Raw genomic sequence first — 57671 nt, forward strand, 5'->3', positions numbered from 1 at the left:
AGAACCCGGACGTCTACGAGAAGGAAATGCCGCACGACGCGTTCGACGACATCCGGCGGCGATGTCCGGTGTACTGGCAGCCGGAGGACGACGGTCCCGGCTACTGGGCGCTGACCCGGCACGCCGACGTCACGGCGGTCTCCCGCGACAGCGCCACCTTCTCCTCCGCGCTCGGTACCACGCAGATCGACGAGTTCGACGAGGAGACCCGGCTCAAACAGGCCGCTATGCTCATCAATCTCGATGCGCCCGAGCACACCCGGCTCCGCCAGCTCGTGAGCCGCGGATTCACCCCGCGGGTCGTCAAGCAGCTCGAAGGGCGCATTCGCGACATCTGCGAACGCACCGTCGACGAGCTGATCGAGGCCGGCCGCGACGGCGCGGTCGTGGACTTCGTGCCGCTCGTCTCCGCCCCGCTGCCGCTCGAGGTGATCGCGGCGCTGCTCGGCGCACCCGCCGAGGATGTGGGCAAGCTGTACGACTGGTCCAACCGGATGATCGGCTGGGACGATCCCGAGTACGGCAGCACCCAGGCGGACGGCGAACTCGCCGCCGCCGAGATCTTCCTGTACGCCAACGAGATCGCCGCCCGGCGCCGGGCCGAGCCGCAGGACGACATCGTGTCCGCGCTGGTCCGGCCGGACGAGCACGGAGACACGCTCACCGAGATGGAGTTCTGCATGTTCTTCGTGCTGCTCGTCATTGCGGGAAACGAGACCACGCGCAACGCGATCACCGGCGGCATGCAGGCGTTCATGGACCATCCCGACCAGTGGCGGCGACTGCAGCACGATCCCGGACTCGTCCCGAGCGCGGTCGAGGAGATCCTGCGCTGGGTGAGCCCGGTGATCGGCTTCCGTCGCACCCCCACCTGCCCGGCGACGATCGGGGAGCAGTCCGTGGATCGCGGGGACAAGGTCGTCCTGTACTACCCGGCCGCGAACCGGGACGGCGACGTCTTCGAGGAACCGCACCGCTTCGACATCGGACGCGAGCACAATCCGCACGTCGCGTTCGGCGGTACCGGGGTGCACTTCTGCCTCGGAGCACACCTGGCCAGGCTCGAACTGAAGGTGATGTTCGAGACGCTCGCGCGGCGCCTCGACCGCGTCGAGTCGGCCGGGCCGGCGCGGCGACTGCGCTCGAACTTCGTCAACGGTGTCAAGGCGATGCCGGTGCGTATCCACCCGCGGCAGGACTGATTTCGTGCATCCGGCCCTGATCGGGCATTGCCGCGGCGAGGTTGCCGTAGTAATGTCCAGACACGTGTCCAGAAATGTGAATCTCGAATCCACCCGCCGGCGCCTCACCGAGAAGCAGGCAGACACCGTGGACCGCCTCACCCGCGCCGCGGTCGAGGTGCTCCGGGAGGAGGGATTCGCAGGTCTGACCGTGCGCACCGTCGCCTCGACGGCCGGGGTTGCACCCGCCACCGCCTACACCTACTTCTCGTCCAAGGAACACCTCGTCGCCGAGGTGTTCTGGCGCCGCCTCGCCGCCACACCCGACCCCGCCGACATCGTCGGCAGCACCGCCGACCGGGTGTGCGCCGTGCTGCGCAACATCGCAATGCTCATGGACGACGAACCCGAGCTCGCCGGGGCCGTGACCAGCGCACTGCTCGGCCGCGACCCCGACGTCGAACACCTCCGCGGCCGCATCGGCCTCGACATCCGGGAGCGGCTGTCGGCCGCCCTGGGGCCGGACGGCGACCCGAATGTCCTAGAAGCCCTCGAACTGCTGTACGCGGGTGCGCTCGTCCGCGCCGGAATGGGTTACGGCACCTACGCGAAGCTCGCCGATCGGTTGGAAACCTCCGCCAGACTTCTATTGGAGTAGCAATGACTCAGGCCTCGCTCGACACGTCACTGTTCGGGCCGTTGCTGTTCGACCCCTACGACTACGACTTCCACGAAGACCCGTACCCGATCTACCGTCGGCTGCGTGAGGAGGCGCCGCTCTACCGCAACGACGACCTCGGCTTCTGGGCCCTGTCGCGCCACGCGGACGTCGTCGCCGGATTCCGGGACAACACGAGACTGTCGAGCGCCAACGGTGTTTCGCTCGATCCGTCCGCCTACGGGCCGCACGCGCACAAGGTGATGTCCTTCCTGGCGATGGACGATCCGCGGCACATGCGGATGCGTCAGCTCGTCTCCAAGGGCTTCACGCCCCGCCGCGTCGCCGACATGCAGGAGCGCATCCTCGAGCTCACCCTGGGATATCTCGAACCTGCCGTGGAGACAGGCGAATTCGACTGGATCGCCGAGTTCGCCGGCAAGCTGCCGATGGACGTGATCTCCGAACTCCTGGGCGTTCCCCGGCAGGACCGCGCCGAGATCCGCCGCCTGGCCGACCTCGTCGTGCACCGCGAGGAGGGCGTGCTCGATGTCCCCGTGGCCGCGATGGAGGCCTCGCTCCACCTCGTCGGCTACTACGCCGACATGCTCACCGAACGTCGTACCCGCCGCACCGAGGACCTCACCTCGGCGCTGCTCGACGCGGAGATCGACGGCGACCGGCTCACCGACGACGAGATCATCGGGTTCATGTTCCTGATGGTCGTTGCCGGCAACGAAACCACCACCAAACTGCTCGGCAACGCCCTGTACTGGGGTGCGGTCAACAAGGACGAGGCGGCGCGGGTACTGCGCGACCCGGAACGCGCCCCCGAATGGACCGAGGAAACGCTGCGTTACGACACCTCGAGCCAGATCGTCGCGCGCACCGCCGCCGCTGACATCGACGTGCACGGCGGCACCATCCGCGAGGGCGACAAGGTGCTGCTGCTCATCGGATCCGCGAACCGCGACTCCGAGGTCTTCGAGGACGCCGACGAATACCGCATCGGCCGCGACAGCACCAACAAGCTCGCGAGTTTCGGTGGGGGAGTACACTTCTGCCTCGGCGCTCACCTGGCCCGGCTGGAAGCGAACATCGCGCTCGAACAGTTCGCCCGCCACGTCGCCGACTACGACGTCGATTTCGACCGCTGTGAACGAGTCCACTCCACCAACGTCCGGGGCTTCGCCGCACTGCCCCTGAAAGTGACCCGCCTCCATGCCTAGATTCGAACCCCACCCGGCGCGCCGCCCCGCGATCGTCAGTGGCGCCTCCTCCGGAATCGGCACCGCCACCGCCTACGCCCTCGCCGAACTCGGGCATCCGGTCGCGCTCGGCGCCCGCCGCGTCGACGAGTGCGAGGCCATCGCCGAGAAGATCCGTGCCGAAGGCGGAGAAGCGATCGCGCACTTCCTCGACGTGTCCTCCACCGAATCCGTCGACGCCTTCGTCACCGCCGCGGAGGCCGCGCACGGCCCCACCGAGATCGTGGTCTCCGGCGCCGGTGACATGGACTTCGCGCTCGTGCACGAAATGGACCCGGACCGTTTCGAATTCCAGGTCGATGTCCATCTCGGCGGCACCCAGCGTCTCGCCCACCGGGTCGTGCCGGGGATGATCGAGCGCGCCCGCGGCGACTTCGTGGTCATCGGCTCCGACTGCGCCGTCGACGCTCGACCCCGCGCCGGCGCGTACATCGGCGCCAAGACCGGCCTCGAGGCCCTCGTGCGCCAGATGCGGATGGAACTCGAAGGCACCGGTGTGCGCGCCTCGACGGTGCGTCCCGGTCCGACCCAGACCGCGGCCGGGATGGACCAGCCGGAAGAGGTCGTCGGGCCGCTGCTCGAGGACTGGATCCACTGGGGCCTGGCGCGGCACCCCTACCTCCTGCGGGCCTCCGACATCGCCTCTGCAGTGGCGTCGGTCGTCTCCGCGCCCCGCGGCGCGCACATCGTACTCGTCGAGGTCCAGCCCGAAGCTCCTCTGCGGAAGAACGAACGGAAGGCCCAGTCATGACGGGTACTGCAACGGCTCCGCTCCGCGTCTCCGGCGGCGAACACGAGCACGGCCACCTCGAGGAACTGCGCACCGACCCCATCGCGCTGATGAAGCGAGTCCGCGAGGAGTGCGGGGACGTCGGCGTCTTCCAGCTCGCCGACAAGAAGGTTGTGCTCCTCTCGGGAGCCGAGGCCAACGAGTTCTTCTTCCGCGCCGCCGACGAGGACCTCGACCAGCAGGCCGCCTACCCGTTCATGAAGCCCGTCTTCGGTGAGGGTGTCGTCTTCGACGCCAGCCCGGAACGGCGCAAGGAGATGCTGCACAACACGGCGCTGCGGGGCGAGCAGATGAAGGGTCACGCCGCCACCATCGACCGTGAGGTCCAGGACATGATCGCCGGCTGGGGCGACGAGGGCGAGATCGACCTGCTCGAGTTCTTCGCCGAGCTGACCATCTACACCTCGTCGGCCTGCCTGATCGGCAAGAAGTTCCGCGACGAACTCGACGACCGCTTCGCGCACCTCTACCACGACCTCGAAAAAGGTACGGACGCCCTGGCCTTCGTCGACCCGTACGCGCCGATCGAGAGCTTCCGGCGCCGCGACGAAGCCCGCAAAGGCCTGGTCGCGCTCGTCCAGGAGATCATGAACCGCCGCATCGCGAATCCGCCGCAGGGCAAGGAGGATCGCGACCTGCTCGACGTGCTCGTCTCGATCAAGAACGAGGACGGCACCGAGCGGTTCAGTGCGGACGAAGTCACCGGCATCTTCATCTCGATGATGTTCGCCGGGCACCACACCACGTCCGGCACCGCGGCGTGGGCGCTCATCGAACTGCTGCGCAACCCCGAGTACCTGGAGAAGGTCACCGACGAACTCGACACCCTCTACGCCGACGGTGCAGATGTGAGTTTCCATGCGCTGCGCCAGATCCCGGTCCTGGAGGCGGTGCTCAAGGAAACGTTGCGGCTGCACCCGCCGCTGATTCTGCTGCTGCGCGTCGCCCGCGGCGACTACGAGGTCGGCGGGTACCGCATCTCCGACGGCGACCTCGTCGGCGCGACCCCGGCGATCTCCAACCGGATCCCCGAGGACTTCCCGAACCCCGACACCTTCGATCCGGGCCGCTACATCGACCCGAATCAGGAGGACATCGTCAACCGCTGGACGTGGATTCCGTTCGGCGCCGGCCGCCACCGGTGCGTGGGCGCCGCGTTCGCGCTGATGCAGCTCAAGGCGATCTTCTCGATCCTGCTGCGCGACTTCGAATTCGAGATGTCCCAGCCCGCCGACTCGTACCACAACGATCATTCCAAGATGGTGGTGCAACTCGCGCAGCCGTGCGCGGTGCGGTACCGCCGTCGCGCCCGGAAGTGAGGACACCGTGAAGGTCGAAGCGGATCTCGATCTCTGCCAGGGACACGCCATGTGTTCGATGGAGGCCCCCGACGTGTTCGCGGTCGCGAAGCACGGAACGGTGGAGATCCTCATGGACACCGTCCCGGAATCGCTGCGCGCCGACGTCGAAGCAGCCGTCAAGTACTGCCCCACCCGAGCCCTGAGCATCCTCGAAGACCGACAACAGGCGACGACAGCAGACGACTGACAACAGAAGACCGACAACAGGAGACACCATGGCCCCGTTCGATCGTGCCGAGCTGGACGAGATGATCCAGCGCTGGATCGATGCCAACAAGCGAGCCGAGGCCGACGGAGACTGGAAACCGTTGGCCGACATGTACACCGAGGACGCCACCTACGGCTGGAACTACGGCCCGAAGGAAGAGTTCATGGCCGTCGGTCGTGAGGAGATCCGTGAGCTGGCCCTCGGCCAGGAGATGGACGGCCTCGAAGGCTGGGAGTACCCCTACCAGCAGTTCGTCGTCGACGAACGCACCGGCGACGTGATCGGCTTCTGGAAGCAGATCTCCGACGCCACCCGCGAGGACGGCTCGCACTACACCGTGCAGGGCATCGGCGGCAGCTGGTTCCGCTACGGCGGCAACTTCCAGTGGTCCTGGCAGCGGGACTTCTTCGACTTCGGGAACGTCTCGCACCTGTTCCTCGAGATGATCACGGCCGGAGCGCTGTCCGACGGCATGAACAGGCGCATCGAGCGGTCGATGTCCGGTGAGAAGCTGCCGGGCTGGTATCCGGTGGGGAAGTCCCCGGTACCGCTGTGGTGAGCACGGGGGACCGGGTGACCGAATCGTCGTTCGCGGCGCTGTCCCGCCGCGATCTGGCGGTGCTCGTCCCGGAGCTGCTGCTGTGCGGGCAGCTCATCGACAGATCCGGGATGGCGCACCTGATTTCGGCGTTCGGCCGCGACGGCATGGCCGAGGTGGCGATCGAGGAGTGGCAGGCGTCGAGCCCCTGGTACACCAAGCGCATGCAGCGGGCGTTGCGTTTCGAGAACGACGACGTCGAAACGATCTTCAAGGGAATGCAATTCGACATCGGGGCACCGCCGCAGTTCATGGACTTCCGGTACCGCGTGGACGATCGCAACCACGGCGAGTTCTGGCTCGACCATTGCGGTGCGCTGATGGACGTGGAGCCGCTCGGCGACGAGTACGTCACCGCGATGTGCCACGACATCGAGGACCCCACCTTCGACGCCACGGCCCTGGCCACCAACCCGCACGCGCAGGTCCGGCCCATCCACCGGCCTCCGCGGCGGCCCGCGGACCGGCACCCGCACTGCGCGTGGACCGTCGTCATCGACCCGTCGCACGAGCCACCGCCGGTGGAACCACACACCGAGGCACTCGGCCGGACCGCCGCGGTCGCGGTGGAACTGAGTCCCATCGACCCCGACGACGACGGCAATGCCGACTACGCGGGGCCGCTGCTGTCGGACGTGCGCTTCGGCGACTTCTCCCACTCCGCACTCGTGCGCATCGCCGAGGAGGTGTGCCTGCAGCACCACATGCTCACGCTCGGATTCCTGCTCGGGGTGCGCAAACGGACCGACGAAACCTCGGCCCTGACGATCGCGCGCAAGCAGCTCACCGGCATCGCCGGGCTGACCTCCGAACGCATCGGGAACGCGCTCGGCCTTCCCGCCGACCTCGAGGGACTGGCGACGGTGCTGTCGGTGCACCCGGTGTTCGCGCCGTGGCAGTACGTCGACCGCGACATCCGGTTCGACGGGCTGCGGCTCGAACTGAGCATCCGCCGCAGCGGGGGAGCGCACACCGACGGTGCCTGGCCGACGCTCGTCGACGGCGAGCACCTCGAAGCGCTGAATGCCCTTGTGCGCGGGGTTGATCCGCATTTCAGCGTGCGGGTCGTCGCCGAGGACGCCGATGCGCTCGTCGTCGAGGTGATCGTGGAGCCGACGCCCGCGAAGGAATGCGGTGAGGTCGCGATCACCCGGTTCAGCACGGGGTCGAACTTCGTCTTTGCAGATCGAGGAATTCCCTTGCCGCTCACTGTGGTCTGAGCGCGCGACCCGAAAGGATCTCTGCGTGGCCCACAATTTCGCGGACCTGTTCGAACACGCCGTCGACGCGGTGCCGGATCGTGTGGCGCTCATCGTCGGCAACCGTCAGGTCACGTTCCGGGCGCTCGACGCCCGTGCCAACCGCCTCGCCCATCACTTCATCGGCGCCGGGTTCGGCGAGGACAGCCACATCGGCATCCACCTGCACAACTCGATCGAGGCCGTCGAAACAGTCTTCGCGGCATTCAAGATCCGGGCGGTGCCCATCACCGTCAACTACCGCTACACGTCCGACGAACTGGCGTACCTGTACGGCAACGCCGATCTCGATGCCCTCGTGTTCCACCGGTCCTACGCGCAGGTCGTCGAGGACGTGCTGCCGTCGGTGCCGAAGCTGCGGCACAGCCTTCTCGTCGACGACGGGCACGCGGAGACTTCCTCGTACGAGGCCGCGCTCGCGTCGAGCTCACCCGAACGCGGCTTCGGGCCGCGTTCCGGCGACGACCGGTACATCGTCTACACCGGAGGCACCACCGGCCGTCCCAAGGGCGTGGTGTGGCGGCAGGAGGACATCTGGCGTGCCCTGGCCGGCGGATCCGACTTCTACAGCGGCGAGCCCGTCCCGGACGAATTCCACCAGTCCCGGCTCGCCGCCTCCGCGGCGGAACCGGGCCGGTGGCTGTTGCTGCCGCCGCTCATCCACACCTCCGCCCTCATGACGATGTGCAACTCGCTGTTCTCGGGCAACACGGTGCTGCTCGACCACCATTTCGACGCGCACCGCTCCTGGGAGATCGTGCAGCGGCACCGGCCCCAGGTCATGGTCATCACCGGTGACGCGATGGGCCGGCCGCTCGTCGACGCGCTCACGGCCGGTGGTTACGACCCGACCGGGCTGGGCGTCGTGGCCTCCGGTGCCGCACTGTTCTCGCAGTCGGTGAAGGACGCGATGTTCGACGCGATTCCGGGGGTGCTCATCTCCGACTCGGTCGGGTCCTCGGAGACCGGATTCAGTGGTATCGGAATCGCGTCCAAGGGGCTCGTGCAGAACGGCGGCCCGCGGATCGGCGCGGGCCGGGGCTCGTTCGTCGTCGACGACGACGGTCGTCCGGTCACCCGCGGTGAGGGCCGGCTCGCGAAGAAGGGACATGTGCCGTCCGGGTACTACAACGATCCGGTGCAGTCCGCCGAGGTCTTCAAGGTGATCGACGGCGAGCGGGTCGTCGTCACCGGCGACCGTGCCCGCGCCGAGGGAGACGGCACGATCACCCTGCTCGGCCGCGGCAACATGGTCGTCAACACCGGGGGCGAGAAGGTGTTCGCCGAGGAGGTCGAGGCGGCACTCAAGGCGCATCCGGGCGTGTACGACGCGATCGTCATCGGCGTGCCGGACGAGCGGTGGGGGCAGCGGGTCGCCGCTGTCGTCCGTCCCCGTGACGCCGCCGCGTTCGATGTCGGCGACGTCGAACGGCACACCCGCAGCACGCTCGCGGGCTACAAGATTCCCCGTTCGATCTGGTTGTCCGACACCGTCGAACGCACACCCAGCGGCAAGCCCGACTATCGCTGGGCGCACGAGTACGCGTCGAAAACCGAGCCACACCACACCATCTGACGCACCGGCCCGTGGTGGCCCGCGTCGTCGCGGGCCGGTCCATCTCGCGAGGAGCCCCTACGTGGATACTGCGCTGTCCCGCCGGACCCTGCTCGGCGGTGCCGCGGCCGCCGCACTCACCCTGACCGTCACCCGCATACCGCGGGCGCGGGCCCGGGTCACCGAGGAACGTCACCGCGCCGTCGTGATCGGCAGCGGCTTCGGGGGCGCGATCACCGCCGCGCACCTGGGTCGCGCCGGTGTGCAGACGCTCGTGCTCGAACGCGGCCTGCGCTGGCCCACCGGTCCGAACGCGCAGACCTTCCCGCACATGTTCGCACCGGACCATCGGGCGTCGTGGCTGTCGCCGCTGCCGGTGATGACCGGTGCCCCGCCGATCCCGTCGGCGCCCTACACCGGACTGATGGAACGGGTGAAGGGCAACGGCATCGACATCCTGTGCGGTGCCGGGGTCGGCGGCAGTTCGCTGCTCTATCACGGCATGACGTTGCAGCCCGACGGCGAACAGTTCGCGCGGTCGGTGTCCGCGCGGATCGACTACGACCTGCTCGACCGGGAGTACTTCCCGCGGGTGGCCAGGACGCTGCACCTGGCCACAATTCCCGACGACCTGCTGCACCACGAGAGGTACCGGTCCTCGCGTCAATTCCTCGAACGCGCCGTCGCCGAGGGCCTCGACGTGTTCCGGGTGCCGATGCCCATCGACTGGGATTTCGCGCGCCGCGAGCTGACCGGGGAACTGTCGCCCTCGTACACCAACGGCGATCTCATCTACGGAGTCAACAACGGCGGCAAGTACTCCGTCGACGTCACGTGGCTCGCCGAAGCCGAGGCCACCGGGAACGTCCACGTCGAAACCCTGCACCGCGTCAACGACATCGAACGCGGCGCGGACGGACGGTGGGTCGCGCACACCGACCGTCTCGCGACCGACGGCACCGTCGTCGAGCGCAAGCGGATCGTCGCGGACGCAATGTTCCTCGGCGCCGGATCACCCGGCACGACACGGCTTCTCGTCAAGGCGAGGGCGAAGGGTCTGGTACCGGACCTGCCGGACGGTGTCGGCACGGGGTGGGGCAACAACGGTGATCGTGTCTTCTCGGTGACCACGCCGCTGCTCGGTCCCGGTGCGTTCCAGGGAGGTCCGGCCTGCGTCGGGTTCCGGGACTTCGACAACCCGGCGGGCGCGTTGACGATCGTAACCGGCCCGGTGCCGTTCCCGGTCGATCTGGGCACCACCTCGGTGATCGGCTTCGGCACGGTGAAGGGCCTCGGCCGCTGGCACTACGACGCCTCGCGCGACGACGCGGTGCTCACCTGGGACCAGGCCTACGACCGTGAACTGACCCGCGCGATCGAGGCGCGGATCCGGCAGGTCGCCGGCCCTGCCGCGATCCTGCTCGACGTGAACGCGTTGGACGTCAACACGTTCCACCCGCTCGGCGGCGCCACGTTCGATGCGGTGTGCGACGACGCCGGCCGCGTGCACGGCCAGCGCGGTCTCTATGTCGTGGACGGAGCGAAGATTCCCGGCTCGACCGGCGCCTGCAATCCGTCCATGACGATCGCCGCGCTCGCCGAGTTCGGCGCCGACGACATCGTCCGCCGCGACCTCGGCACTGTCTTCTGACCGGTGACGGGTGCCTCGCTGTCGCCCGAGTGTCGTCGAGCGGCAGAGAGGCACCCGTTGTCCGCAGGTGCGGGTGCGTCAGCCCTTGGCGGCGGAGATGCCGGCGCGGCGGCCGAAGAAGCTGCCGTCGCCCAAGGAGGTTCCGCTCGCATACCCGCCGGCACACACACCGGACGTGCAGCGACCGGCCGCGAACAGACCGGGGATCGGCTCACCGGAGACGTGCAGTACCTCCGAGTCGACGGTGGTGCGCAGGCCCCCGAGCGTGAATCCGGCCGTGAAGTTGCGCAGGTCCAGCGCGGCGACCGGGGTGCCGATGGGCTTGACCCACTCGCTCTTCTTGCCGAGGACCGGATCCTCCCCGTTCGCGGCATGCCGGTTGTACACCTCGACGGTGGCCTGCAGGGTTCCGGCGGGCAGACCCATCTCCGCTTCGAGTTCCTCGACCGTCTCGGCCACCCACTTCGGCGGGTACCGGAAGTACGCCGTGGAACTCTGTGTGGCGCAACCTTCTTCGTAGGCCGCCTCGTCGATGACGAGGAAGGACTGATTACCGTTCTCGAAGAGGGTGAGCTGCCCGATCCGGCCCGGGTAGGTGTCCTCCGGGACGTACCGCTGCCCGCGGGCGTTGACGAGGATGCCGCGCGCCAGGAGCTGCGGGTCGCCGAAGAACGCGACCTCGGTGGCGTCCATGTGCGCGACGTCGGCACCGAGGGCCTGTGCCATGCGGATACCGCGGCCGTCGTGCTCCTCGACCGCGGCGCCGGGCCGGCCGATCAGCTTCGGCGCGTACGCCTCGACCATCTCCTTGTTGTAGGCGAAACTGCCCGTCGCCAGGACGACGCCGCGACGCGCCCGCACGTGCAGGTCCTTGCCGTACCGCTTGGCCGAGATACCGACGACGCGCCCGGTGTCGTCGACGATGAGGCGCTGCACGCGCACGTCGTATTCGGCTTTGACACCGAGCTTTTCGGCGGTCTCGGTGAGCGGCTTCATGATCATGTAGCCGCCGCCCTGCTCGCCGGTGCGCTTGTTGCTCATCTGCGGCACGTGTCCGCGCGGCGCCGGCGTCGCGATCTCGTTGAACGGCGCCGCGTTCTCGCCACCGGAGTACATCAGCCCGTCGTCGCCGGGGATCTCCCAGCCCGGTTCACCCCAGAAGCTCTCCTTGAACACGACGCCGTTCTCGACCAGCCAGTTGTAGTGGTCGACGCTGCCCTCGCAGTATTCGGTGAGCTTTGCGTCGTCGGTACCGGGGCCGAGTGCCGCCGCCATGAAGGCCTTCATGTTCTCGGGGGTGTCCTCGAACCCCAGCGCCTTCTGCAACGGGGTGCCGCCGCCGAGGTACAGGATGCCGCCCGACAGCGAGGCCGCTCCGCCCCAGCCGCCGGTGCGTTCGAGGACCAGGACATCGGCGCCGGCGCGCGCGGCCTCGATGGACGCGCACACACCGGCGATCCCGTTACCGGCGATGACGACGTCGGCCTCGAAATCCCAGGCGGAGATCTCCTCGGCGCGCAGGGGGTGCAGGGGAGTAGAGGTCATTGGTGATCCGTTCTGGTCGTGCGGTCTCAGTATTCTGCGATCTGGGTCGCGAGGCGTTCGATGTACGCGAGGACCTCGTCCTCGGTGCGGTCGGGCAGACCGAAGACCACTTCGGTGACACCGACCTCGCGCCACACGCGCAGTTCGTCGAGGTCGGGCCGGCCCGCCAGGGCGAGAACCTCGGGGCTGCCTTCGCGTCCGGCCTCGGTCCACATCTTCTGCAGGCGCAGGACGTGCTCGTCGATGTTGCGGTCGCGCGGCGTGGTGATCCAGCCGTCGGCGGAGCGGACGATCCACTCGAAGTTGCGGTCGGTCGGGCCGGCGCCGAGGAGGATCGGCGGCCGCGGCTGCCGGACCGGCTTGGGCCACGCCCAGCTCGGGCCGAATTCGACGAATTTGCCGTGGTATTCGGCTTCCTCCTGGGTCCACAACGCGGCCATCGCCTCGAGGTACTCGCGCAACGCGGTCCGGCGCTTCTTGGGGTCGACCCCGTGATCGGCGAGTTCCTCGGCGTTCCAACCGAATCCGACACCGAGGGCGACGCGGCCGCCGGAGAGGTGATCGAGGGTCGCGATCGTCTTGGCCAGGGTGATCGGATCGTGCTCGAGCGGCAGCGCGACCGACGTGCCGAGCCGGATGGTCGAGGTGACCGCGGCGGCGAGGCCGAGCGTCACCCACGGGTCGAGGGTGCGCATGTAGCGGTCGTCGGGAAGGGTCGCGTCGCCGGTTCCGGGATGCGCCGATTCCCGGTTGATCGGGATGTGGGTGTGTTCGGGCACGTAGAAGCTGTCGAAGCCGTGGGCCTCGGCGGCTTTCGCGGCGGAGTCGGGGCGGATGCCGCGATCGCTGGTGAACAGGGTGATGCCGTGGCGCACGGTGCTCCCTCTCTCTTCCGGTGACTGCAAGAAATGTAACGCGTTCTACCTTTCCGGGGAAGGATTTTATGGACAGGTGTCTGATTTTGTGTCCGACCGCGGCATTCACCCTGGTCGGTGGGTGGTGGGCGCGCACTCCGGATTCCCTCTCAGTGGGACGTGCGCTGCCCGGCCCGGGGCCTCGAGGCAGTGTCGTCGAGTGCGGAAGCCCGCGGAAACCGCTCCACTACGCTGGTTCGGTAGACCACACGGAAGGTGACGTGATGCCGAAGGAGCCGACGACGGGCCGAGCACAGCGGACCAGGGCGGACGGGCCGCCGGGTTCCGGACTCAGGCCGGCGCAGCGTGCCCGGTACGACCGCATCATCGCCTCGGCGAAGGAACTCGCCACCGAGGGCGGGTACGACGCGGTGCAGATGCGCGCCGTCGCGGAACGCTCGGGAGTCGCGCTCGGCACCGTCTACCGCTACTTCCCCTCGAAGAACCACCTGCTGGTGGTGGCCACCCTGCAGATGTTCGAGCAGTTCGCCGAGCAGTTCGACGTCGAGCACACCCCCGGTTCGTCACCGCGGGAACGGGTCATGTGGGTGCTGCACGGCGCGCTGGCGCAACTCGAGCGCGAACCCCGGCTGTACGACGCGCTGGTGCGGGCTTCGATGTTCGCCGATTCCTCGTCGGCGGCCGAACTGGACCGGCTCGGCAAGGTCATCACCGGCATGTACGCGCGCGCGGCGGGGATCGAGACGATCACCGAGGAACTGGAGAACGCGGTCCGCATCATCACCGATGTGTGGATGTCGAGTCTGGTGAGCTGGGCTGCGGGACGGCAGACGGCGGAGCAGATGATCGCGCACATGGACACCGCGGTCGGGCTGGTGTTCTCCCGGCTGGAGCGGTTGCAGAAAGCGAGCTGACCCGGCCCCACGGAGGGTGGGACCGGGTCGGGTGCTGTATGGGGTGAGTGGTGTTGCGCCCCGGTGCTATTCGGCTGCTGCCGGGACGTCGACGATGCCGACGGTCGGCAGGAAGAAGCACGACGTCTCGCCGTTGGTGACCGTGCCGAACACGGCCGCGAGGACCGTGCCGGAACCGGTGTCGACCGGTGCGACGCGGGCGCCGCCGAGCGGGACGGCACTCGAGAAGAACTGTCCGATGGCCTCGCTGACCATGGGGCGCAGGATCTCCGGAATCTCGTCGGGGACCGCCGCAGCCGCAGCCTCGCTGATCGTGCCCATGGGGACGAAACCGCCCTTGAAGGTGCTGACGTTGAACCATGCGACCTGCATACCGGTCGTGTCCTCGCCGTCGCGTTCGATACCGGCGGGGACGAACGCGAACAGCGTCTGGCCGGGGTCGACGGCATTCAGCGCGGGCAGGCCGGGGAGTTTCAGATCCGGCCACGCGCCCGGAACCGCGCCCGCGACCGCCGGGGCGATGCCGAGCGGCAGGCCGCTGTCTTCGTTGCAGAACGGTGCGCCGGTCGGATACAGGAACGGCTCGATGCCGAGTTTGCGCAGGAACTCGATGGCGTCCTGGTAGGCGGAGACGGGGTTCGCGTCGGCGACATCGGTGACGCCGCCGCGTGCACCGGCGATGGCTTCCGCCGCAGCGACCGCGGTGGGGTCCGCACCCGCTGTGCTGTGCAGCGCGTCGAGCACCGCGGGCAAGGGGGTCACGACGGGTGCCGGCTCGGCGGCAGGGGCGACGGGGTCCGCAGACGCAACGGTCGGAAGGGCGAGCGCGGCGGCGGCTGTGACGGCGGCGGCCGCACTCGTCAGACGCATCCGGTGACGGGTGGTCCTGCGTGTCATGAACTGCTCCTGTGCGTGTCGGGACGGTGGTCGTCCGCACCCCCAAACTCTAAAGTCTCAAGTGATAGTTGAGGGTACTGGGAGACAGCAGACCACACCGGACGCGGTAAGGCGAACCCGCCGCGCGACTGTGTTATCCAAACGAAATGTCGTGTGTGCCCGAATCGGAACGGCAACGATCATCGTGGAGAGGACCGCGGAGAGGACGCGGAGAGGACACTGAAACCAGGGGATTCTTCACCTGGAGTGGGTCATGGGAGCTTTGAAGGGTTTGCTCGGCGTAGTGGTGGGACTCCTGACCGCCGTGCTCGGCACGGTCGTAGGAGTGCTCGCGGCGGTGGTGTGGTTGCTCGGGGCAATCCTGTGCGTGACGATCCTCCTGCTGCCACTCGGAATCCCGGTCATCAGGCTCGCCAACCGGCTGTTCGGACTGGCGGGGCAGCTCATGCACCTTCCCTGACCGTCGCTCAGTCGTCCTTCCACAAGGTGCCCAGATCGGGGCCGGGCTCCTCGTCCGCCGGTGCACCTCGATAGCGCAGGGCGAACACGATCCATCCGATGACCGCGATCATCAGGAAGCTGATCAGCCGGTACACCACGACGGCCGAAAGGGCCTGGGCGCCGGTCATGCCGCTCGCGGTCAGTGCCGGGACGAGCACCGCGTCCATGACCCCGAGCCCGGCGGGCAGCAGCGGGATCGCGCGGCTCGCCGCGGTTCCGGCCGCGTAGGCCACCGCGATACCCGCCAGGCTGGGGGTGCCGCCGATCGCGTACGCCGCGAAGGCCAGGCACGCGCCGTCGCACAACCAGTTGAGGATCGACCACGAGAACGCACGCAACGTGTGCGGGCGGTCCAGCTGGACGGCGCCCAGCTGGTCGACGATCCGTTTCCAGGCCCGCACCCACGTGTGTTCGGGCTTCTTGCGCAGCCGGTTGAAGCCGCGCAGCGCGATGATGCCGATCGATTCGAGCGATCCGGGATTGCTCGCCGCGTACTGCACGAGCACGACGAATGCTGCGAACCCGCCGATCGAGAAGATCAGGGAGAACGGGTTGGTGGTCGCACCGACGAGCAGTGCGCCGACGAGACCCAGCAACGCGAGGCCCGCGGCCTGCAGCAGGCCCGCCATCACCAGCTGCCAGGTCGCGACCACCGGGCTCGCGCCCCACTTGCGCATCTGCCGATACGTGAAGGTGGTGCCGATGACCGGACCACCGGGAAGGGTGACGCTCATCGAGTTCGCGGCGTAGGACACCGACAGCGACTGCCGCTGCGTGACGGTGACAGCGGCAGCGGACAGCAGGGTGCGCTGCACCCGCGCGAAGCTCGACATCTCGAGCAGCGACGCCCCGATCGCGGCCACGACCCACTGCCAGTGCAGGTCGCCGAGGGACTTGACGCTGGTCGACAGTTCCGGCCAGATCAGCACCACCTCGACCGTCAGAACGACGACGAGCACGACCCCGACGATCCACTTCAGGTATCGCTTGTGAGCCGGTCTCAGGCCGTTGCCGTTGCCGTTCTCGGTGTCGTTGCCGTTCTCGGTGTGGTTGTCGGTGTCGGTGCCGTTGTCGCTGTCCGCTGTGGCACCGTCGCTGCCGCGTCCGGCGTCGTCCCGGCCGCTGCTGTCGTCCAGCCCGCTGCCGTTGTCGCTGCTGTTCCGGTCGTCGCGGTCCCCGTCGTTGTCGTGAGGCTCGCCGGACTCGGTTTCACTCATGCTCGTCATGCGTCTGTCGGCCAGTGGGCGAGGGTGTCGCGGTAGAGGTCCTCGACGGCCCGGATGTGTTCGTCGAGGTTCTCCGGCTTCCAGTCGCTGACGTCGATCGGTTCGAGGACCGCGACGTCGACGGTTCCGGATCGCAGCAACGTGGAGTGCTTCCACAGAATTTCACCGGCGTTGCGGATCACCACCGGCACGATCGGTACGCCGGCCTGCATCGCGATGTGGAATGCGCCCTTCTTGAAACGCCCGATCTCGGGAGTCAGCGAACGGGTGCCCTCGGGAGCGATGACGACGGACGTGCCGCCGCGCAGCGTGTCCACGACCGGGCCGAGGGCCGCCTTCGCCTGATCGGTGTTCTGGCGGTCGACGAACGTCGCACCGACGAAACGCAGCAGTGGCCCGAACAGGGGGTCGTTCGCCATCTCCTTCTTGGTGACGCCGGTGAAGTCGTGCCGCAGCACCTTCGCGAGGATCACCGGATCGAGCTGGCTCTGGTGGTTGAAGACGAACACCGCCGGACGCTGTGCAAACGCGTTGGACTCACCGTGCACGCGCACGTCGATGCCGGCCAGCGCGAGGGAGACGTCCGAGCCGATCCCGAACATCGAATCCAGCGCGACCTTCTTGCTCCGGTTCACGAGGCCGAGCCCGATGCCGGTCCACACCGATCCGAACAGGCCGCCGTAGGCCGCGGCGGTACGGACCAGTTCCTTGACGCCGGGTGTGCCGCGCGGACGGAACTGCAGGATCGGCCACTCGCGTTCGAGGGCGATCTTCGTGAGGGTGCTGTCCGGGTTCGTGGGAGTCGGATTGCCCATCGTGGCAAGGAAATCGACGTCCTCGCCGCCGTTCGAGTAGGTGTAGCTCGCGGCGCGGTCGATGTCGTATTCCTCCGCGAATGCGATCGCGGCGGCCGCTTTCCCGCTGCGCCACAGTGACTTTCCGTCGACCTTGCCGGTCAGTACCCCGTCCTTGACCTCGAGCGGCGTGAACAGGATGTGCTCGACACCGAGCGCGTCCGCCGACGCCTGGATCTGGTAGCGCGACGCCGACGAAGCGATCACGACCGTGTGCCCTGCCTCCTGGTGTGCCCGGATCAGTTGCCACGCTTCGGGATAGATGTGTCCGGCGATCGTCGACGCGAACAGCCGCTGCCCGATCTCGTACAGCTCGTCCTCGGTGTGCCCGCCCCACGCCTTGAACGCGATCGCCACGAACCGTTCGAAATCGGCTTCGCTGTCGGTTCCACGCAATCCGTTGAGCATCGTCCCGGCCAGTTCCGCGGCGCTGACCTTCCCGGCGAGCAACCGGTCCCGGAAGAAGTGCAGTCCCGAGAAACCGTGCACGATGGTGCCGTCGAAATCGAAGAGCGCTGCGACCTGCGGTCCCTGCGGCCCCGATCGGACCCGATCCAGTGCCTGCTCGATGTTCACCGATCCGCCTTCCTGTTCGACACGTCGAGGGACTCCGCGAGCTGGACTCGCTCACCGACCGCGAGAAGATCCTCGGCGAACGCGCGGCGCCGCTCGCGGATCTCCTCGCCGCCGATCTCGAGCAGACCACGATTGCCCGCAAGTTGCAGCGCGGTCGCGAACAACTCCGACGATACCGATTCCGGTCCGTACAACCGGCCCTGCAGCAGCATCTGGGTGCCCACCGCCACGCACTCGTCGAGGAACGCCTTGCGGTCCAGCTTCAGCGTCGGGTCGCGCAGCGCCAACCGCTCGGCGACCACGAGCTGGGCGTCGAAGAACGACCGCAGCGTGCGGTGCACCATGAAGAACCCGGTCTCGATGAGAGCGGTCAGCGCGTCCTGCGCGGATCCGGGCAGCTCGTCGCTCCAATCGGCGACCAGCAGCGCCAGCTCCTCCCGCATCTGGGCTTCGAAGGTGTCGCGATCCGGGAAGAAGAACTCGAACTTGAGCAGATCGCGCAGTTTCTTCGCTTCCTCCCAGGCGGAGGTGACGGGGTTTTCGCCCGGATTCCGGTGCGCATAGAGGATCGCCAGCTCGAGGATCGATCGGTTGACGAACCAGTGCACGCCGCTGTTGCGGTAGAACGCGGCGACCAGGTGCTGGCCGGGCTGGATCGAATAGACCGGTTCCTCCCCGCCGGCATAGGTGGTGACCACTCCCGCGTCGGTGAGCGAGCCCAGCACCCTCGCGAGCCCGCCCTCGACGTCCAGGACGGACAGTTCACCCTGAGGCACGCCACGGGCCTCGATGTAGCGGCGCACCGGGGCGATCACCGCCCGCACCTCCTCCAGCGTCAGCGCCCGGTCACGCACCCCCAGCAGCGCGAGGGTCACCAGGCAGTTCACCGTGATCGGGGTGGCCCAGTTGATGCCGACCGCGACCTCGAACGCGACCTTCTGCAGCGCCTTCCGGGTCCGATCCAGATGCTCGGTCTCGTCCCGGGCGGGCTCGGACAGCGCGGGGTCGCCACCGGAGGTCAGGAGTTCGCGCATCGACAGGGGCGCCCCGAACCGGACGTACACGTTGCCGGCGCTGCGCCGCTGGCTGCGTGCGTACCGGGCCAGCCAGGTCAGGCCCTCCGGCTTCTTCGTCGCACCGGTCTGCTCGGCGGCGACGGCGGCCACCTCGGCGAGTCCCTCGTAGGTGATCGACACCGGCACCAGCGCCGCGTCCTCGACACGGCCGGTCCGGATCGCGTTGGCCACGTAGTTGAGGAGCCCGTACCTGGGCGCACGCAGTTTGCCCGTGCGGGTGCGCCCGCCCTCGAAGTACCACTCCAGGTTGAAGCGTTTCGTCAGCAGATACGCGAAGTACTCCTCGAGTGCCGCCTTGTAGACGGCGTCGTCACCGAAGCTGCGGCGGATGAACACGGTGCCGGTGCGACGTGCGATCGGGCCGATCGGCCAGAACGTCAGATTCGCGCCGCCCATGAGGTGATTCCGCGGGAACTCGTTGTTGGCGAGGATGTCCCCGAGCACGAACGCATCGGCGTACGAGCGGTGCGAGGGCAGGAACACCAGCGGTCGCCTCCGGTTGAGCTCACGCAGCGCCCGCAGTCCCGACTCGTCTGCCCGCACACTCCACGCCGACGAGTGCAGCGGGCGCATCGCCTGCGTGAACAGGTCGGTGACCAGGCGGGACTGCACGGCGACGAGTTCGCCGAGCACGGCACGGGCACGCGAGTCGACTTCCTCGCGGGAGAGGTTGTGCTCGTCGGCGATCGCCGCGAGCCTGCGGCGGAACGACCCGGAATCCATGATCTGCTCGGCCACGAGACGCGGCACCTTGTAGCGGTCGCCGATGACGGCCCGCTCGGCGCGTTCGAGCGCGACCACCGCGCGCCGGGTGATGTACCGCGCGAGCGAGTCCGGTGCCGGATCACCGTCCTCCGCGTGCAGCGCCGAACGCAGGTCGCTCAGCCGTGCCGGTTCGGCCACGACGATCCGGTGCCGGTCGGAGGACCGGCCGACGAGCCACTGCTGGATCAATCGGTTCGGGTTGCGCGGATTGGTCAGCGCCAGGATGTCGGAGAACCGCACCCGGCGGGCACCGTCGCGGGCGGCAGGCAACCACACCACCCTCACCGGCACGATGAGCGGATCGTCGGTGCGCGGGACGAGTTCGGTGGCCAGGATCCGGGAGTCGAGATCGACGACCGCGGGGGTGTCCGACGAGTACTCGGCGGGCAGGCCGCCCGAGCGTATCCAGCGGGTGATCAGATCCCGTTCGATCGACGTGGTGGCCGCGGCGACCACCACGGTCGGTCCGCGCGACGACCCGGAGCCGGATGTCCCGGTGCCCGTTGTCCCGGCACCCGATGTAGCCGCACCCGATGTCCCCGAGCCTCGATGCTCGTTCACGATCATGCCTCCCCGTCTGCGGTACCGCCCCACACAGCAAACTACCGCGTGAACAGGGCTCTGCTCGGTACAACGACACGACGGAGCCGCTGCTCTGGCGTCGCCGGGCGAACGGGTGCACGCTGAGGCAAGGTTGACCACGACGCGCTTCCACAGCGGAGGTGGCCCGTCGGGAACGGAGGGAAGACGGTGTCCGAGACCGGCCCGTACGCGCAGATCCGGGAGACCCACACGTCGGTGGTGTTCTTCGTCGGTGATCGGGTGCACAAGATGAAGAAGCCGCTCGACCTCGGTTTCCTCGACAACCGCACCCGCGCGGCGCGCGAGAGCGTGTGCCACCGCGAGGTCGATCTGAACCGGCGGCTGGCGCCCGACGTGTATCTGGGGGTCGCCGACGTCCACGGCCCCGACGGGCAGGTCTGCGAGCATCTCGTCGAGATGCGGAGACTGCCGGACGAGCGCCGGCTGGCCGCACTCGTCGCCCGCGGGGAGAACATCGACACGGTCGTCGAACAGGTGGCCCGGCAGGTCGCCGGGCTGCACGCCGCGTCGCCGCGGGATCCGGCCATCGACCGGTGCGCGACCGTGGATTTCCTGACGGACCTGTGGCGCCAGAGCCTCGACCATCTCGAGCGGCTTCCGGTCGGGATCGACGCCGCCGGGCTGCTCGCGCGGATCCGCACCTCCGCGAACCGTTATCTCGAGGGGCGGGCGCCGCTGTTCGCGGAGCGCATCGCCGACGGCCGTGCCGTGGACGGGCACGGGGACATGCTCGCCGACGACATCTTCTGCCTCGACGACGGTCCCCGGATCATCGACTGTCTCGAGTTCGACGACGAACTGCGTTACGGCGACGGTGCACTCGACATCGCGTTCCTCGCGATGGACCTCGAACGGCTCGGCGCCCGCGAGGCCGCACACCGGCTGCTGAGCGCGTATGCGGAGTTCTCCGGGGACGCGTGTCCGGCCTCGCTGATGCACCACTACATCGCCTATCGGGCGCTGGTGCGGGCCAAGGTCACCGCCCTGCGGCACGATCAGGGAGACGCGGCGTCCCGGGAGGTGTCGCTCGGGCTGCTCGATCAGGTGTCCCGCAATCTCGACCGCGCACGGGTCCGGCTCGTTCTCGTCGGCGGCCTGTCCGCGACCGGCAAGACCACCGTGTCGCGGTTGATCGGGACACATCTCGACGCGGTGGTGTTGCGCAGCGACGTGATCCGCAAGGAACTCGCGGGTCTCGATCCGGTCACCGACGCGACCGCCGACGTCGATTCCGGGTTGTACACGCGGGAACACACCGACGCGACGTACGCCGAAATGCTGCGCCGCGTGCGGATCGCGCTGTCGCTCGGCACGTCCGTGGTGCTCGACGCGACCTGGCTCGCCGAGTCGCGGCGTGTCGAGGCGCGGCGGCTCGCGGACGAGGCGAGCGCCGACGTGATCGAGATCGAATGCTGTGCCGATCCGGCAGTTCTGTTGCGCCGCATCATTTCCCGGCGCGAGCAGGGTGGCGACGCCTCCGATGCGACACCGGCGGTGCTCGACGAGCAGTTGCACCGCCGAGAGGAGTGGCCGTCGGCGCAGGTCATAGACACGACAGACGGCACACTGCCCGACAGCGAACACCTCGAGCGTATGGTCGGTCCGGGCCCCTGGTGACCGGGTGAGGACAGCCTCGCATTGCTACCGCGTTGTGTCGCAACGATCTAGCCTGACGAAGTGTCGACCCGCGAATCCACCGAACGTCCCGTCAACGAACCTCACGGAACCGGTACCGCCGCGAAGCTGAACTGGCTGCGCGCGGGGGTCATGGGCGCCAACGACGGTATCGTCTCCACGGCCGGTCTCGTCGTGGGTGTCGCGGCCGCGACCACCGAGGTGCCGGCGATCCTCACCGCCGGTTTCGCGGGTCTGTCGGCGGGTGCCGTATCGATGGCGCTCGGCGAATACGTCTCGGTCAGTGCGCAACGCGACACCGAGCGGGCAATGCTGCGCATCGAACGACGAGAGCTCGAGCAGATGCCGGAAGCGGAACTCGAGGAGCTGACCGGGCTGCTGCAGGCCAAGGGCCTCGAACCGGACACCGCGCGCGCGGCGGCGAAGGAACTGACCGAACGCAACGCGCTGGCCGCGCACGCGGAGGTCGAATTGGGAATCCATCCGGACGAGCTGGCGAATCCGTGGGCGGCGGCGCTGTCGTCGGCGGTGTCGTTCATCGTCGGCGCGCTCGTGCCGCTACTGGTGGTGGTGCTGCCGCCGGAGCATCTGCGCGTCCCGATCACGTTCGTGGCGGTGCTCGTGGCGCTGGCACTCACCGGCACCATCAGCGCGAGCCTCGGGGGTGCCCGGCGAGTGCGGGCAGTGGTGCGGGTCGTGATCGGCGGGGCGATCGCGATGGCCGTGACGTTCGCGGTCGGTTACCTGTTCGGCACCACGGCGGGCTGACGAGGGTTCGCCGCCCGCCGCGGTGCCGAAGGAGACGGTGCCGCGATCGGGGCTCTACTTGCTGCGGGCGATCAGGACCGGGCAGGGGGCGTTGTGCACCAGGTTCTGGCTGGTGGAGCCGAGCAGGGCTGCGGCGATCTGGCCGCGGCCGTGGCTGCCGACGACGACGAGCTGTGCGTCGTCGAGCTGGCCCAGCAGAACCTTCGCGGCCGGTCCGCGTTCGACGACGCGACGCACCTCGACATCGGGGAACTCGTCCTGCTTGCCGGCGAGCGCTTCCGCGAACACCGCGGTTTCCGCTTCCTGGACCGCGTCCCAGTCCACGAGCGTGGCGGTCGCGCCGGTGCCGAGCGCCGCGTCGCCGATCCACGAGTGCGCCGCGACGAGCGGAACGCCGAGGGTGTCCGCCAGCGTGAAGGCGTACGACACTGCGGCCCTGGACAGTTCGCTGCCGTCGACACCGACGACGATCGGCTTGTCGTTCGGCAGCGGATTCTCGGCGTCGCCGCGCCACACCACGACCGGGCACGGTGCGTTGTTGGCGACGCGCAGCACGGTGGAGCCGAGCAGGAAGTTCTCGATGGCTCCCGCGCCGGTCGCGCCGACCACGACGACGCGGGCGTCGTCGGCTGCCTCGAGCAATGCGTTGGTGGCGGGGCCGGGGCCGATGTAGCTCTCGACGGTGAGGCCGGGCTGTTCGGCGCGGATCAGGTCGCTGACGTCGGCGAGCAGTTTCTCGCCGTCGGCCTTGAGCTGCTCGTACATCTGGGACTGGATGAGCACCGCGGACTCGCTGTAGAAGATGCCCTCGCTGGGGAGCGCGTGGACGAGGCGCAGCGGAAGTTCCAGCCGGGCGGCGAGGGCGGCAGCCCATCGGGCAGCGGCAGTGGCGGTGGCGGATCCGTCCAGACCCGCGACGACGGCCTTGGTCACGTGCGTGCTCATCGTTGAGCCTCCATTCTCGTGAGGGACTGCAGGTCGAGACTATCCGCTGGCGCGGCAGGTGAGGGTGGCGTCGTGCTGTGGTCTACGGCACGAGCACCGCCGCCCCCGCGAATCGGCCCTCGGACAGGTCTTCGAGTGCCCGGTCGGCCCCGTCCAGCGGGTACCGCGTCGTCGTGACGTGCAACCGGTGTTCGCCCGCGAACGTGAGGAATTCGTGTGCGTCACGGCGCGTGTTGGCGGTGACGCTGCGAACCGTTCGCTCCCGGAACAGGTGTCGCTGGTAGTTCAGGGTGGGAACGTCGGTGAGGTGGATGCCGGCGAGGGCGAGTGTTCCACCGGCGTCGAGGGCTTCGAGGGCGGTCGGCACCAGTTCCCCGGCCGGGGCGAACAGGATCGCCGAGTCGAGAGGTTCCGGAGGTGTGTCGTAGGCGCCCTGCGCGGAGGATGCGCCGAGGTCGAGTGCCAGCCGCTGGGCGTCGTCGCCGCGGGTCATCACGTGCACCCGAATGCCTTGTGCGAGCGCGACCTGAGCCGTCAGGTGTGCGCTCCCGCCGAAGCCGTAGAGGCCGAGCGTGCCGCCGGGCGGAACCTGTGCGCGCAACAGGGCGCGATAGCCGATGATGCCCGCGCACAGCAGCGGTGCGAGCGTCTGCGGGTCGTACCCGGACGGAAGCGGTAAAGCGAAATCTGCTGGAACGGTTGCGAATTCGGAGTAACCACCGTCGGCGTCCCAGCCGGTGTAGGTGGACTGCGGGCACAGGTTCTCGTCGCCGCGCAGGCAGTACCGGCACTGTCCGCACGTGCTGCGCAGCCACGGAATCCCCACCCGGTCACCGATCGCATGTGTTCCGAGGTCACCGCCGATCACCTCGGCGACCACTTCGTGCCCGGGAACCACATGCTGCCGATGCACCGGCAGATCCCCCTCGGCGACGTGCAGATCGGTGCGGCACACGCCGCACGCGAGCACCCGCACGAGCAGTTCGCCGTCGCCCGGTTCGGGTACCGGTTCGCGCACCGCGCGCAGGGGACCCCCGGCGATGGGTCCCGGTGTCTGTACCCGCCACGCCCGCATCGTCTGTCCGGTGTTCATGTCCCTCCCGGATGGTTCACTTCCACAACGGCTTCGCCGCGCGCAGTGCTTCCTTCCACGCGTCGTCGAGGTGCACCGCTTGGGCTTCGCCCAGCAGAGCCTCACGGTGGTACGCGATGCCGAGGCCGAAGCTGGACTCGGCGGCGTGTCCCTGCTCGGAGACGATGTCGAGCAGGTGTTCGCGCGCGACCACCGAATCCTGGAATTCGCCGAGGAGATCCTGGAACGCGTCGAAGTGATCGAGTGCCTTGCCCGCACGCTTGGGATGCAGAGGACGGATCACCTCGATCGCGTAGCGCATCCGTTTGGCGCCCTTGCGCGCCCGGTGCATCCGGGCGTCGCGCTCCTCGGGTGTGTCGGCACGACCGACGGCACGGACCCGCTTCGAGACCTTGCCCGCGAGCTGTTCGAGCGAACCCGTCAGGTCACCGGCCTTGGCCTTGCGGACCTTGCGGGACGTCTGCGGTGCGGTCGCCAGTCCTGCGATCAAGGCGTCGAGTGCGAGCAGCATCTGCAGGTAACGATCGGAATCGAGGGCCGCGACCGCCTCGATTCCCGCGATCTCCGACTGTCTCGAGAAGTACTCGTCGATGCGGGCCTTGGCGGGTTCCCGGTGCGATTCCACCGGGATCTCGGCGACCCGGTCGAGCAACCGCTCCCACTGCACCTCGAGGTCACGGGACGGGCTGAGGCGGCGGCCGAGCCACCGCAGTTCGTCGACCACCGACTCGTCGAGGCCGAGGTCGCCGGCGTAGGTCTGCAGGGCGCTGCGCGCGCGGCGTGCGGCCTTGCGCATGCTGTGCACCGAGTCGGGGGCCGCGCGCCGCACCGCGATGTCGGTGAGCTCGACTTCGCGCAATTCGGTGGCCAGATAGTCGCGCAGGTACCCGGCCGGGCCACCCACCTTCGGTTCGTCGGGAATCAGATCGCCGAGAACCCGGTGCAGTTTGGACGGGCTCGGCGAGCGCTCGATGCCCTCCGCGGTGAGCCGGTCGTCGACGGCGTCGAGCAGGCTCGCACCGCCTTGCCCGGCGCCGTTGCGCCCGAGTTCGACTTCGATCTCGCGCCACTGCACCTCGGCGTCGTCGGCTCCGCGGACCGCGACGACATCGTCGACGACGATCTCGGCGAGCACCGTCTCGCCGGGTCCCATCGCGCGGATGCGCCGGCGGGAGGTGGTGAGCAGGGCGGCGAGTTCGACGGGTCGATCGCGCCGCACGCCGCGCAGCAGGCCGAGCAGTTCCGCCGGTGGTGTGCCGGTGTCGTCGCCGAGCGGGAAACGCAGTTCGGTTCGGGTGTCGAGGCCCGAGGGCAGTTTCAGATGCCAGCCGGCGTCGTCGCCGCCCTCGCGCCGGCGCAGGGTGATCCCGGCGCGGAGCAGCCGCAGATCCCGGGTGTCGTAGTACTGCGCGGCCAGCTCGATGCGTTCGTCGGTGAGAGTCTCGACGCCCGGCAATCCGGACAGGTCGGGAAGAGTCAGATCCGTGTCGGCGGTGTACTTGCGTTCGGTTTCCTCCACCGACTCGATCCCAGACGGGTTCGTGGTCGCCACCCGGTCCTCCCATTCGCTGCGGGCTTCGCTGCCGGGATCGGCAGCTCTGCCGCCCACATTGCCACCGTATGTGGGGAATGTCCCGAACGGAACGCCTATTTCGTGTCGCAGGCCCGTTGTGTAGAGACTTTGGACCCTGTTTTGCGATGAGATGGCATGGTGATCATGGAAGGACGCGGGTGCTCTGGAGGCTTGGATGAGAATTCTGGTGTCGGCGGCGAGCAGACACGGTTCGACCGCGGAGATAGCCACAGCACTCGGAGCGGCCCTGCGCGACCGCGGTGCGCTGGTCGATGTCGTCGAACCACACGACGTGCGCGACATCTCGGGTTACGACGCGGTGGTGATCGGTAGCGCCGTCTACCGCGGGCGCTGGCTGCGCCCGGCCAAGGACTTCGTCGACGCGCACGCCGAAGAGCTACGTCGGCGGGCGGTGTTCCTCTTCTCGTCCGGACCGATCGCGGATCAGGACCGGCCGGTCAACAGCCCGTACGACGTGTTCACCGTCCGTCACCGCACGGGTGCACGCGAACATCGCATGTTCGCCGGGAAACTCGACCCCGAGGGGCTGAGCGTCGGCGAACGGATGCACGTGCGGATGTCCGGCGGCAGGGTCGGCGACTTCCGGGACTGGGACGCCGTCGGCGGATGGGCGGGCACGATCGTCGACGCCGTATCCGACGACAAGCCGATGTCCGACGACAAGCCGGTGTCCGACAACGAGCCGGTGTCCGACAACGAGCCGGTGTCCGACAACGAGTCGGCGTCCGGGGACGAGCAGGGACCCGACGTCGAGACGTCACCCGGCCCGGCGGCCGGGAGCGACGTCGTATCGGAGGCGGCAGGCTCGTCCACCGTCGACTCCGGCACCGTCGACTCCGTCGACACCAGGGGCGGGCGGGGCGCCGGGCCGGGGCGTTGACGGGCAGGTCAACCTGCGGGGTTCCGGTAGTGCTCGGCGAGTTCGGCCGCGCGATCCCACGGTGACCAGTCGATCGGGCGCCCCTCCAGTTGCGCTTCGAGGACCTCGAAGCCGGCGTGCCATCCGGCTCCGTGCGCGTAGGCGTCTTCCTCGTCGTCGGTGGTGTGGGTCAGCGTCAGGTAGCAACCGCCGCTGCCGTCCGGGACCAGTTCCCAGTGCAGGACGTCCGCGTCCCACATGAACTCGAGGACCCGTGCCGGGCGGACCGCGATCACAGTTCCCTGGGTGGTGTGGTCGGCGGGAACCGCGAATCGGCGGACCTGCTCATCGGTCGCGGAGAACTGCAGTTGGGCCCCGGGTTCGAGAACCAGATTCACCCGGGCCGGGAACCACGTGGCGAGTAGATCCGGGTCGGTGATCGCACGCCAGACCTGTTCCGGCGGTTGGGGGAACGCGCGTTCGAAACGCAGGGCCACCCGGCCGTCGTAGGTACGGGAAACGGTGCCGATATCCATGGGATCCTCCAAGACATGAGCCCGTGTCATCAGCGGGGTCCTGGTGTGCTGTCCCTCTATGCTGCCAGGTTTCGTCGGCTCGCGAAGTATCTCCGGCTACCCGAAAATGGATCGTCGAATTCGATCTTGCGCGCCAGCAACCGCAATGGTTGTGAAAAGTCTTGTGGCGCAACGTTTTGTACCTTCGGATACAGCGGATCGCCGAGGATGGGAATTCCGAGCGAATTCATGTGCACGCGCAGCTGGTGGGTCTTTCCGGTCCGCGGCAGCAGTCGATAGCGGGCGATCGCGCCGTCGGAGTCGAGCAGTTCGACGCGGCTGATCGCGTTGATCTCGCCGGGTACCTCCCGCGCCTGCAGCACCCCGGGGCGCTTCTCGATCCGGCTGCGGACCTCCCGCGGGAACGTGAGGCCGTCGGTGAAGGGGGCGAGCGCCTCGTATTCCTTGTGCATGCGTTGCTCCGCGAACAACGACTGGTAGGCCCGCCGCGCCCCGGCATGGACGGTGAACACCAGCACGCCGGCGGTGAGGCGGTCCAGCCGGTGAGCGGGACTCAGTTCCGGCAGATCCAGTTCCCGCCGCAGCCGCACCAGCGCGGTCTCGGTGACCCACCCGCCGCGCGGCATGGTCGCCAGAAAATGCGGTTTGTCCACTACGAGCAGATGCTCGTCGCGGTGCAGGACGTCGACGGTGAAGGGCACCGGCACCTCGGGCGGCGGGTCGCGGTACAGGAACACGAACTCGCGCGGAGCGAACGGGGAGAGGTCGGTGATCGCGGTGCCGTCACCGGTCACCACCTCGCCGAGCGCGACCTTCTCGCGCAGGCGCGCGGCATCGTGCGGAAACCGTGCCAGCAGGTACTCCAGCACCGTCGTCCATTCCCCGGCGTCGGGCAGGCGCAGCCGGGACGGGTTCAGGCCGTCGCGGACGGGGAGCGGGGCGATGGGCACATCGCCACGGTAGTGGCCCTGCCGGTGCCGGTCGCCGAGAGCGGCGGACGATCGGGTCCCAACTGCGACATTTCGGTTTCCCGCGGGTCACGGATCGGTACTGAGCGAGAGGAATGGAGACCGTGACGATACGCTGAGACGCCGGTAACAGATATGTAAGAGTGACCGACAGACATCCAGGCGCCTCTACCGGGGGGCGCCGTGGCCTGCCGCTGTGACGCGAGTGTGGCCGGTGTCCGCTACGGGACACACAGACACACAGGGGAGCTTGGTGTGACAACTTCTTCGATGACCACGAGGCGGCCGAGGGGGGTGCGCGCGCTGGTCCGGATGCTGGTGGCGGCCGTCATCCTGCCGCTCGCCCTTGCGTTCGTCGGCGTCGGGACGGCCTCCGCCGACCCGTACAGCCGCTTCACCGAGGACTGGGTACCCGCGCCCGGGGGCGTCGGACAGATCAAGGTCCGCATCTGGTTCGCGAACAACGGCAGCAACAAGGCCGTCTACCTGCTCGACGGCCTCCGCGCCACCGACGACGTCAGCGGCTGGGAGCACGAGACCAACGCCGCCTGGCTGGCCGACAACGGCATCAACGTCGTCATGCCGGTCGGTGGCCAGTCCAGCTTCTACGCCGACTGGTACAGCCCCAGCAACCTCAACGGGCAGCCCTACACGTACAAGTGGGAGAGCTTCCTCACCCAGAACCTGCCCGACCACCTGTCGCGGTACGGCATCAGCCGCAGCAGCAACGCGGTCGTCGGCCTGTCGATGGGCGGCAACGCGGCGCTGATCCTCGCCGCCTACCACCGCGACCAGTTCACCTTCGCCGGGTCGATGTCCGGCTACCTGAACCTCTCGGCGCCCGGCATGCGCGAGGCGATCCGGGTCGCGATGCTCGACGCCGGCGGCTACAACGCCGACGCGATGTGGGGACCGCCGTGGAACCCCGCGTGGCTGCGTCACGACCCGTTCGTCGCCGCACCGCAGTTGCGCGGCCTGCCGATGTGGATCTCCGCGGCCGGCGGCGTCCCCGGCGAGCACGACAATCCGAACTCCCTGATCGGGGTGTTCAACACGGGCAATGCGATGGGTCTCGAGACTCTGGCGCGCGCCCAGAACCGGGCCTTCCAGGTTCGTCTCGCGACCCTGGGTATCGACACGGCGCACTTCTCGTTCCCGATCCAGGGCACCCATACGTGGGGTTACTGGCAGGACGAGCTGTGGGCGATGCTGCCGATGATGAAGAACGCGATTGGCGCCTGAGGTTCCGTCGCTGCGTGGCCGCACCTTCGTGGTGACCGGGGCCACCAGCGGCGTGGGGGAGGCCACCGCCCGGGCACTCGGGGCGGCAGGGGGGCAGGTGGTGCTCGCCGGCCGCAACGTGGCGAAAGGGCAGGAGATCGCCGGACAGATCGGGCCGCACGCATCGGTGCGGCGGCTCGATCTGTCCGACCTCGCGTCGGTACGCGAATTCGCCGCCGGCATCGGCGAGACACACGACAAGATCGATGTGCTCGTCAACAACGCCGGGGTGATGGCGGTGCCCCTGGAGCGGACCGCCGACGGCTTCGAGATGCAGGTGGGCACGAATCACTTCGGACACTTCGCGCTGACCGGGCTGCTGCTCGGCCGGATCACCGACCGGGTCGTGACGGTCTCGAGTGCCGCCCACCGCCTCGGACGCGTCGATCTCGACGACCTGAACTGGGAGCGCCGCCCGTACAGCCGCTCCGGCGGCTACGCGCAGTCGAAGCTCGCGAACCTGCTGTTCAGCTTCGAGCTGGAACGACGGCTCGCGGCGAGCGGTTCGCCGGTGCGCGCGATCGCCGCGCATCCGGGCTATGCGGCCACCGAGGTCGGCAGCAACACCGGCACCTGGTTCGATCGCCTCTTCGGTTTCGGCAAGAAGTTCCTGCAGCGCACCCCGGCGCAGGGCGCCGAATCGGTCGTGTACGCCGCGACCCGGCCGGAGTTGCGTGGCGGGTACGTCGGCCCGGACGGGTTCCTCGGGTTGTACGGGTCGCCGCACGTCGCGTCGGCGTCGTCCCGGGCCCGCGACCCGGAGACCGCGCGCCGGCTGTGGGAGCTGTCCGAACAGCTGACCGGGGTCCGCTTCGAGCTCTGATCGGCACCATTGCAACGTGCGAAATCGGCGATGCGGTCGTTCCCGGAAACTCCGGAACGACCGCATCGCCGCATTCACGTGCCCTATCGCTTCCCGCCGGGGTTCCTGACGAGCTTCTTGTTGGCGAATTCGGCGAATCCGAACCGGGCCAGCTCACGGCCGAAGCCGGAACGCTTGACCCCGCCGAACGGGAGATCCGGTGAACTCTTGCTGGTGCTGTTGATCCACACCATCCCGGTTTCGAGTTCGCTCGCCACGCGGTCCGCCTTCTCCGGGTCCGCCGTGAACACACTCGATGCGAGACCGAACGGCGAATCGTTGGCGGCCTCGATCGCGGCGTCGAGGGAACCGACGCGGTGGACGACTGCGACCGGCCCGAACAGCTCCTCGTAGTACGCGCGCATCCCGGGTGCGACATCGACCAGGACCGTCGGCGGATAGTACGCACCGTCCCCGTCCGGACGCTCGCCGCCGGTCAGTGCCCGAGCACCGTTCGAGAGCGCGTCCTGCACGAGTTCGTCGAGATCGTCGACCGCCGAACGGGACGACAGCGGGCCGAGTTTCGTCCCGGGATCCGCCGGGTCGCCGGGCTGCCAATCGGCCAGTGCGGCAAGGAATTTCTGCACGAACTCGTCGTAGATCGGCTCCTCCACGAAGAACCGTTTCGACGCCGTGCACGCCTGCCCGCCGTTTGCGAACCGGCCGACTGCGGCTGCAGCGGCGGCCGCATCGATGTCCGCATCGCGCAGCACGATGAAAGGATCCGAACCCCCGAGCTCGAGCACGCACTTCTTCATGTGCCGACCCGCAACCTCACCCACGGCGGAGCCGGCCTTCTCGGATCCGGTCAGCGAGACACCCTGGACCCGCGGATCGGCGATCGCCTCCGCGACCTGAGCGGACGAGACGAACGCATTGGCGTACACGCCCTCCGGCAGACCGGCCTCGGCGAAGACGCGTTCGATCGCCAGCGCGGACTGCGGGCAGTTACGCGCGTGCTTGAGAACGATCGTATTGCCCAGCGCGAGATTCGGCGCAGCGAACCGAGCCACCTGGTAATAGGGGTAGTTCCACGGCATCACGCCGACCAGCGGCCCGATCGGTTCCGTGCGAACCACCGCCGAGCCGGAGCCCGCGATGTCGAGAGGTTCGTCGGCCATGAACTCCTCGGCGTGGTCGGCGTAGTACCGATAGATGGAGGCGACCAAGGCGACCTCGCCCTTGGCCTGCGTGATCGGCTTGCCCATCTCGATGGTGAGAAGGCGGGCCAGCTCGTCGGCTCGCTCCTGGTAGATCTCGGCGACGCGAGCCAGGACGGCGCGCCGCTTCTCGAGAGGCGTGGCGCGCCACTCGCGGTAGGCGGCGGCACTGCGTGCGACGAGATCCTTCAGCTCGGCATCCGAGATCTCCGGGTACTGCGCGAGCCGTTCCCCGGTGGCGGGGTCGATGGTGGTGTAGACACCCATGGTTTCTCCTGCTGATCGACGGTGCGGAGCGCTCCGCGCGGGTTCCGGGGGAGACCCGTCACCTGCGGCGGTACCAGGCGGCGAGCTTCGCGAGCTCGGCGTCGACGAGAGCGGAGCGACCGGCCAGGAACGGATACACGTGCTGCTGTCCCTCCCCGATGGACAGGGTCACGTCGACACCGGCGGACTCGGCACGCTCCTGGAGACGGGTCGCGTTGTCGAGGAGCGACTCGACGCTGCCGGCCGTGACGAACAGCCGGGGGAATCCCGTGAAGTCGGCGTACAGCGGGTTCGCCAGGGGCGTGGTGGGATCGATCGTGTCGCCGAGAACACCGGCGATCATGCCTGCGAGCAGCTCCGGCGTGATGAGAGCGTCGGTGGCGTCGTTGGTGACGAGGGTTTCGCCCTTGTTCTCCATGTCGAGCCACGGCGAGAAGGCGATGACCGACCCCGGGCCCTGCTTACCCTGCTGCAGGAGCGCGAGCGCGATGGAGATCGCGAGGTTGCCACCGGCCGAATCACCGATCGTGGTGACGTCCTGCGGGGCGATCCCGTCCGCGACCAGCGCGTCGAAGACCGCGACACCGTCCTCGATCTGCGCGGGATGCCCGAACTCGGGGGCCCGGCGGTAGTCGAGGACGAAGCTGACGACACCGAGAGCCTTGGCGACGTGACCTGCGAGTTTGCGGTGGCTGGACGCCGACCCGACAGCGAAGCCGCCGCCGTGCGTGTAGAGCAGGACCTTGGATGCGTCCGCGCCCTGCGGCAGGCACCAGATGCCGGGAACGCCACCGACGGTGTCCTCGCGGTAGGTCACGCCCTCGGGTTCGACGGTCGGCTGGTGCCACTCGTCGAAGAGGGAACGCAGCAGACGCACCGACAGCTCCGGGTTGGCCGCCATGATCTCCGACCAATCGGCGTAGAGGTCGCGCAGCACGTCCCGGTCCTCGACGCTGCCCGCTGCGATCCCGGTCTGTTCGGAAACATTGCTGGTCATGGAACTTCCTTCTGTGAGTATCGGAGTTTTCCCGGTGCAGGGACGAACGACGTCACCTACCGGTGTGGTCTTCGGTCGCGGCGACCTCGGGTGTGATGGTCGACACGACTCCGTGCTTCCCACGCTAGAGAGGCGTCCCGCACCACAGCTGTTCCGATTTGAAACAGTCGGACTGCGGGCCCGATCGATACTGTGCGAGTACTCGATAAACGAGATGTTCGGTATCGGATGCACGTCTACGCGGTGGTGCATCGTCGAGCAATCTGCCGATCGCCACATCGAACGGAGCCCATCCCCATGCACGTCTTCGCCGTCATGCCCGACGACCCCACGATTCACGACCTCGAGGTGCCCACTCCGGATCCCGAGGGCAAGCAGGTGCTGCTGAAGGTCCTCCGGGCCGGCGTCTGCCACACCGACACCCACCTGCGAGCCGGTGGGTACGACCTCGGCAGCCGCGGAAAGATGAGCCTGAAGGAACGCGGCATCGAATACCCCATGGTGCTCGGCCACGAAGTGGTCGGAGTCGTCGAGAAGGTGGGCGACGAAGTCGGGTCGGTGCAAGTGGGCGATGTGCGCCTGATCTACCCGTGGATCGGCTGCGGCGCCTGCCGTCAGTGCCGTGAAGGTCACGACAATCGTTGTGCCGCAGGGAAAAACCTGGGTGTCGCCCGGCACGGCGGATACGCCGAGAGCATCCTCGTGCCCGACGAGAAGTACCTCGTGGACATCGACGGTCTCGATCCGAGCTGGGCCGCCACCATGGCGTGCTCCGGCCTGACCGCCTACAGCGCCGTGGACAAGATCCTTCCGCTCGATCCCGACGAACCCGTGGTGATCTTCGGAGCCGGAGGACTCGGCCTGACGGCCATCGCGATCCTGCGGTCGCGCGGACACCGCAACATCTGCGCCGTCGACGTCGCCGACCGGAATCTCGAGTCCGCCCGCGCCATGGGGGCCACCAACACGTTCAATCCGGGAACGGGCGATGCCGCGGCGCTTCGCGAGGCAATCGGTGCGCCGGCCGGGGCGGTCGTGGACTTCGTCAACAACGGTGCCACGGCCACCTCGGCATTCGAGATCCTGGTCAAGGGCGGAATCATGGTTCAGGTCGGGCTCTTCGGCGGCGAGGTCACCGTCCCGACCGCGCTGCTGGCACTCCGCATGATCCGCATCGAGGGAAGTTTCGTAGGAACTCTCGCGCAGATGAAGGAACTCGTGCGATTGGCGCAACGCGGGGAGGTTCCCACCATCCCCGTCGTCGAACGGCCGCTGACGGCAACCGAGGTGTCCGGTGCCCTGGACGATCTCACCGCGGGGGCAGTCACTGGACGCATCGTCCTGAGGGCCTGACAATGGAGTGATGCCAGTGGAAGGGCCGCGGCGCCAGGACGAGGTGAGGAACGCCCGCGAGCGCATGCTCGAGGAGGGCCTCCTCCGGGCCTCTGTGCCGGAATCCCTTGTTGCGGCGGAGATCGAGCAGAGCTGGCGTCGCTCCATCTCGAACCGGGTCGACCCCGGAGCCGAACCGCTCGTGCTCGGAGAGATCGACCCGGACAGCGCGATTCTGCGCGCGGCAGGTCGCGTCCTGGACCAGTGGCAGAACAACCTCACCCAGTCGCGATTGGCGCTGCTGCTCGCCGACGAGAACGGCCGCATCATGTCCCGCCGGATCGTCGACGCGGAGGATGCGCGAATCCTGGATCAGGCCAACGCAATCGAGGGTTTCGACTTCTCCGAGCAGGCCCTGGGCACGAACGGTCTCGGCACTCCCATCGAAGCTCGCGATGTCGTATTCGTCCGCGGCAGCGAACATTTCAACGACAATCTGGCGCGGCTGGCGTGCGCCGGAGCTCCCATCAAGCACCCCGTCACCGGGCGGATGGTCGGGTCGCTCGCCTTCGCGTCCCACATCGACGTCTCGAGCCCGCTGATGGTGGCGATGGCCCGGCAGGCCGGACAGCAGATCGCCGAAGCGCTCGAGAGCATGGCCGATTCCCGCGACCTGGAGTTGGCACGTGTGTATCGCCGCTTCCGTGCGGGTCGGCGATCGGTGTTGGTGATGAGTTCGGACACCGTGATGACGGATCTGCCGTCTCTCGCACACCTGGACGCGGAAGCGCACGCCGTGTTGTGGGAGAAACTGCGAGCTCATCGTTGGGGCGACGACGTCCTGCGCCTGGAACTTCCCACACTCGGAACCGAGGCGCTGGTGCGGCGTCTGGGCCGCGACGAACACGACGCAATCTTCGCTCTCGAGTTCGTGACTCCCGGTGCGGCCGAACCGATGCCCACCGATCTCGGTACACACCCGCGGGGTGGGAGCATCCCGGTCGTCGGTGGCACGTCCGACGGCCTGATCGCTACCCGCCGGCCCACGGAGTCCCCGTACGAACGGGTGCGTCGTCAGCTCACCGCGGTGGCGGGCCCGGACGGATTCATCCACCTCGTCGGCGAGCCCGGGGTCGGCAAGCGCTTCCAGGCCACGACGTGGCTTCGTGAACGAACCGGCCGGGACCCTGCGGTGTTCACCCGGCCCGACCTCTCCGAGAACAGCAGTTTCTGGGCCGCTGCCGGCGACGTGCTGCGCGAGGGTCGAGGTGTCGTCGTCGACGCAGACGATGTCGGACACGAAAGCCGCACGCGCCTTGCTGATTTTGCTCGGGATAGGTGTTCCGGAGGTGCGAACGACCCTCTGGTGATTCTCACCGAGCGCCGTGGCTCCGACGACTCGACACCCATGTCCGTGCGTGTTCCCTCGCTCGTGGAGTTGCGCGACGAACTGCCGGTCATCGTCCGCGAGGTCGCTGCCGCCCGCTTCCCAGGTACACCACCGCCTCGGTTCTCGCCCGTCGCGCTCCGTTGCCTGCTGGCCTGGCGCTGGCCGGGGAACGTCGCCGAGCTGGTCCGGTTGCTGGCGTCCCTGCCACCGGCACAGGAAGGCGGGTTCGTCCAGGCGAAGGACCTCCCGCCCTCCATGTGCGATACCACCCGTTCCACGATGAGCCGCTACGAGCAGGCCGAGCGTGAGGCGATCGTCGGCGCACTGCGCGACGCCGAAGGCAACAAGTCACGCGCTGCGGAGATCCTCGGCATCGGCCGGACCACGCTGTATCGCAAGATGCGGACCTTGAAGATCGACGACGAACAGCTGAGCACGTTCGGTCCCTGATGACCGAGCGCGCCGCCGGTGTGTACATGTGGCGGCCCCGGGCGCCACAAAGGCACACGGGCGCGTCAGCGCCTAGGTGGCCGCTGACAGCGCCGGCTCGGCGGAGCTCGGGCCGGGGGATTCTTCGGTGCGGTCGGGAACGTCCGCCCCGGCCCGGACCTTCGGAATCAGCACCGTCAGGACGACTCCCAGCAGCGCGAAGCCGGCGAGGACATAGAACACCGCGTCCACCCCGAGCCCGGCGGCCAGGAACAGGCCACCCAGCAGCGGGCCGCTGACGCCGCCGAGCCTGCCGAAGCCCGCAGCCCACGCGACGGCAGCACCGCGCATCCGGGTGGGGAAGTAGTTCGCCACCAATCCGTACACCAGAATCGACGTTCCGGTGGTGCCGAAGCCGACGACAGCGACGAAGAACAGCAGGACGGGAAGCGGCAGGTTCAGGGTCATCAGGGCGACGAAGGTCGCGCCGATGAAGAAGCCCGTGGCCACAACAGGTTTCGGCCCGAATCGGTCGGCGCACCGCGAGCCGGCGACCGCGCCCAGGATTGCACCTCCACTGAGCACGAGGAGGAAGGCCAGCGATCCCTTGGTGTTGAACCCCGACTTCTCCATCAACACCGGCAACCACGTGTTGAGGTAGTAGTTGAGGAACTGTCCGAGGGCGCTGATCGATCCCACCACGATCGTCGAGAACAGGAATCCGCGCCCGACCAGGCCGGCGAAACCCACCCGCTCGGTCTTCGCCGGCGGCGCGAGGCTGTCGGGCATCGGCACACCGGTTCGCGCGGAGACCGCGCGGGCCTCGTCGATCCGGCCGCGGGCGACCAGCCACTGCACCGACTCGGGCATCTTCACGATCGCCAGGGGCAACAGCGTGACGATCGGCAGTGCTCCGATCATGAACAGCCCTCGCCAGCCGATGGATTCCAGCAGAAGGATCGCGAGAAGGGCGCCCAGCAGGCTCCCCAGCGGCACGCCGGAGTAGGTGATCGCACTGTAGAGGTTCTTCTTCCCCGGCGGGGCGATCTCGGTCACCAGGGTCGCGGTCGTCGCGATGAGTGCCCCGATGCCGAGGCCGGTGACGAAGCGCATCGCACCGAAGGTGGTGGTCGTCGTCATCAGTGCGGTGACGAACATGCCGATGGAGAACCATGCGTAGGAGATGAGCATGACCTTGCGGCGTCCCAGCACGTCGCCGACGGCGCCGGCGAGCAAGGCGCCGAACATCATTCCCAGCAGCGCGTAGCTGCCGAGCGTGCCCGCGAGCGCGGGCGTGACCTCACCGATGTGACTCGGATCGTCGAGGAAGGTGGACACCACCGCGCCGTAGGCGACGAGGTCGTAGCCGTCGAAGATCAGGCCGACGGTGGCGAGGGACACGACCCACGCGACGGTTCGTCTGCGTCGAGTGTCCGGATCGGTTGTTGTCGAAGTCATTCGGTTCTCCGATGGGGGAGCAGGTTTCGTCATGTGGTCGGCGCGGCGGCCGGTTCGGTGTGCCGGTGGCGCCCGTTCGGGTCGGACGGCCGATGGCCCCGATCCCGACCGGAGGGCGTAGAAGTCCCCAGAAGCTCTGCGGGGAAGTCGATCTCGCGCTTGAGGATCTTGCCGGTGCTTCCCTTGGGAAGCCTGTCGACCAGCCAGACATGGCGCGGATACTTGTAGGCGGCCACGCGGGTCCTGACGTACTCGCGGAGTTCGTCGGGTGTCGCGGCGGCGCCGGCACGCAAGGTGATCGCGGCGGCGACCTCCTCACCGTGCGTCGCGTGCGGCACACCGATGACCGCGGCCTCGCGCACTGCGGGATGCTCGTAGAGCACTTCTTCGATCTCGCGCGGGTAGATGTTGTACCCGCCCCGAATGATGATGTCCTTCTTGCGGTCGACGACGAAGTAGAAGCCGTCGTCGTCGCGGACGGCCATGTCGCCGGTATGGAACCATCCGTCGACGATCGCCGCCGCGGTGGCTTCCGGACGGTTCCAGTAGCCCTTCATCACGTTGTGCCCCCGGATGACGATCTCGCCGACCTCACCGGACGGGACCTCGGCGCCGTTCCTGTCCACCACCTTCATGTCGACACCGTCGATGGGCAGTCCGATCGAGCCGGGCTTCGTGTGGCCGAGCCGGTTGAAGGTGGCGGTCGGCGACGTCTCGGTCAGACCGTAACCCTCGAGAATCGGGGCGCCGAAGGTCTCCTCGAAGCCGTTCAGAACCTCGACCGGCAATGCGGCACCACCGGAGACACACATGCGCAGGCTCGAGGTGTCGACCTGCCCGCGATCGGTGTGGAGCAGGCCGACATACATCGTGGGAACGCCCTCGAACACGGTCACCCCGTGCCGCTCGATGAGGTGCAGAACCTTCGCAGCGTCGAAGCGCTGTACCAGTGACACACTCGCGCCCGCCAGGATGGAGGCGTTCAGTGCGTTGCTCTGCCCGAACGCATGGAAGAACGGCAGGCACCCCGCCACCACGTCGCCGGGCCCGAAGTCGAACATGTCGACGAATGTGATGGCGTTGCGACGCAGATTCGCGTGTGTGAGCTGGGCACCCTTCGGGGTGCCGGTCGTGCCCGAGGTGTAGAGGATGACTGCCGTATCGTCCTCCTCACGCGGAGCGACGTCCTCGGCGGCCGGCCACTCCGCGACGGCCGCGACGGTCTCCTCGTCGACGACGACGGTCTCGGTTCCGGTCGCTGCGGCAGCGGACTCCGCCTCGGCCGTCACCGTGCTCCACACCAACGCGAGCACGGCACCGGAATCACGGAAATGGTGCTCGAGTTCGCGGGACTTGAGCAGCGGGTTGATCGGCACGACGGTCGCGCCGGCGCGAAGAACGCCGTAGTAGAGAACCGGGAATGCCAGAACGTTCGGCAGTGCGATCGCGACTCGGTCACCCGGCAGGACTCCTCGGGCCCGGAGGCGAGCCGCGGCACGCGCGGTCAGGGCGTCGAGATCTGCATAGGTGACGGCGTCGTCGTCGACACGAAGGGCGGGCCGATCGGGATATCGGCGCGCGGACTCGGTGAGGATGTGAGCGAGGTTCGTCATGAGAGGCTTTCCGGTGCGGGACTTTCGGGTTCTGGGTAGGCCATCCACAGCCACGGCGGGGGCCGGAACGGGGTCCACCTGCCGACGGGTTGGGCGAGACGGTCCGCGACGGCCCACAACGCCGCCGGGTGACGGATGATCCCGATGTGGCTGGCCAGGACGGCGATGTTCTCCGCACGCTCGGACGGCTCGTCGAGGCAGGTCCGCCAGGCAACGACGCCGTCGAGCGGGCTGTAGATCGACGTCGCAGGGACCGGGAGCGGACCCTTGCCCCGTTCGAGCGGTACGTCCAACGGCTCGATGTGCTGGTGGGCGTACGAATGGAACAGCCGGTTGGCGCGGCTCTGCTCGTGCCGGGCCAGACGGATCGGGCTGCCCAGCGTGATGACCTGCCGGACGGCTTCCGGAGTGCGACGAGCCAGCTGGCGGGCGTAGATACCCCCGAGACTCCACCCGATGACCGTGACCGGCTGCTGGAACCGGTTGGTCAGGTAGTCCAGCCGTGCCCGCATACCGTGCACCGCCTTGCCGGTGGGGCCGATGTTGCGGCCGAGCCGCCACCCGTAGGTCCGGTATCCGAGTCCCCGGAGCACGAAATGCATCGGCGCCGCGGACATGTCGGTTCCGTGCAGGCGCGGCAGGATGAGCACGGGATGGTTGTCTCCACGCGGAAGTGTGGCGAACAGGGGTGCCGCGCACGCGAGGAGCGCCCCGTCGAGGGCCGCTCGCGGGTACTCGGTGTAGTGGAGCAGATCACCCGGTGCCGACATACCTCGTTGCGAGGTGCTGGTCATGTGATGGTCTCGCTTCGTCGGAGGAGGAATTCGATGATGGCGGGGATGGTCTTCTTCGCCGCGGTCCGGCCCACGAGCACTCCCACGTGCCCGCCCTCGAGCCGCAACTCGTGTTTGTCGGACGAGCCGACCAGATCGATGAGCGGGGCGGCGGACGCCTCCGGCACGATGTGGTCGCGGTCGCCCAGCACCGTCAGGAACGGCACCGTGATGTCGGAGAGGTGGACCCGGTCTCCGCCGAGGACGATCGTGTCGTCGACGAGCGCGTTGGTCCGGGTCATCTCCGCCAATTGCCGTGCGACCCCACCGGGGAGCGGGACGTGATCGGTGGCCCAACCGATCATCGCCTGATAGGCCGTGACGTAGTCGTCGTTCCACAGCTTGTCGAACAAGTCGACGTACCGGGTGATCTGCGTGGTCGGCTTCAGAATCTGGAACGCCTGGTGGACCACCCGCGGCGGCACATTGCCGTCGACATCGAGCAGTTTCTCGACATCCTGCTCGACCGTGCCGAGCACGCTGGTCAACGGTCCCAGTTGCTGCAGGTCGATCGGCGCGGACACGACGGCCAGGCTGCGCAGCGGCGCGTCGCGATGGTGGGCGGCATAGAGCAGGGACAGGACGCTGTCGAAGCAGTAACCGAGCATGTTGACCTGTTCGGTTCCCGAGATGCGGCGCACCTCTTCGACCGCGGCGGGAATGTAGTCGTCGACGTAGTCCTCCAACCGGTTCGCCGCGTCGCGCTCGTCGGGAACCCCCCAATCCAGCAGGTACACATCGAATCCGGCGTCCACGAGCTGCTCGACGAAGCTGTTGCCCTTCTGCAGATCCAGGATGTAGCTACGCGAGAACAGGCCGAAGACGATCAGGAGCGGGGGCGAGACCCGCACGTCGTCGTTGCGGTACCGCCACAGTTCGGTGCGACCGTGGCGCCACACCACATCCTTGGGCGTCGTCCCCACCTCGGGTCGTGAGATTCCCGCCGCCATACGAATTCCGTTGCGTGCCCGGAGCACGGAACGTTCGAGCTCCCGGCCCACACGGCCGACGATGCCCGGTGCTTCGACGTCGATCGTCATCGTCCATCACTCCCTGTTCGAGCGGTGTCGCGCTGCTCGAGCTGCAGCGACAGCCGCCGCACGTCCCGGTCCAACGCCCCGAGCTGTGCGTGCATCCGATGCAGGTCGCTGCCGGCCGGCAGATTGACCAGGTGCCACACCGTCGCGGCGAGACCGTTCAGGCCATCGCCCACGGCACGCCGGATACCGAAAACGGTGGCGGTAACTGCCGCGAACCGATCGCTGCGCACCAACGCTTCGGCCGGCGGCGCGACGATTCGTTCGGCGAAGTCGTACGGCGCTCTCCAGCTTGGCAATCCGATCATCGATATCCCTCGTTGCGCATGAAAACCCCCTCCGGTCCGATCCCTGTCGAACCCCGGCGATGTGTGCATCCGACCGCTGGGGTGCCGCCGATCGGCGGCACCCCCTCCCTCCGTACGGTCGGCAGGTCAGACCGTCACCGGGACAGCGGACTTCAGCTCGAAGCCGCGGTACCCGTCGGCGACGACCCCGGAGAGAACGCCGCGGTAGTTGCCCAGCCCGCCCAGGTAGAACAGAACGCTCGGCTTCTTGCCCGGAATGTTTGCGCCGAAGATCCACGAGTTGCCTCGGGTGAACAGCGTGGCGTTCGCGATCTCCGTGCAGGTCTCGGTCCACTCCTCCTCGGCCTCCGGCGAGGGCTCGACGGCGCGGATGCCGTTGCGCTCGGCGTATTCGACGGTGTCGCTGATCCACTCGACCTGCGTCTCGATGGTCGGCGGCAGGTTCGTGAACGGGCCGTTGGGTCCGAGGACCATGAACCAGTTGGGGAAGTTCGCGGTCGTGACACCCAGGTAGCTCGTCGGCTGACCGTTCCAGTGGTCGTTGATGTGCAGGCCGTCCCGGCCACGGATCTCGATGCGGCGGTAGTTGCCGTCCACCGCGTCGAATCCGGTGGCGAAGACGAGCACGTCGAGTTCGTGCAGCACGCCGTCCTCGGTCACGACGCCCTTCGCGGTGACCTCGCGGATCGGGTTCTCCTTGATCGCGACGGCCTCGACGTTCGGCCGGTTGTACACCTCGTAGTAGCCGCTGTCGCACAGCGGACGCTTGGCGAACAGACCGGTCGGCATCAGCTTGCGGGCGGTCTCCGGATCCTCGATGATCTCCGCGACCTTGCTGCGGATGAACGATGCGGCGGCTTCGTTGGCGGCCTCGTCGGTGGCGATGTCGCCGAAGGTCCCGAACATGAAGCGGAAGCCGCCGCCGTGGTCCCAGGCCTCCTGGAAGATGCGGTTGCGCTCCTCCTCCGACACCGACATGGCCGGCAGGGTGGACTCCTCGAAGCCGAAGGCCACCGCGGACTTCTTGGCGCGGTCCCAGATGCCGTCGTAGTCGGCCTTGATCGCGTCGATCTGTTCCTTCGTGACCGGTCGGTTGCCGACCGGCACGGAGTACTGCGGGGTCCGGACGAACACGGTGAGGTGCTCGACCTCGGGGGCCAGGGCGGTGATGACCTGCTGGCCGGTGGATCCGGTGCCGATGACACCGACGCGACGGCCGGCGAGGCTCTTGCCCTCGGGCCAGGCCGCGGTGTGGATGGTCTCGCCCTCGAAGGTGTCCAGACCGGGCAGGTCGGGGAAGTTGATCGCGGAGAGCAGACCGACGGCGTTCACGACGTACTTGGCGCGGTAGACCTCACCCTTGTCGGTGGTGACCTCCCACAGGCTTTCGTCGTCCAGGTAGATCGCGGAGGTGACCTCGGTGCCGAACCGGAAGTGGCGGCGCAGGTCGAACCGCTCGACGACGCTCTCCAGGTACTCGAGGATCTCCGGCTGGGTGATGTAGGTGGTCTTCCAGGTGCCGTCCTGCAGCAGGTCGCGGTCGAACGAGAAGCGGTAGAGGTGGCTCTCGGTGTCGGAGAGGGCACCGGGGTAACGGTTCCAGTACCAGGTGCCACCGGGGCCTTCCGCCTTGTCGAAACCGACGGTGGTCAGCCCGAGTTCGTTGTGCAGCTTGTGCACGGCGTAGATGCCGCCGAATCCGGCGCCGATGACAACGGCGTCGACGAAGCTGGGTGCGATCTGTGCAGTCATGGAAATTGCCTTCGTTCGGTGCGATGAGATTGGTGTCGAATCCGACCCGAAGCGGAAAACCCCTGCGTTCCGCTTCCTGTGGCGTCTCCCGCCGTGTCGATCCCGTGTGACAGTCGACACGAGGTCTGTATTCGAAATTAGGCCTGTATTCCGGCACACAGCTGTTCCGATGTGAAACACATCCGGAACATCCTGTCGCGCCGACAGGTCTGCGCAGCACCGGACACGCGGAGAGGGGCCGGACGAGGAGCCAACCTCGTCCGACCCCTCTGCGCGGGGACATGTTCCCGGCGGGAAGCGACCCGCCCGGTGGTGTCGGTGTTATTCGTTCTCGGTCAACGATTTTCGGAACCGCTGGTCAGCAGTTCACGTGCTCGGAGAATGTTCGCCTCGACTTCGTCGCCGAGATCCACGGCGGGAAGCGAGCCGATTTCGCCGCGGAGCAACTCGACATCCTTGAGCAGCAGGTCGTACTGGACATCGGCGAGGTTGTCGCCCATCCAGCTCTGGCCGGTGGACACTCCGATCACGTCGAAGAGGTCCCGGGCTGCGACCCCCGACTGCTCGGCGACAGCGAGCATCCGTGCGGCGGCGGCCAGGTTGTAGGTGGCGAGGGTGTTGTTGAGCAGCTTCACGATGGCCGGCTGTCCGTAGGACTGCATGCGGAACACACGGCCGGAGATGTCTTCCAGCAGAGCGTTTTCGGCGTCGGTGGGAGCGGGTCCGGCGAGGAAGACGGTCATCGTGCCGTGGCGTGCACCCTGGGGGCCGCCCGACACGGGGGCCTCGAAGACACGCCAGCCGTCCGGGGCCGAGGGCAGGATCTTCCGGGCGTCCGCGGGCGCGAGCGTGGTGTGGACGAAGACGGTCAACGGCTGGGCGGTGTGGGCCGTCAGGGCCTCGAACACCGACGAGACCTGGTCCGCCAGCCGCACCGCGACATGGACACTGTCGACGGACGGCCAATCGACGTCCGCCAGGTCGCTACCGGCCGGCGACCCGGTCTCCTGCGACCACTCGCGGAGGCGATCCTGGTTGAAGTCGTAGCCGTACACCTTCCGGCCCAGCTCGGCGAGATGTGCGCCGACACTTCCGCCGATGGGCCCGAGTCCGATAGCCAAGTGCATGAGGGTTTCCTAGAGATATTGAGTGGGTGGGGCGGCGATCCGCACGGACCCTGATGTGCCGCGGGATGTCGCCTCAGTTGGTGGGCGACTCGACCTCGAGGCCGCGCTCGGCCATGACTTCCTTGAGCAGAGTCAGGGCGTTGAGGACGCGCGGGAATCCGATGTAGGGGATGCACTGGATCAGAGCGCCGACGATCTTCTCCTTGGTCAGGCCCACATTGAAACCCACATTGATGTGCAGCTTCAGCTGCGGCTCGGTGCCCAGGGCGACCAACGTGGAGATGGTGACGAGCGTCTGCTCCTGCCGGCTCAGGCTCGTCCGGGAGTAGATGTCCCCGAACGCGAACGAGACGATGTAGTCGGGCAGCTCGGTGTCGAGATCCTTGTAGGACTCGACGAGCTTGGCGTGATCGAACGTGTTGGAGTGCTCGGTGGAGACGAGCCCCATCATGCGGTCGAGGCCTCGCTGGAAGCGTTCTGTGGTCATGTCTGTGGTCATGAGGTCGTCCTGTCGGCTCGCAGGACACGGTCGGTTCGCGTCCCGATGTGTTGTCGTCCGCCGCGGTGGCACCGATGTGACGGGCACCATGGCTACCGCTCCCACGCTAGAGCGACAGGCCGAAGTGACGGTGTTCCGATGTGGAACAGTCCGCTCTACATGTAGCGTCCGCCGGTGACCTCCGCGACGGTGCCGGTCATGTACGAGGACAGGTTCGACGCGTAGAAGAGGGCGACGGAAGCTATTTCGGACGGTTCGCCGGCCCGCTGCATGGGGATCTCGGACATCTTCTGGTCCCACGCCTTCTGTGGCATCGCTTCGGTCATCGCCGTGCGGATGAGACCGGGCTGAACGGCGTTGATCCGTACCCCGAGATGTGCGACCTCCTTGGCAGCCGCCTTCGTCAGGCCGACGATTCCGGCCTTGGCCGCGGAGTAGTTCGTCTGACCCACGAAACCGACCTTGCCGGAGATCGAGGACAGGTTGATGATCGATCCGCCGCCGTTCTCACGCATGATCCCGGCCGCCAGACGGGTGCCGTTCCAGCATCCGCGCAGGTGAACAGAGATCACGTCGTCGAACTGCTGTTCGGTCATCTTGCGCATCGTCGCGTCGCGGGTGATGCCGGCGTTGTTGACCATGACGTCGAGCGATCCGAACGATTCGACGGCAGCGTCGAGCAGACGGGCCACGTCGTCGGAGAAGACCACGTTGCAGCCGACGCCGAGCGCCTCGGTTCCGAGCGAAGCAGCAGCATCCTTCGCCTTGGACTCATCGAGGTCGCCGATCACGACCCGGGCGCCGTTGTCGGCGAACGTACGGGCGATCGCGTATCCGATCCCCTGAGCGCCTCCGGTGATCACCGCGGTGCGTCCTGACAGCATTAGAATCCTTTCGTTGTGACCCGACTCGGTCGGGTCCGTGTGTGTCACCGCGTCGAAGCGGAATGGAGCTTGGTCGATTGCACGGCGATTCCCGCTTCGAGGGCGGATTCGACGTCGGCCGAATCCATTCCGGATTCCTCGAGCAGTGCACGAGTGTGCTGACTGAGCGCGGGGACGTCGCCCATGCGGGCCTCGACATCGCTGAAGGTCGCCGGGGGAAGCAGCGCCTCGACCTCGGCGTTCTCGGTGCCGACGGTGCGCCAGCGGTTTCTGGCGGCGAGTTGCGGATGGGCGACGACCTGCTCGATCTGCTTGACCTGCGCCGCGGGAACACCGGCAGCGGCAAGTTTCGCATCGAGTTCGGCGGTCGACCGGTGAGCGGTTCGTTCGGCCACCGCGGCGTCGCACTCGGCTCGATGTTTCACGCGGTCGATGTTTGTCGCGAAGCGGGGATCGTCGGCGAGTTCGGGCGCTTCGAGGACGTCGTGGACCAGTGCGCGCCAACCGTTCTCGCTCTGCACACCGATCAGTACCTGGCCGTCTCGAGTGGGATACGCGTCGTACGGCGCGATCGACGTGTGGCTCAGCCCCATGCGCGGTGGCTGCTCGCCCGTGTACATCTGCGTGTACATCGAGTGGCCCATCCACTCGACCGTGGCCTCGAGCATCGACACGTCGATCACGGATCCCTCACCGGTGCGTCCCCGCCGCAACAGGGCTGCAAGAACCGCTTGGGCACAATACATTCCGGACGCGATATCGGCCGTGGGGATACCTGTCTTCACCGGGGTTTCGGGCGTGCCCGTGATCGAGATCAGGCCGGCCTCGGCCTGTACGAGCATGTCGTAGGCCTTGCGTTGTTCCATCGGCCCGCCCGCGCCGAACCCGGAGAGGTTCACCACGATCAGTTCGGGGTGATCGGCACGCAGTCGTTCGGCTCCGAACCCGAGTCGCTCGGCCGCGCCGGGCGCGAGGTTCTGCAGGAAGACATCCGCACGATCGACGAGATTCCGTACGGCCGTGCGTCCTTCCGGCCGCTTGAGATCGACGGCGATCGATTCCTTGCCTCGGTTGAGCCACACGAAGTGCGCGCCCGTGCCGTGCACCACGTGGTCGTAGCCGCGCGCGAGGTCGCCACCGTCGGGGCGTTCGACCTTGATCACGCGGGCTCCGAGATCGGCAAGGTTCCGCGTGGCCAGCGGTGCCGCCACGGCTTGTTCGAGCGCGACGACGGTCACGCCCTCGAGGGGGAGTGTCATTTTGCCTTCTGTTCCTGCTTCACGAGTCCGCCCCCGATGATCAGGCGCTGGATTTCGCTGGTGCCCTCGTACAGGCGCAGCAGGCGCACGTCGCGGTAGATCCGTTCGACGGCGACCTCGCGCATGTACCCGCTGCCGCCGTGGATCTGCACGGCGAGATCGGCGACCTTTCCGACCATTTCGGTGCAGAACAGCTTCGCCACCGAGGGGGCGATACGGCGGTCGGTCTCCTCGACCCATGCCTTCGCGGCGTCACGGACGAGCGCGCGGCCGGCCATCACCCCGGTCTGCTGATCGGCGATCATCGCCTGCACCAGCTGGAAGTTGCCGATCGGGGTGCCGCCCTGAGTTGCCGCAGCCGCGTACGCGACCGATTCGTCGAGGGCGCGCTGTGCCTGCCCGACGGCCAGCGCGGCGATGTGCACGCGGCCGCGGGCGAGCGAGATCATCGCGGCCTTGTAGCCCACGTCCTCGTTGCCGCCGACCAGCGCTGCCGCGGGAACCCGGACCTGGTCGAAGTGCACGTCCGCGGTCCAGGCGCCGGCCTGGCCCATCTTGGCGTCCTTGTTGCCCACCTGCACACCGTCGGCGTCCGCCGGGACGAGGAAGACCGCGATGCCGGTGCCGTTCTCGTCGGCCGGACGCGTGCGCGCGAAGACGACGAACAGATCGGCGATCGGTGCGTTGGTGATGAACCGCTTCTCGCCCGTGATGATCCAGTCGTCGCCGTCGCGCACGGCCTTGGTGCGCAGTCCGGCGGGGTTCGAACCGGCACCCGGCTCCGTCAGGGCGAAGGAGGCGACGACGTCGCCGGAGGCGATACCTTCGAGCCACCGCTTCTTCTGCTCGTCGGTGCCGAAGTTGACCAGGACCTGCCCGGCGATGCCGTTGTTGGTTCCGAACATCGAGCGCAGCGACAGGGTGGTGTATCCCAGTTCCATGGCGAGTTCGACGTCCTGCATCAGGTTCAGGCCCAGGCCGCCCCATTCCTGCGGAACGGCGTAGCCGAACAGGCCCATCTCCTTGACGGCGGCCCGGATGTCGTCGGGGATGGCGTCGGTCTCGGCGATCTCCTGCTCCCGAGGGACCACGCGAGTGCGGACGAATTCTCTGACGTGCCCGAGGATGTCGGCGAAGACGTCGTCGGGGACTTCGGTTTCGAGGAGGGACATGTCACCAACTATGGCGACGGGATTATGATCGGTCCAATACCTAATCGGTAGTTCTGAAATGACATGAAAAGCATCACCCGAGGTAGAAGGGCGGATCAGGTGGAGATCTCACAACTCCAGGCGTTCCTGGCGGTTGCCGAGGAACTGCACTTCGGTCGTGCAGCCGAGAAGCTGCATCGAGCGCAGCCCCCACTGAGCCGCACCATCAAGCAACTCGAACGCGAACTCGACACCGAGTTGTTCTCCCGCAGCACCCGGGCGGTGAAACTCACGGCGAGTGGAGAGGCGCTCGTCGGCCCTGCCCGGGACGTACTCGACGCGCTGCGCCGGGCCGAGGCCGCGGTCCGCGCCGCCGACGACGGAGACGTCGGACTCGTCCGCATCGCGTTCGCCGGGGCGTCGACCCACCAGCTCGTCGCTCGCCTCGCCCGGGTGGTGCGTTCGCAGCGGCCCGGCATCCAGCTCGAGCTCTCCAGCCAGAACTTCGCCCAGCCCGCGATGAAGAAGCTCGTGAGCGGCGAGACCGACATCGCGCTGGGCCGCTGGGACATCGTCCCCGCCGAGGTGGCCGTACGCGTGGTGATGCAGGACTCGCTCGTCGTAGCACTACCGGACACCCATCCGCTGGCGGGGGAACAGCGACTGTCGATCGCTCGGTTCGCTGCGGAAGGCTTCGTCTCCCTGCCCCCGCACGAGGGCGCGGTCCTTCCCGATCGGTTGCGCCGGCTCGCGCGCGCCGGAGGTTTCGTCCCCGACGTGGTCCAGGTCGCTCCGGACACCCAGACGGCATTGGCGCTGGTCAGCGCCGAGGTCGGGTGTCACCTGACCCTGGCGTCGGTGGCGGCGAACGTCAACGATCCCCATGTCGTGTTCGTTCCGCTCGACGAGTCCACCCCCGACGTCGACCTTCGTGTGGCATGGCGACGCGACGACCCCAACCCGGCATCGAAGGCCGTCCTCCGGATCGTGCTCGACACCGCCGACAAGGATTTCCGGTGAGCGTGGAGTGGTGAACATGCACTCGAATGCCGTTGCCCGACAGTCAGAGTGGGCGCAGGCCGATAATCGAGCGCGCCGAAACGTAGACGTACCGGTCGCCGGGGCGGACGCTGAGCGTTCCCCCGTCACCGAGCGCGTCCGGATCGTTGTCGACCGCAAGGAACGGGATATCCCACTCGAGGTCCCCGGTCCGGACGTCCATCGCCCACAGGCCGGTGAAATCGGACTGCACGATGAGGTCTTCGGTGTGGCCCAGCACCGTGCCGGACCGTTCGGGCACGTTCTGCCACAGCCTGGTCCCGGTGCGCAGGTCGAGTCCGGTCTCGGTGTGGGCGGTGTGATCGGTCAGCAGCGCGACGTCGCCGAGCACGGCACGCACCGTGCCCAACCGGGTGTTGGCGTTGTACTCGTCCGGTTCCCGTGGCACCGACACGAGTTCCGGGGCGGACCACACCGGGTCACCGGTGGCCCGGTCGTACGCGCCGTCGCCGAGCAGGACCGGTACGGTGTCGTCGGCGGGGCCGTCGAACGCAGGGGAGTGCGCCGCGGCGCTGTCGGTGGCGGCGATGACGGCTCCGGTGCCGTCGAGCAGGTCGGATCCGGTGACACGGAGACCGTCGCACTCGACGTGCACGCGCACGACCAGCGCGCCGAGCGTCGGCTGGACGCGGGAGCAGCCGTCCGCCTGCGCGGTCCACGTCTCGTCGCCGGTGTCGAGGTCGAATCCGGCGATGTCGGTACCGAGCGTGAGCAGTCCCTGTCCGTGGTGCACATCGAGGGCGTCGGGTAGGGCGGTGTCGTCCCAGCCGGTGCCCATGTCGAACGCGCGGGTGAAGTGCGCGTCGGGATCGAGGAGAGTTCCTGCGTGCACCCGCACGTCGTCGTTCTCGACGCTGCCTTCCGCGACGTAGAGACGGTCGTCGGTGGCGGCGATCGCGAAGGTGCCCCACTCGGTGGGGACGCGGGTGATCTCACCCGTCACGAGGTCGTAGCCGACCAGCGCCGGATCGTCGGACCAGCCCGGAGTGAAGCACACCAGGGTTGCATCCACCGCGGAATCCGCGCATCCGGCCAGGTCGCTCGCGGGGCTGAGCCACCGGATCCGTCCGGAGTCGGCGTCGACACCGACGAGGTGCGCATCGTCCAGGGCCATGCCGCCCGGGACACCGACGAGCGCGACGGCGGTGTCGCCGAGATCGAGGAAACCCGGCATGCCCCAGTCGTATTCGCTGCCGTACACAGGATCCCGGAACTGCGCCGACTCGTGTCCGTGGACGGTGCGCGCCTCGACGGTCCAGCCGAGGCCGGGCGCCGCGTCGACGGTTCCGGTGATCTTGCGGGTGCCGTCGCCGTCGGCGTGGGCGATCACCGCGACAGCGCCGGCCGTGGTCACGACGGCGGCGACCGCGGCACACAAGAGGTTTCGAATCTCCCTGGTTACCGCCACCGTCACACCTCCAGGCCCGGCGTCGACGCGATCTGCTCGAGGCGCTCCATCGGTAGCGGTTCGTCCGGAATATCGGCGCGGGAGGTGACATCGACCCGGGTGCCCGACGGGCGGGTCACGGTCACCGTCCGGGTCGTACTCGTCACGGGGACCGAACCTGCCGCGAGTCCTTGCGTCGTGAGGATGTACTCCCGCCGCTGGATTACCGTGCCGTCCGGTAGTTCTCGGGTCTCGACGAATCCGCTCCCGGTGGTCGGGGTGGGCGCCTCGTCGTCGGGTGTAGCGGATGGGCGTGGTTGTCCTGCCGCGACCGCGACGGTCAGCGTCGATTCGCTTCCGGGCGTCGTGACGCGCACGGCCTGGCACAATCCTGCGCCGTCGAAACCTGCGGGTCGCAGTTCACCGAGCGGGCTATCCACCGCGAGGTCGGCGACGGGAATCCCCGCCAGCACACCGTCCAGCCGGGCGGCGGTCGCGGCGTCGATCGGGTCACTGTCCGAGGGCGAGGAGCACGATTCCGGGACGGTCGGCGTGCCGGGCGGAACCGGTGCGCTCACACGCAGTTCGGGTACGGAGACCAGGGCGACGAGTTCGTCGACGGTCAGCGGGGGATGGCCAGAGTGGACGGCGTCCCCGGTCGTGCTGTCGGTGTCGTCGATGTGCGCGCTGATCTCGGAACCGTCGGGGGCGTACGCCTGCGCGCTCCGGAACACCGTTCGCACCCCGTTGGTTTCGGACCACGTGTCATTGACGTCCACGACGGTGCCGTCGTCGAGCACGCGGCGTTCATCGAGCCTGCCGGCGACACACGGCGGGACGGGCGTCGTCGACGCCCGGACGGACAGGGATAGCGCCCCGGCGTCCTCGTCGCGGCGGATCGTCGCATATGCCGTCGTGAAACCGCCGAACCGGGCGCGGTCCGCGTCGTTCTCGAAAGACGGATCGAGGATCGGTCCGAACAGCAGGGACTGCCGGGGCGACGCGAAGACCATGTCGGCGTCGTCCGGCAACGCGCGGACGACTGCGTCGGTCATCGCGACCGCCTTCGGTCCCGAGAACCACGGATACGCGGGGTTGTCGTACCCGAAGTCGCTGCCGGAGAAGGAGAGGAACCCTGCGTCGTCACCGGGTGGTTCGACGCTCTCGCATCCGGGGATGGTCGTCGGGTAGGTCACCGGTTCGGTGACGTAGGTGTATTCCTCGGCGGCGGCCGGCGCGGCCGTCGTGGTCGTCGGAGGTGTGGTGGTCAGTTCTGGTTCGGGGTCGCGGAGCAGGCCGCTCACGATCACCCCGCACGCGGCGATCGCGACGAACAACAGGCCGTACGTCCACCCCGTGACGGCGCGCGACGTACCGGATCCGGGGTCGCTCATCGTGTTCCGTACCTCCACCTCGACGGGTCCGGACCACCCTACGTGTCACCCCTCGCGGTGAACGTGCAGAAGTTGTCGCGACGCGCCGAGGCGCCGCGACAACTTCTGCACACTCGTCTTCGTGGCGGACGTCAGACCAGCGCGAGCGCGGCGAACGCGGCCAGGCCGACCAGCGCAGCGCCGGTCACTGCCTGCACGCGACGATCGACGACGCACATCACCGACAGGAAGCCGGGCATCGTGCCGCCGCGGCGGGAGTGGATGATGGCCGCGACACTCGGCATGCACCGGCCGAGCGAGACGACGGTGAACATCGCCGCGCCCAGGGCGGGGGAGCCGACCGCGAGCACGCCGAGCACCAGCAGGTAGTACGCGCTGGACCGGATGAAGATCATGAAACCGGGGCCGATGATCGCGCCGAACAGCAGCGACACCTTCCACGGCTCCATGGTCCGACGCAGGTGCCGGGGGAGCTGCTGACGGCGCATCGGCGCCGGCATCGTGAGCACACCGATCTCGTGCAGGCCGTAGGCGAGCGCGAATAGGGCCCATCCGGCGAGCAGCCACAGCGGCGACAGGTGTGCGGCGGTGACCGATCCGATCGCGCCGAGCAGCGCACCGGTGACCGCGCCGGTGCTCACCGAGCCCAGCGCGTGCCAGCCGAGCCGGCGCAGCGGCGTCGATGAGCCCTTGCGGTTGGGCTGCTTCGGTGCCGCGACGACCCCGGCCACCGACATGCCACATGTCGACCAGTTCGCGGCCAGCGAGGTGACGAGGCCCGCGCCGACGACCGCGGCGGTCAGCGCCGTCGACGTCGTCGGGGAGGCGAGAGTCGCGACACCCGCGCCGACGACGGCGGCACCGGCAGCCATGCCGAGGCGTGCCTGCACGGACACCGCGCCTTCGAGGGTCGGGCGGATGTCGGGGAGATCGGTCTCGATCGGTTGATGGGACAGGACGGCGGTCATGGGAACCTCCTGGTCGGTTGCTGTCTTCGAACTTCCGCTGGGGTGTCAGCGGACGGTGACGGTGCCGGTCATGTACGGATGGATCGAGCACGTGTACGTGTACGTCCCGGCCTGGTCGAACGTGTGCGTGTAGGTGCCGTCGCCTGTGATCCCGCTGTCGAAGGCACCGGGCGACTCGACGTGGTGGAGGACACCGCCGTCCTCGAACCGCCATTCGACGGTGCCGCCGACCGGCACGACGACGTCCATCGGGCTGAACTGCACGTTGCTGATCTCGATCACCGCGTCGGGCGCTTCCTCTCCGGCGCATCCGGCCGCCGCGGTGGCGAGGACACCGCAGGCGAGGATCCAGCGATGCCGAACGAGTCTGCGCGGCTGCACTATTGCACGATCACTGTGCCGACCATCGACGCGTGCGGTGTGCAGTGGTACGTGAACGTGCCGGCCTCGTCGAAGGTGAATTCGTAGGTGCCCTCGGTGAGCAGTTCGCTCTGCAGCACACCGTCGAGCGGGCCGTCACCGGCGACGTCGTGGGGCAACCCGTTGTCGTCGAACCGCCACTGGACGGTCTGGCCCTTCTCGATGGTGACCGACGCGGGCGAGTACGACATGTTCGTCACGTCGATCACGACGGCGGGTTCGGTCGCCGCATCGGACGATCCGCACGCGGTCAGTCCGGAAGCGGCGATCAGTGCCGCGGCCAGTGGAAGCAGTTTCTTCACGGGGTGTCCTCTCATCGGATATACCGCAGGTTCGCGGTCATACCCGCCTCGAAGTGATAGGCATTGTGGCAGTGGAACATCCACTCGCCCGGATTGTCGGCGTCGAACTCGATCGCGAGTTCGGTGCCGGGTAGGACATTGACGGTGTCACGGCGCAGACCGCCGTATTCGGGAATCGCGAACGTGTGTCCGTGGGTGTGCATCGGATGCCACATCGTTGTGGTGTTCGCCATCGTGATGCGCACCCGTTCCCCTTGGCGCATGACCAGTTTCCCGGCGTCGGGTCCGGCCATGCCCCACACGTACCGGTCGCCGGCCTGGATCAGCTCGACCCGGTAGTCCCGGTCGACGGGCCGCGAATCGAGCCGGACCGCATCGGCCGGCCGCAGCGCGCTCTCGGCGAGCAGCCTACCGGCGAGTTCCGGGATGACCGGCCCCACATCGGGATTCGACAGGGGAGCGGCATCGGTGGAGCGCAGCACGGTCGACGCGTGACCGTCCCGGCCCTCGACTTTCGCGACCACCGGCCAGGCGCCGGACTTCAACGTGACGAGCACGTCGTAGCGCTGCGCCATCCCGATGATCAGGGTGTCGGTGGTCGTCGGGGTGACGTCGAAGCCGTCCGCCGCGATCACCGTCAGTTCGTGCCCGGCGATCGCGAAGCGGTACGGCGTCTCGGCGGCCGCATTGATGATCCGCAGCCGCACCCGGCTGCCCGGTGCCGCCGTCACGACCTCGGGGTCGTTGGGCGGGCGCCCGTTGATCAGGTGCAGCGGATACCCGATGTGCTGGGTCATCCCGCCGAGCGGCGTCGAGGAACCGTGCCCACCGGAGACGGCGGCCTGGGCCACCGACATCTGCTCGGCGCTGTGTTCGACGGCCGTGCCACCGCCGTGCCCGCCGTGGCCGTGACCGCCGGCCATCGCCGGATTGAGCGCCGCCAGCACCGCTTCAGGTGTGGTGCCGAGCCCGTCGATCCAGTCGTCGAGCACGAGCACGACGTCGACATCCGCACCCGAGCGGTCGTCCGGGTCCTCGACGACGAGGGCCCCGAACAGTCCACGATCGGCCTGCAGGCCGCTGTGCGAGTGGTACCAGTGCGTGCCCGGGTCGGGAACGACGAAGTCGTACACGAACGCGCCCGCCGGTGCGATCGGATCCTGCGTCACCGGTGCCGCACCGTCCATGTCGTTGCGGATCCGGATACCGTGCCAATGCAGGGTCGTGTCCACTTCCAGGTCGTTGCGCACCGACACGAGCATCTTGTCGCGCACACTCGCCCGCAGTTCAGGTGCCACCGCGCGGCCGCCGTACGACCAGGTGTCGACGAGCCGGCCGCCGAGATCGACGGTGGCCACGCCCGCGGCGAGCGCTACCGGAACCTCCTTTCCGTTCCAACGGCGGGCCTGTTCGGCCGCGGCGATCTCGGGGTCGGTGGGCGAGATGTAGTCGGGCGGGGCGCCTGAGTCGGCCGCATCGGCCGAACTGCAGGACGCCGCACCCAGACCCAGGATGCCGAGGCCCACCGCACCGGCTCCGAGGGAGCCGATGCGGAGGAACCCGCGGCGATCCAGGATCGGTCCTGATCGGGTCATTCCAATACCTGAGGGGTGAGTAGTGTTCCGAAATCCTCGACGTTGCCGGTGATCTCGGCCGAGCTGACCTTGTCGCCGGTTTCGGACGAGATGCCGACGATCGTCTGCTTGGATTCGCCGTCGACCTCGGGACCGGCACCGAGGACGTACAGCGTGCTGCCGTCGACGGAGAAGGTCATGCTGTCGATGCTCGTCAGGCCGAGCGCAGCGAGATCGAGCGTCTTGACCGGAGCGAAGTTCGATGCGTCGGTCAGCTCGATCTTCACCACGTCACCGCCGCGAGCGGAGTGGGGGTGGACCACGCTGTCCGTGTACTCGATCGCGATGCGGTTGCCGGTGTTGTTGATGGCGTTTCCGGCGAACCGGCCGCTGTCCTGTCCGGCGTTGCCGATCGGTGCCACCGCGGACTCCGGCAGACCGTTCGAGAAGTCGAAGACGAACACGTCGCCGTTCTCGCTCACCAGCAGCGCCTTCTTCGCGTCGGCGGCCCAGGTGACCTTGCGGGTACTGACGAAGTCGTCGGGCAGAACCTTCGCTCGCTTCGTCTCGGTCGGCACGCCGGCGTCGTCGATCGAGATCTGGATCAGCTCCCGGTTGTCCTCGCAGACGCTGTACAGCTCGTGCCCGTCGAGCCACGTGAACGGACCGCAGCCGATGATCTGCAGCGAGCCGCTCTCCTTCTTCGCCTCCAGATCCACGACCCGGACGCCGTACAGGCCGTCGTCCCAGGTCACGAAGTACTTGCCGTCCGAGGTCACGGCGTTGGATCCCGGCCGGGAGTGGACGCGGGCGTAGTCGGGGAGCAGGACCTCCGAAGGTTCGAGCAGGTTGCCCGAGTAGGTGCTGACCGTGAAGTCCGCGGCGCCGCGCGACCCGCGCGGACGCCACACCTCCGCCGCGAGAACGGCGGGGTCGTCCGGTGTTTCGCCGACGAACCCGTGGATGACCGGATCCCAGATGCCGGGGCCCACCACGAAACGGCTGCCCGCGACACCGGTGACCGGGTCGAGGGCGTTGACGCCGAGTTCGAGCTTGCCGAAGCCGCCGGCGACGGCGAGCAGGTCGGTCGGCTTGATCGGATCGATCGACCCGACGTGCACGGGTTCCGGGATGGTGTCGCCGATCTCCTGATCGTCGTGACCGAGGGAGATGCCCTCACCGGGCGGGATGACCGGCACGGTGGGATAGGTGACCTCGCCGCTGGACGAAGCATCGTCGTCCGAGCTGCAGCCCGTCAGGACGAGTGCGGCAGCGAGAGGGGCCGCCACTACCGCGGCGGACCGGGAAAGACGCTTGGAGCGTTCGGTTTTCATGCGCCGGCACCGACCTTCGGGCGCGCGGCCGGACGGGTCTGGCAGTCCTCGCCGATGATCGGGGCCATCGTGCAGGTGTAGGCCTGGGACTCGTCGGACACGCACCAGATGATCTCCTGGTCGTTGCTGCCCGAGACCGGGTTGTACATGATCGCCTGCATGTCGGGCTCGCCGCAGAACGCGTTGGAACACGACGGTGCGCCACAGCAGTCGTAGTAGGCGATCAGGTAGGTCTTTCCGGTGTCGGGGTTCGTGCAGCAGCCGACCCAGAACTCGGCGCCCGGCTTGCTGCCGGGGGCGCAGGTGGTGACGCCACCACCGTTACACGCCGCACACGAGGTGCCGTCCATGTTGCACCAGCGCCAGTACTCGCACTCGGCCGGATCTTTGCCGTCGAACGTGATGAACTGGGGGTCGGGCGCATCCGGAGCGGGCGGCGGCGCCGGGGTTTCCTGGGCCATCGCGGTGCGCGTGACGGGCAGCGAGCTGATCAGCGCGACACCCGAGACGCCCATCGTCCAGCGTCCGATCCTGCCGAGCATCGAGCGGCGCGAAGTGCGTTCGGACAGTTTGCGTCCCGTGCGGCTCATGAAGGAACCGCCTTGACCGGCCATCCACGCGGCCTGTTCACGGACGGTGGCCTCGTCGACCGGATATCGCTGCTCCGTCACCTCATGCGGTTCCGGATTGTTGTGTTGCATGGCGGTTCGCCTCCTTCTATCGGGGGGTGGGTCAGGCGGACTTCGCCTGCGCGTGGAGGTGCTGGAGGGACGGCGTGCCGGATTCGAGAGCGTTGAGCAGACTCTCGACCTGCGCCATGTGGTTGGTCAGGCCC

General features: G+C 68.0%; 53 protein-coding genes (2 of these 53 only partly in view). 20 read left to right on the plus strand and 33 right to left on the minus strand.

The annotated features are described in order from the left end of the window. From ACWDTS_RS15680 to ACWDTS_RS15725, 10 genes are all read left to right on the plus strand, one after another. Positions 1-1202: the 3' portion of a cytochrome P450 gene (locus tag ACWDTS_RS15680; protein WP_450118552.1), read on the plus strand. The gene continues 25 nt to the left of window position 1, outside the view; only the last 1202 of its 1227 coding nucleotides appear in the window; its start codon lies off the left edge, out of view; it ends in the stop codon at positions 1200-1202. 76 nt (positions 1203-1278) lie between these two features. Then, positions 1279-1839, plus strand: a complete 561-nt coding sequence (locus ACWDTS_RS15685; protein WP_450110431.1) for a TetR/AcrR family transcriptional regulator — start codon at positions 1279-1281, stop codon at positions 1837-1839. Between the two features lie 2 nt (positions 1840-1841). Beyond that, positions 1842-3068 carry a cytochrome P450 gene (locus ACWDTS_RS15690; protein ID WP_450118553.1) on the plus strand — a complete coding sequence of 409 codons (1227 nt, stop codon included), beginning with the start codon at positions 1842-1844 and terminating at the stop codon, positions 3066-3068. Continuing rightward, complete coding sequence (locus ACWDTS_RS15695; RefSeq protein WP_450110408.1) at positions 3061-3858, plus strand: SDR family oxidoreductase; 798 nt, start codon at positions 3061-3063, stop codon at positions 3856-3858. Before ACWDTS_RS15690 ends, ACWDTS_RS15695 begins: the two co-directional genes overlap by 8 nt. Beyond that, positions 3855-5216 carry a cytochrome P450 gene (locus tag ACWDTS_RS15700; RefSeq protein WP_450118554.1) on the plus strand — a complete coding sequence of 454 codons (1362 nt, stop codon included), beginning with the start codon at positions 3855-3857 and terminating at the stop codon, positions 5214-5216. Before ACWDTS_RS15695 ends, ACWDTS_RS15700 begins: the two co-directional genes overlap by 4 nt. A gap of 7 nt (positions 5217-5223) precedes the next feature. Next, positions 5224-5445: a ferredoxin gene (locus ACWDTS_RS15705; RefSeq protein ID WP_450110410.1), complete on the plus strand. Its 222-nt coding sequence runs from the start codon at positions 5224-5226 to the stop codon at positions 5443-5445. A gap of 28 nt (positions 5446-5473) precedes the next feature. Beyond that, complete coding sequence (locus ACWDTS_RS15710) at positions 5474-6025, plus strand: Cif family virulence factor (protein WP_197254554.1); 552 nt, start codon at positions 5474-5476, stop codon at positions 6023-6025. 14 nt (positions 6026-6039) lie between these two features. Then, positions 6040-7284 carry a hypothetical protein gene (locus tag ACWDTS_RS15715; protein ID WP_450118555.1) on the plus strand — a complete coding sequence of 415 codons (1245 nt, stop codon included), beginning with the start codon at positions 6040-6042 and terminating at the stop codon, positions 7282-7284. 25 nt (positions 7285-7309) lie between these two features. Further along, positions 7310-8899, plus strand: a complete 1590-nt coding sequence (locus ACWDTS_RS15720) for an acyl-CoA synthetase (RefSeq protein ID WP_450118556.1) — start codon at positions 7310-7312, stop codon at positions 8897-8899. Between the two features lie 61 nt (positions 8900-8960). Continuing rightward, complete coding sequence (locus ACWDTS_RS15725; protein ID WP_450118557.1) at positions 8961-10529, plus strand: GMC oxidoreductase; 1569 nt, start codon at positions 8961-8963, stop codon at positions 10527-10529. A gap of 78 nt (positions 10530-10607) precedes the next feature. On the opposite strand, the gene ACWDTS_RS15730 is transcribed toward ACWDTS_RS15725, so the two are convergent. Beyond that, positions 10608-12074, minus strand: coding sequence for an FAD-dependent oxidoreductase (locus tag ACWDTS_RS15730; protein ID WP_450118558.1), 1467 nt, complete (start codon positions 12072-12074; stop codon positions 10608-10610). 26 nt (positions 12075-12100) lie between these two features. After that, positions 12101-12949 carry an LLM class F420-dependent oxidoreductase gene (locus tag ACWDTS_RS15735; RefSeq protein WP_197254548.1) on the minus strand — a complete coding sequence of 283 codons (849 nt, stop codon included), beginning with the start codon at positions 12947-12949 and terminating at the stop codon, positions 12101-12103. A gap of 263 nt (positions 12950-13212) precedes the next feature. On the opposite strand from ACWDTS_RS15735, the gene ACWDTS_RS15740 reads away from it, so the two are divergent. Then, entirely contained in the window at positions 13213-13863 is a 651-nt protein-coding gene (locus ACWDTS_RS15740; protein ID WP_450118559.1) for a TetR family transcriptional regulator, read from the plus strand. Between the two features lie 66 nt (positions 13864-13929). Here ACWDTS_RS15740 and ACWDTS_RS15745 read toward each other — a convergent pair whose 3' ends face one another. Then, positions 13930-14760 carry a hypothetical protein gene (locus ACWDTS_RS15745; protein WP_450118560.1) on the minus strand — a complete coding sequence of 277 codons (831 nt, stop codon included), beginning with the start codon at positions 14758-14760 and terminating at the stop codon, positions 13930-13932. 253 nt (positions 14761-15013) lie between these two features. Here ACWDTS_RS15745 and ACWDTS_RS15750 point away from each other — a divergent pair, with 253 nt between their 5' ends. Then, positions 15014-15220 (plus strand): hypothetical protein, encoded by a 207-nt coding sequence (locus ACWDTS_RS15750; RefSeq protein WP_197254543.1) that lies wholly within the window; start codon positions 15014-15016, stop codon positions 15218-15220. A 7-nt stretch (positions 15221-15227) separates the two neighbouring features. Here the strand turns inward: ACWDTS_RS15750 and ACWDTS_RS15755 are convergent, their stop codons facing one another. From ACWDTS_RS15755 to ACWDTS_RS15765, 3 genes are all read right to left on the minus strand, one after another. After that, positions 15228-16232: a lysylphosphatidylglycerol synthase transmembrane domain-containing protein gene (locus ACWDTS_RS15755; protein WP_374068758.1), complete on the minus strand. Its 1005-nt coding sequence runs from the start codon at positions 16230-16232 to the stop codon at positions 15228-15230. Positions 16233-16483: 251 nt separating this feature from the next. After that, on the minus strand, positions 16484-17917 hold the full coding sequence (locus tag ACWDTS_RS15760; RefSeq protein ID WP_450110417.1) for an HAD-IB family hydrolase: 1434 nt from the start codon (positions 17915-17917) through the stop codon (positions 16484-16486). Next, positions 17914-20217, minus strand: coding sequence for a glycerol-3-phosphate 1-O-acyltransferase (locus ACWDTS_RS15765; protein ID WP_450118561.1), 2304 nt, complete (start codon positions 20215-20217; stop codon positions 17914-17916). The genes ACWDTS_RS15760 and ACWDTS_RS15765 overlap by 4 nt, the downstream gene beginning before the upstream one ends. A gap of 291 nt (positions 20218-20508) precedes the next feature. Here ACWDTS_RS15765 and ACWDTS_RS15770 point away from each other — a divergent pair, with 291 nt between their 5' ends. Together ACWDTS_RS15770 and ACWDTS_RS15775 are read left to right on the plus strand one after the other, a co-directional pair. Next, positions 20509-21978: a bifunctional aminoglycoside phosphotransferase/ATP-binding protein gene (locus ACWDTS_RS15770; RefSeq protein WP_450118562.1), complete on the plus strand. Its 1470-nt coding sequence runs from the start codon at positions 20509-20511 to the stop codon at positions 21976-21978. A 60-nt stretch (positions 21979-22038) separates the two neighbouring features. Next, positions 22039-22764 carry a VIT1/CCC1 transporter family protein gene (locus ACWDTS_RS15775; protein ID WP_450118563.1) on the plus strand — a complete coding sequence of 242 codons (726 nt, stop codon included), beginning with the start codon at positions 22039-22041 and terminating at the stop codon, positions 22762-22764. 54 nt (positions 22765-22818) lie between these two features. Here the strand turns inward: ACWDTS_RS15775 and ACWDTS_RS15780 are convergent, their stop codons facing one another. The 3 genes from ACWDTS_RS15780 to ACWDTS_RS15790 form a co-directional block, all read right to left on the minus strand. Further along, positions 22819-23709 carry a universal stress protein gene (locus ACWDTS_RS15780; protein ID WP_450118564.1) on the minus strand — a complete coding sequence of 297 codons (891 nt, stop codon included), beginning with the start codon at positions 23707-23709 and terminating at the stop codon, positions 22819-22821. Between the two features lie 82 nt (positions 23710-23791). Beyond that, entirely contained in the window at positions 23792-24784 is a 993-nt protein-coding gene (locus tag ACWDTS_RS15785) for a zinc-binding alcohol dehydrogenase family protein (protein WP_450118582.1), read from the minus strand. A gap of 34 nt (positions 24785-24818) precedes the next feature. Continuing rightward, the gene (locus ACWDTS_RS15790; protein ID WP_450118565.1) at positions 24819-26411 is read right to left on the minus strand and encodes a CYTH and CHAD domain-containing protein; all 1593 of its coding nucleotides are present in this window, start codon (positions 26409-26411) and stop codon (positions 24819-24821) included. Positions 26412-26550: 139 nt separating this feature from the next. On the opposite strand from ACWDTS_RS15790, the gene ACWDTS_RS15795 reads away from it, so the two are divergent. Further along, positions 26551-27276: a flavodoxin domain-containing protein gene (locus tag ACWDTS_RS15795; RefSeq protein WP_450118566.1), complete on the plus strand. Its 726-nt coding sequence runs from the start codon at positions 26551-26553 to the stop codon at positions 27274-27276. A gap of 8 nt (positions 27277-27284) precedes the next feature. On the opposite strand, the gene ACWDTS_RS15800 is transcribed toward ACWDTS_RS15795, so the two are convergent. Both ACWDTS_RS15800 and ACWDTS_RS15805 read right to left on the minus strand, forming a co-directional pair. Further along, a complete protein-coding gene (locus tag ACWDTS_RS15800; protein WP_197252558.1) occupies positions 27285-27791 on the minus strand; it encodes an SRPBCC family protein in 507 nt (168 codons plus the stop codon). A gap of 56 nt (positions 27792-27847) precedes the next feature. Continuing rightward, on the minus strand, positions 27848-28741 hold the full coding sequence (locus tag ACWDTS_RS15805; protein WP_197252557.1) for a pseudouridine synthase: 894 nt from the start codon (positions 28739-28741) through the stop codon (positions 27848-27850). A gap of 288 nt (positions 28742-29029) precedes the next feature. Here ACWDTS_RS15805 and ACWDTS_RS15810 point away from each other — a divergent pair, with 288 nt between their 5' ends. Together ACWDTS_RS15810 and ACWDTS_RS15815 are read left to right on the plus strand one after the other, a co-directional pair. Beyond that, entirely contained in the window at positions 29030-30001 is a 972-nt protein-coding gene (locus ACWDTS_RS15810; protein WP_450118583.1) for an alpha/beta hydrolase, read from the plus strand. After that, the gene (locus ACWDTS_RS15815; protein ID WP_450110426.1) at positions 29991-30863 is read left to right on the plus strand and encodes an oxidoreductase; all 873 of its coding nucleotides are present in this window, start codon (positions 29991-29993) and stop codon (positions 30861-30863) included. Before ACWDTS_RS15810 ends, ACWDTS_RS15815 begins: the two co-directional genes overlap by 11 nt. 83 nt (positions 30864-30946) lie before the next feature. On the opposite strand, the gene ACWDTS_RS15820 is transcribed toward ACWDTS_RS15815, so the two are convergent. Beyond that, complete coding sequence (locus ACWDTS_RS15820) at positions 30947-32329, minus strand: NAD-dependent succinate-semialdehyde dehydrogenase (RefSeq protein WP_450118567.1); 1383 nt, start codon at positions 32327-32329, stop codon at positions 30947-30949. Positions 32330-32387: 58 nt separating this feature from the next. Next, a complete protein-coding gene (locus tag ACWDTS_RS15825) occupies positions 32388-33326 on the minus strand; it encodes an alpha/beta hydrolase (protein ID WP_450118568.1) in 939 nt (312 codons plus the stop codon). A gap of 297 nt (positions 33327-33623) precedes the next feature. Between ACWDTS_RS15825 and ACWDTS_RS15830 the strand changes: the two genes are divergently transcribed. Together ACWDTS_RS15830 and ACWDTS_RS15835 are read left to right on the plus strand one after the other, a co-directional pair. Further along, positions 33624-34679 (plus strand): alcohol dehydrogenase, encoded by a 1056-nt coding sequence (locus ACWDTS_RS15830; protein ID WP_450118569.1) that lies wholly within the window; start codon positions 33624-33626, stop codon positions 34677-34679. Between the two features lie 10 nt (positions 34680-34689). Then, positions 34690-36498 carry a helix-turn-helix domain-containing protein gene (locus ACWDTS_RS15835; RefSeq protein ID WP_450111317.1) on the plus strand — a complete coding sequence of 603 codons (1809 nt, stop codon included), beginning with the start codon at positions 34690-34692 and terminating at the stop codon, positions 36496-36498. 72 nt (positions 36499-36570) lie between these two features. On the opposite strand, the gene ACWDTS_RS15840 is transcribed toward ACWDTS_RS15835, so the two are convergent. From ACWDTS_RS15840 to ACWDTS_RS15890, 11 genes are all read right to left on the minus strand, one after another. Beyond that, entirely contained in the window at positions 36571-37935 is a 1365-nt protein-coding gene (locus tag ACWDTS_RS15840; protein ID WP_450111318.1) for an MFS transporter, read from the minus strand. A gap of 29 nt (positions 37936-37964) precedes the next feature. Then, complete coding sequence (locus ACWDTS_RS15845; protein ID WP_450111319.1) at positions 37965-39548, minus strand: long-chain-fatty-acid--CoA ligase; 1584 nt, start codon at positions 39546-39548, stop codon at positions 37965-37967. Continuing rightward, on the minus strand, positions 39545-40342 hold the full coding sequence (locus ACWDTS_RS15850) for an esterase/lipase family protein (RefSeq protein WP_450111320.1): 798 nt from the start codon (positions 40340-40342) through the stop codon (positions 39545-39547). Before ACWDTS_RS15850 ends, ACWDTS_RS15845 begins: the two co-directional genes overlap by 4 nt. Beyond that, positions 40339-41421 carry an alpha/beta fold hydrolase gene (locus tag ACWDTS_RS15855; RefSeq protein WP_450118570.1) on the minus strand — a complete coding sequence of 361 codons (1083 nt, stop codon included), beginning with the start codon at positions 41419-41421 and terminating at the stop codon, positions 40339-40341. The genes ACWDTS_RS15850 and ACWDTS_RS15855 overlap by 4 nt, the downstream gene beginning before the upstream one ends. Continuing rightward, the gene (locus ACWDTS_RS15860; RefSeq protein WP_420749871.1) at positions 41418-41726 is read right to left on the minus strand and encodes a hypothetical protein; all 309 of its coding nucleotides are present in this window, start codon (positions 41724-41726) and stop codon (positions 41418-41420) included. Before ACWDTS_RS15860 ends, ACWDTS_RS15855 begins: the two co-directional genes overlap by 4 nt. A gap of 126 nt (positions 41727-41852) precedes the next feature. Then, positions 41853-43478, minus strand: coding sequence for a flavin-containing monooxygenase (locus ACWDTS_RS15865; RefSeq protein ID WP_420749870.1), 1626 nt, complete (start codon positions 43476-43478; stop codon positions 41853-41855). A gap of 335 nt (positions 43479-43813) precedes the next feature. Beyond that, positions 43814-44605, minus strand: a complete 792-nt coding sequence (locus ACWDTS_RS15870; RefSeq protein WP_450111323.1) for an NAD(P)-binding domain-containing protein — start codon at positions 44603-44605, stop codon at positions 43814-43816. A 73-nt stretch (positions 44606-44678) separates the two neighbouring features. Next, entirely contained in the window at positions 44679-45104 is a 426-nt protein-coding gene (locus ACWDTS_RS15875; RefSeq protein ID WP_231610343.1) for a carboxymuconolactone decarboxylase family protein, read from the minus strand. 155 nt (positions 45105-45259) lie between these two features. Continuing rightward, positions 45260-45988: a 3-oxoacyl-ACP reductase FabG gene (gene fabG / locus ACWDTS_RS15880; protein ID WP_450111324.1), complete on the minus strand. Its 729-nt coding sequence runs from the start codon at positions 45986-45988 to the stop codon at positions 45260-45262. A 44-nt stretch (positions 45989-46032) separates the two neighbouring features. After that, positions 46033-47247, minus strand: a complete 1215-nt coding sequence (locus ACWDTS_RS15885) for a CaiB/BaiF CoA transferase family protein (RefSeq protein ID WP_450111325.1) — start codon at positions 47245-47247, stop codon at positions 46033-46035. Then, positions 47244-48419, minus strand: coding sequence for an acyl-CoA dehydrogenase family protein (locus ACWDTS_RS15890; RefSeq protein ID WP_450118571.1), 1176 nt, complete (start codon positions 48417-48419; stop codon positions 47244-47246). The genes ACWDTS_RS15885 and ACWDTS_RS15890 overlap by 4 nt, the downstream gene beginning before the upstream one ends. A gap of 99 nt (positions 48420-48518) precedes the next feature. On the opposite strand from ACWDTS_RS15890, the gene ACWDTS_RS15895 reads away from it, so the two are divergent. After that, positions 48519-49418, plus strand: coding sequence for a LysR family transcriptional regulator (locus ACWDTS_RS15895; protein WP_197251628.1), 900 nt, complete (start codon positions 48519-48521; stop codon positions 49416-49418). A gap of 43 nt (positions 49419-49461) precedes the next feature. On the opposite strand, the gene ACWDTS_RS15900 is transcribed toward ACWDTS_RS15895, so the two are convergent. The 9 genes from ACWDTS_RS15900 to ACWDTS_RS15940 form a co-directional block, all read right to left on the minus strand. After that, on the minus strand, positions 49462-50865 hold the full coding sequence (locus ACWDTS_RS15900) for an outer membrane protein assembly factor BamB family protein (RefSeq protein WP_450111327.1): 1404 nt from the start codon (positions 50863-50865) through the stop codon (positions 49462-49464). A 2-nt stretch (positions 50866-50867) separates the two neighbouring features. Then, positions 50868-52238, minus strand: coding sequence for a hypothetical protein (locus ACWDTS_RS15905; protein WP_450111328.1), 1371 nt, complete (start codon positions 52236-52238; stop codon positions 50868-50870). Between the two features lie 131 nt (positions 52239-52369). Beyond that, on the minus strand, positions 52370-53206 hold the full coding sequence (locus ACWDTS_RS15910) for a methylamine utilization protein (protein ID WP_450111329.1): 837 nt from the start codon (positions 53204-53206) through the stop codon (positions 52370-52372). 45 nt (positions 53207-53251) lie between these two features. After that, positions 53252-53554 carry a cupredoxin domain-containing protein gene (locus tag ACWDTS_RS15915; RefSeq protein WP_197250092.1) on the minus strand — a complete coding sequence of 101 codons (303 nt, stop codon included), beginning with the start codon at positions 53552-53554 and terminating at the stop codon, positions 53252-53254. Between the two features lie 32 nt (positions 53555-53586). Next, positions 53587-53928, minus strand: coding sequence for a cupredoxin domain-containing protein (locus tag ACWDTS_RS15920; protein WP_197250084.1), 342 nt, complete (start codon positions 53926-53928; stop codon positions 53587-53589). 11 nt (positions 53929-53939) lie between these two features. Then, positions 53940-55523, minus strand: a complete 1584-nt coding sequence (locus ACWDTS_RS15925) for a multicopper oxidase family protein (protein ID WP_450111330.1) — start codon at positions 55521-55523, stop codon at positions 53940-53942. Further along, on the minus strand, positions 55520-56836 hold the full coding sequence (locus tag ACWDTS_RS15930; RefSeq protein WP_450111331.1) for a hypothetical protein: 1317 nt from the start codon (positions 56834-56836) through the stop codon (positions 55520-55522). Before ACWDTS_RS15930 ends, ACWDTS_RS15925 begins: the two co-directional genes overlap by 4 nt. Further along, the gene (locus ACWDTS_RS15935; RefSeq protein ID WP_197250081.1) at positions 56833-57537 is read right to left on the minus strand and encodes a methylamine dehydrogenase light chain; all 705 of its coding nucleotides are present in this window, start codon (positions 57535-57537) and stop codon (positions 56833-56835) included. The genes ACWDTS_RS15930 and ACWDTS_RS15935 overlap by 4 nt, the downstream gene beginning before the upstream one ends. A gap of 31 nt (positions 57538-57568) precedes the next feature. Beyond that, positions 57569-57671, minus strand: the 3' portion of a protein-coding gene (locus tag ACWDTS_RS15940) for a redoxin domain-containing protein (RefSeq protein ID WP_450111332.1). The gene runs 497 nt beyond the window's last position; the window shows 103 of its 600 coding nt (coding positions 498-600); its start codon lies off the right edge, out of view — the gene reads right to left on this strand; the stop codon is at positions 57569-57571.

This window comes from Rhodococcus sp. NPDC003383, assembly GCF_053589115.1.

Coding starts and splice junctions, on each gene's coding strand:
- ACWDTS_RS15690 (WP_450118553.1), top strand. CDS start 1,842: ATGACTCAGGCCTCGCTCGACACGTCACTGTTCGGGCCGTTGCTGTTC.
- ACWDTS_RS15695 (WP_450110408.1), top strand. CDS start 3,061: ATGCCTAGATTCGAACCCCACCCGGCGCGCCGCCCCGCGATCGTCAGT.
- ACWDTS_RS15700 (WP_450118554.1), top strand. CDS start 3,855: ATGACGGGTACTGCAACGGCTCCGCTCCGCGTCTCCGGCGGCGAACAC.
- ACWDTS_RS15710 (WP_197254554.1), top strand. CDS start 5,474: ATGGCCCCGTTCGATCGTGCCGAGCTGGACGAGATGATCCAGCGCTGG.
- ACWDTS_RS15730 (WP_450118558.1), bottom strand. CDS start 12,074: ATGACCTCTACTCCCCTGCACCCCCTGCGCGCCGAGGAGATCTCCGCC.
- ACWDTS_RS15740 (WP_450118559.1), top strand. CDS start 13,213: ATGCCGAAGGAGCCGACGACGGGCCGAGCACAGCGGACCAGGGCGGAC.
- ACWDTS_RS15745 (WP_450118560.1), bottom strand. CDS start 14,760: ATGACACGCAGGACCACCCGTCACCGGATGCGTCTGACGAGTGCGGCC.
- ACWDTS_RS15750 (WP_197254543.1), top strand. CDS start 15,014: ATGGGAGCTTTGAAGGGTTTGCTCGGCGTAGTGGTGGGACTCCTGACC.
- ACWDTS_RS15780 (WP_450118564.1), bottom strand. CDS start 23,709: ATGAGCACGCACGTGACCAAGGCCGTCGTCGCGGGTCTGGACGGATCC.
- ACWDTS_RS15785 (WP_450118582.1), bottom strand. CDS start 24,784: ATGCGGGCGTGGCGGGTACAGACACCGGGACCCATCGCCGGGGGTCCC.
- ACWDTS_RS15795 (WP_450118566.1), top strand. CDS start 26,551: ATGAGAATTCTGGTGTCGGCGGCGAGCAGACACGGTTCGACCGCGGAG.
- ACWDTS_RS15800 (WP_197252558.1), bottom strand. CDS start 27,791: ATGGATATCGGCACCGTTTCCCGTACCTACGACGGCCGGGTGGCCCTG.
- ACWDTS_RS15810 (WP_450118583.1), top strand. CDS start 29,030: ATGACCACGAGGCGGCCGAGGGGGGTGCGCGCGCTGGTCCGGATGCTG.
- ACWDTS_RS15820 (WP_450118567.1), bottom strand. CDS start 32,329: ATGGGTGTCTACACCACCATCGACCCCGCCACCGGGGAACGGCTCGCG.
- ACWDTS_RS15825 (WP_450118568.1), bottom strand. CDS start 33,326: ATGACCAGCAATGTTTCCGAACAGACCGGGATCGCAGCGGGCAGCGTC.
- ACWDTS_RS15830 (WP_450118569.1), top strand. CDS start 33,624: ATGCACGTCTTCGCCGTCATGCCCGACGACCCCACGATTCACGACCTC.
- ACWDTS_RS15835 (WP_450111317.1), top strand. CDS start 34,690: ATGCCAGTGGAAGGGCCGCGGCGCCAGGACGAGGTGAGGAACGCCCGC.
- ACWDTS_RS15840 (WP_450111318.1), bottom strand. CDS start 37,935: ATGACTTCGACAACAACCGATCCGGACACTCGACGCAGACGAACCGTC.
- ACWDTS_RS15845 (WP_450111319.1), bottom strand. CDS start 39,548: ATGACGAACCTCGCTCACATCCTCACCGAGTCCGCGCGCCGATATCCC.
- ACWDTS_RS15850 (WP_450111320.1), bottom strand. CDS start 40,342: ATGACCAGCACCTCGCAACGAGGTATGTCGGCACCGGGTGATCTGCTC.
- ACWDTS_RS15855 (WP_450118570.1), bottom strand. CDS start 41,421: ATGACGATCGACGTCGAAGCACCGGGCATCGTCGGCCGTGTGGGCCGG.
- ACWDTS_RS15860 (WP_420749871.1), bottom strand. CDS start 41,726: ATGATCGGATTGCCAAGCTGGAGAGCGCCGTACGACTTCGCCGAACGA.
- ACWDTS_RS15865 (WP_420749870.1), bottom strand. CDS start 43,478: ATGACTGCACAGATCGCACCCAGCTTCGTCGACGCCGTTGTCATCGGC.
- ACWDTS_RS15870 (WP_450111323.1), bottom strand. CDS start 44,605: ATGCACTTGGCTATCGGACTCGGGCCCATCGGCGGAAGTGTCGGCGCA.
- ACWDTS_RS15875 (WP_231610343.1), bottom strand. CDS start 45,104: ATGACCACAGACATGACCACAGAACGCTTCCAGCGAGGCCTCGACCGC.
- fabG (WP_450111324.1), bottom strand. CDS start 45,988: ATGCTGTCAGGACGCACCGCGGTGATCACCGGAGGCGCTCAGGGGATC.
- ACWDTS_RS15885 (WP_450111325.1), bottom strand. CDS start 47,247: ATGACACTCCCCCTCGAGGGCGTGACCGTCGTCGCGCTCGAACAAGCC.
- ACWDTS_RS15890 (WP_450118571.1), bottom strand. CDS start 48,419: ATGTCCCTCCTCGAAACCGAAGTCCCCGACGACGTCTTCGCCGACATC.
- ACWDTS_RS15905 (WP_450111328.1), bottom strand. CDS start 52,238: ATGAGCGACCCCGGATCCGGTACGTCGCGCGCCGTCACGGGGTGGACG.
- ACWDTS_RS15910 (WP_450111329.1), bottom strand. CDS start 53,206: ATGACCGCCGTCCTGTCCCATCAACCGATCGAGACCGATCTCCCCGAC.
- ACWDTS_RS15925 (WP_450111330.1), bottom strand. CDS start 55,523: ATGACCCGATCAGGACCGATCCTGGATCGCCGCGGGTTCCTCCGCATC.
- ACWDTS_RS15930 (WP_450111331.1), bottom strand. CDS start 56,836: ATGAAAACCGAACGCTCCAAGCGTCTTTCCCGGTCCGCCGCGGTAGTG.
- ACWDTS_RS15935 (WP_197250081.1), bottom strand. CDS start 57,537: ATGCAACACAACAATCCGGAACCGCATGAGGTGACGGAGCAGCGATAT.